Genomic DNA, 57,671 nt, shown 5'->3' with positions numbered 1-57,671 from the left:
ACCCTTTTCCAGAATAGGTTGACTGTAATTTATCCTCTTTGAATTTTTGAATGTATTCTTTCAAGTAGGGCTCGTCAGTTTCTTTGCCGTTGATATAGAGGACATCGTTTTTGTACTCAATTGTTTCGCCAGGGAGTCCAATGACTCGTTTAACGATTTCTTTGGTTTTTCCATTTTCTGTTTCACTAGCGACTACGATATCAAAACGGTCGATAGGTAGTTTATTGATAACAAGAAGGTATTCACTGTCTGCCAAGGTTGGATCCATAGAATGGCCATCGACACGGACAGGCGTCCACAGATAAATACGCGAGAGAATAATGCCTCCAATAATGAGGCCAAAGAGCGCCCATTCTTTCAGGAAAGAACGGACTGGATTATTTGATTTTTTTGAACGTTTCATGCTTTATCTTTCTATCAATTTTTTTGCTTTTTCTGTATTTTTAAAGTGAAGTTTGGCACTGTAGTCAAGGGCTTGAATGCCATAGGCCTGTAATAGTTGAGCAGCAACCTTATCTGAGGGAGTACCAGCCCCACTAGGAAGGGTATAGCCTAGTTCTTGACTCAAGTCTTCCAGATTTTGGAGGAAGAGGTCACGAGCAATAATGGAACTCACAGCGACCGCCAGGTATTTTCCTTCGGCCTTCTCTTCTAGGGTGACGACTTGTGGGACCTGATTCGCTTCTTCTTGAACATAGCGATCATAGTTTTTCTTGGTCGTAAAGGCATCGACCACAATTTTTTGAGCTTTTGCCCCTTGTTGCAAGAGCAAAAAAATAGCCTGATTGTGGAGGGCGACCTTGACAGAAACCGCATTGTAGCCAGAGGCGATGACCTGATTGTATTTTTTAGGTGTCAGCAGTAAGGCCTGATGTGGGATTTCTTTTTTGAGAATCGGTGCGAGAGCTCGAATTTTTCGATCATCCAGGGTCTTAGAATCCCCAACTCCTAGACTTTTTAAGCGGGCATGTTGGTCCGGGTTGACCAGTGAAGCTACTACAGCAAGCCCTCCAAAGTAAGAGCCGTTTCCGACTTCATCTGTTCCGATTAAGGGGAAGTCTTGTCCGGCCTGTGCTTGGTCTATCGGATCTTGTTGGTAACCGAAGAACTCTGCATAGCGCGTCGCCTGACTACCTTGTAGGACAACTTTTCCTGATGTGTAAATCGAAATTGTTGCACCAGGTGCCTTAAAAAAATAACGGATATATGGATTTTTTGAAGGTGCCAGATGGTCTTGGTACTGACCAACAAATGCTTGGATATCCTCATTTTGAGGGGACAATGTAATTGTTTCCATAGTCCTTATTGTATCATAAAAGCTAGATGAAAGGCCAGAAAAAGACCAGCTGAGTTTAGTCTGAAAGAACTTCTTTTAGGCTTGCTTCAATTGCTTGAGGATCGGTTTTTGAAGAGAAGCGGTGGACGACCTGGCCTTGGCGATTAATCAAGAATTTGGCGAAATTCCATTCAATGCGGGAGCCCAAAGGACCGCTAGCCTGTTCTTTTAACCATTGGTAGAGGGGGCTGGCTTCTTTCCCATTGACTTTTATTTTGGCGAAGCGAGGGAAGCTGGTTTGATAATGGAGGCTACAAAATTGATTAATTTCTTCTGCGCTCCCCGGCGCTTGGCCCATAAACTGATTGCATGGAAAGTCCAGGATTTCAAATCCTTGGTCATGGTAGCGCTCATAGAGCTCTTGCAATCCCTGGTATTGAGGGGTCAGGCCACAACCTGTTGCTGTATTGACGATGAGGAGTACTTGGCCTCGATAAGCTTCTAGGGAGAAGGGGCTCCCATCTTGGGCGATTACAGTGAAATCATAGATAGTCATTTTATACGTCCTTTCCTACTTTCTCTATTGTATCACGCTTGGGTCGAAAAAAGTTAAACCGTGGCCCTAGTACCTCCAGTATTTCCTATGGGAAGGGGATTTTCCTACTGACAAGCGGGCTAGATTTTGATATAATATCGTGAGGTGATTTTTTATGTCCAGCTTAAATAGATACAAATTTACTTTCGGTAATAAATCGCTGACTCTCACAACCAATCATGATAATCTCTTCATGGAAGAAGTTGAACGGGTCGCGAAGGAAAAATATGAAGCGATTAAAGAACAAATGCCAGCTGCTGATGATGAGACCCTGGCTATTTTACTAGCAATCAATAGTTTATCAACACAATTGAGTCGTGAGATTGAGTTTGACGATAAGGAAAAAGAATTGGAAGATTTTCGTCGCAAGGCCCTAGATGGCCTGGTCGGTAGATCATCTAATTAAGGGGAGTTGCATGTTTTCAATCCTGATTTTATTCATCCTAGCTTGGAGTTTTTATATTGGGTATTCACGAGGATTTTTGCTTCAAGGATATTATTTTTTAACCATGATTGTGGCCATGTTGGTCGCAGGCTCAGGCTATCAGTCCTTGGCAAAAACCATTAGTCTATGGATTCCATTTTCGAGTGCAACACAAGCTTCAAAATCCTATTTTTATGGTGCAGACCAACTCTTTCACTTAGACAAAGTTTTTTACGCTGGTTTAGCTTATTTCATCTTGTTTGTTTTGGTCTATGCGATTGGTCGAGTGATTGGACTCTTTATTCCCTTGATTCCAACGCCTGAAAAATGGGAGGAGTTTCCGTTTCAGATCGCCAGTGGTGTATTAGCTGTCCTGGTGAGCTACTTTGTTCTGCAAATGGGATTCACGATTTTATCAACAATCCCTATGGCAGCCATTCAAGATCGACTCCATGGAAGTTTCCTCATTCGTTTTATGGTGCAGTATAGCCCCCTTACAGCAGGCCTCTTGAAACAACTTTGGGTTGTAAAAATCTTAGGTGCGTAATCGCTTCTCATCATGTGTAAAGTTCATGAGAGATATTATAGAAAGGAAGGGGAGGCTCAGACCAAAATCAGCCTCCTTTTCTGTTGTGGAGAAACATGAATCAAAAAATTCTCGAAACCTTAGAGTTTCAAAAAGTCAAAAACTTAGTAGAGCCCTATTTGCAAACGGAGCAGGGTGAAGTAGAGTTGCAGGAATTAGCCCCGCTTACAAAAAAAGAAGTAATTGAAACCGCCTTTCTTGAGATGGCGGATATGGCTCAGATATTTGTGGAGCATCCGCACTTTAGCATGCCCACCATCCAAGAAATTCGTCCAGTGACCAAACGTTTAGAACTAGAAACATCGCTCAATATTGATGAATTATTAGCGGTGAAGAAAGTCTTGCGTGTGACCCATGAATTGCGAAATTTTTATGATGAATTAGAAAATGTCCGCTTGGAAAAACTGGATCGAATTTTTGAAAATCTAGTCGATCTTCCACAGTTGCAGGGAAGTTTACATGCCATTAATGAGGCTGGATTTATTGAAAACTTTGCCAGTGAAACCTTGGCCAAAATTCGTCGGCGTATTCAAGAGAATGAACACCAAGTAAGAGACATTCTCCAAGAATTGCTGAAGACCAAGTCAGAAATGCTGGCTGATCAGATCATTGCTAGCAGAAATGGGCGAAATGTCTTGCCGGTTAAAAACACTTACCGTAATCGGATTGCCGGTGTGGTGCATGATATTTCAGCTAGTGGAAATACCGTCTATATCGAACCTCGAGCGGTCGTCAATCTCAATGAAGAGATTGCTAACCATCGTGCGGATGAACGCTTCGAGATGCTTCGGATATTGGAAGAAATTTCAAACCTTCTTCGTCCTCATGCGGGGGAAATCCGGAACAATGCTTGGCTAATTGGTCATATTGACCTCGTTCGTGCAAAACATCGCTTTTTACAGGATCGAAAAGGGACCATTCCAGCCTTGTCAGATCAAGGTGAAATTCAGCTCTTGCAGGTTCGCCATCCCTTGATCGAGAAGGCTGTACCCAATGATGTCCACTTTGGCAAAGACCTTACAGAGATTGTGATTACGGGACCTAATACGGGTGGGAAGACCATCATGCTGAAAACCTTGGGACTAGCCCAATTAATGGCCCAGTCAGGGCTGCCTATCCTAGCGGAGTCTGGGAGCAAGGTGGCTGTCTTTACAGAAATCTTCTCAGATATTGGGGATGAGCAGTCGATTGAGCAAAGCCTTTCCACCTTCTCCAGTCACATGACCAATATTGTTTCTATTTTAGAGCAGGTCGATGAGGAATCCTTGGTCTTGCTAGATGAGTTGGGGGCCGGAACGGATCCTCAGGAAGGGGCCTCGCTAGCCATCGCTATTCTAGAAGATCTCCGTTTGCGGGGGATCAAGACCATGGCGACCACTCACTATCCAGAGCTCAAGGCCTATGGGATTGAGACCCTTGGTGTCCAGAATGCCAGCATGGAATTTGATACTGATACCTTACGACCAACTTATCGCTTTATGCAGGGGGTTCCGGGGCGATCCAATGCCTTTGAAATCGCGCGTCGCCTAGGCTTGTCAGAAGTGATCGTGAATCAGGCACAAGGAATGACCAATCAGGATCGGGATGTCAACCGCATCATTGAAAAGTTGGAAGCCCAGACTCTGGAAAGTCGCAAACGCCTCGAGTCCATTCGAGATGTCGAACAGGAAAACCAGAAATTCAACCGCGTCCTCAAGAAATTGTACAATGAATTGACCCGAGAGCGGGAGACAGAGCTCAACAAGGCTCGTAAAGAAGCGCAAGAAATTGTAGATCTTGCTCTAGCAGAAAGCGACCAGATCTTACAAGGTCTCCATGCCAAATCGCAACTGAAGCCCCATGAAATTATTGAAGCCAAGTCTCAGTTGAAGAAATTGGCCCCAGAAACGGTCGACCTATCGAAAAACAAGGTCTTGAAACAGGCTAAAAAAGCCCGTGCTCCAAAAGTAGGAGATGAGATCTTGGTGATCAGCTATGGGCAAAGAGGAAGTCTTACCAAGCAACTCAAAGATGGTCGTTGGGAAGCCCAAGTGGGACTAATCAAAATGACCTTGGAAGAAAAAGAATTTAATCTCCTGAAAGCTGAAAAGGACGTTTCTCAACCGAAAAAACGTCAGGTCCACGTGGTCAAACGTTCAAACACGAATGGGCCTCGGGCTCGCTTGGACCTTCGTGGCAAACGGTATGAGGAAGCTATGGAAGAATTAGACAGCTTTATCGACCAAGCCCTTCTCAACAATATGGCCCAAGTCGATATCATCCACGGAATTGGAACGGGGGTCATCCGGGAAGGGGTCACCAAGTACCTTCGTCGCAATAAGCATGTGAAAAGCTTTGAATACGCTCCTCAAAATGCAGGAGGAAGCGGAGCAACAATTGTTACTTTTAAATAAGCAAAGAGTCAGTCGTGCCTTTCCATCAGGCACGCTTTTTGCTATAATACAGTCAGTTTAAACGGAAAGTAGGAAAGCTTATGACCTCTAATCGTTCGTCAGATTCTTGCACCACCATTCTAGTCGGAAAAGATGCCAGTTATGATGGTTCAACAATTGTTGCTCGCACGGAAGACTCTCAAAATGGAGTGTTTACCCCTAAGAAATTTATTGTCGTTCAACCGGAAGATCAACCCCGTCATTATCGGTCAGTCTTATCTCGTTTTGAGATAGACCTGCCCGACAATCCTGTTCGTTACACAGCAGTTCCGGATGCCATTCCAAAAGATGGTATCTGGGGAGAAGCGGGGATTAATCGTTACAATGTAGCCATGAGTGAGACAGAGACCATTACGACCAATAGCCGAGTCCTGGGGGCGGACCCTCTGGTGGAAAGTGGCATTGGAGAGGAAGACATGTTGACTTTAGTTCTTCCTTATGTCCAGACTGCTCGTGAGGGCGTACTACGCTTGGGGAAACTCCTAGAGGAATACGGGACTTATGAGTCTAATGGAGTGGCTATCAGCGATGTCAATGAAATCTGGTGGTTGGAAACCATCGGAGGTCATCACTGGATGGCCCGCCGTGTACCTGACGATGCCTATGTGACCAATCCCAATCAATTGGGAAGTGATCGCTTTGAGTTTGATCGTCCGGAAGAGTTTTTATGTGATCCAGACTTGAAAGATTTCGTGGAACGTCACCACTTGGCCTTGGATTTTGATGGTTCGTCCTTTAACCCTCGTTATGCTTTTGGTAGCCAACGAGACAAGGACCGTCATTACAACACACCACGTGCTTGGGATATTCAACGTTTCCTCAACCCAGAAGTAGAGCAAGATCCTCGTTCCTTCTTCCTTCCTTGGTGTCAAAAACCTTATCGCAAGATTACGATTGAAGATGTCAAATATGTCCTTAGCAGTCACTATCAGGATTCAGTTTATGACCCCTATGGTTCAGAAGGGGATACTCATAGTCGTCGGACCTTCCGTACCATTGGCATCAACCGGACTAGCCAGACTGCGATTCTCCAATTGCGGCCAAATCGTCCACAAGAAACAACCGGCATTCAATGGCTTTGCTATGGATCTATGCCTTTCAATACGGCCGTTCCTTTCTTTACACAGGTAGATACGACACCGGATTATTTTGCTAACACGACAGAAAAAGTGACAACGGATTCCTTCTATTGGACCAATCGGATTATTGCTGGTTTAGCAGATGCCCACTATAGTCATCATGTTGGAGATTTAGAAGATTACCAAGAAAGCACTATGGCCCTTGGACATGCCCGGATTGGACGAGTGGATCAAGCCTTGGCAACAGGGGATATCGTTGACTTTGAAAAAGAAAATCAAGCCATGAGTGATCAGATTCAAGAAGCGACGGATCGCTTGTTGGATAAGGTCTTATTAGATGCAAGCAACTTGATGAGCAACCGTTTCTCTTTGAGTGACTAGTTGGGGATTGCTGGGGAATTTTCATGGAAACTTCTGAAAACGTAAATATCATCTAATTGCTTTATTCGCTCTTTCGCCTCCGATGTTTAGGGAAAGCAAAAGCTACTTTATGAAAAAAGAAAAAGACCAGATCGTGTGATCTGGTTTTTCTGAATTAATAGCGTTTTTCTTTGGGCCAATCTTTCATTTCAGAAATAGCTGTAAAGAGGACGTCTGTTGATGAGTTGAGGGCTGTTTCACAAGAATCTTGGATGACACCAATAATGAAGCCCACGCTGACTACTTGCATAGCAATATCATTGTCGATACCAAAGAGGCTGCAGGCGACAGGAATCAAGAGGAGGGAACCACCAGCTACTCCAGAAGCCCCACAGGCTGAGACGGCTGCAACGATACTGAGGACCAGGGCAGTCCCAAAGTCGACCTGAATGCCTAAGGTATTGACAGCAGCTAGGGTCAAGGTGTTAATAGTGACGGTAGCTCCGGCCATATTAATAGTAGATCCCAGAGGGATAGAAACTGAGTAAGTATCGGGATTGAGACCTAGTTCCTTACAAAGTTTCATGTTGACAGGGATGTTAGCAGCGGAACTTCTAGTAAAGAAGGCAGTTAATCCACTCACTCGTAGACATTTAAAGACTAGTGGATAAGGATTTTTGCGAATCATGATGTAGACAAAAATCGGGTTGATGACGAGAGCAACGAAGGACATGGTGCCAACTAAGAGAAGTAAGAGGAGCCCATAGCTCTTGAGTCCATCAAAGCCTTGTCCAGCAATCGTTGTATAGACCAAGCCTAGAATTCCGAATGGAGCTAGGTTAATAATCCATTCGACGATCTTGGAAGTAATATCTGCTAGGGTTTGCAGGAGATCCTTGCTGTGCTCGCTAGCTTCTCTCATAGCAACACCAAAGACTACGGCCCAGGATAAAATCCCGATATAATTAGCCTGGATAAGGGCATTGAGGGGATTGTCCACAATTTTTAAGAGAAGGTTGCTGATGACTTCCCCTAGTCCATCGGGAGAAGTTCCATCAGCACTAGTTCCCGTTAAAGAAATGGTAATAGGAAAGACGTAGTTAACCAGGACCGCTACCAGGGCTGCCGCAAAAGTTCCCAAAAGATAGAGGCTGATGACCGATTTCATATTGGTTTGGGTTCCCTTTTGGTGCTGGGAGAGGGCGTTAGCGACAAGTGCGAAGACTAAAAGAGGAGCAATTGCCCGCAAGCCTCCTACAAAGATTTCCCCTAATAGACCAATTGCAGATGCTTGAGGAAGAAGCAGAGCTAAGAGAGCCCCAACGAAGATTCCAATTGCAATCCGCTTCATAAGGTTGGTTTTGTTCCAAGTTTGAATGAGCCGTTTAACCATAAGGACCTCCTTTTTCGAAAGTTTATCGTCCATTATACGATAGAAAGGGCGCAAAATCAATGGTTATTTAAATAAGGGTGCTGGTTCTATAGCCTAAAATCTGATATAATCAAACCATTAGAAAAAGAGAGAAGGAGAGTGATAGAAGGTATGAAGAATATTTTTTCTCGCTATGTCAGTCAGTTTGATTGGACCAAAATCATGGATGAATTGGTTTCGAAATTGATTTCCTTAGCTATTTTATTTATCTTATTTTTACTTGCAAAAAAACTACTTCGTAGCTTGGTGAAACGGATTTTAAAACCGTCATTGAATTATGTGGGCCAAGATGAAGCGCGTAAGAATACTATCTTGCGCTTGGTAGAGAGTCTGTTGAATTACTGCCTCTATTTTATTTTGATCTACTGGATTCTTTCCATCCTCGGCTTACCTGTTTCTAGTCTCTTAGCTGGAGCGGGAATTGCAGGAGTTGCCATTGGGATGGGAGCTCAAGGCTTCTTATCGGATTTGGTCAATGGTTTCTTTATTCTCCTTGAGCGCCAATTGGATGTTGGAGATACTGTTCGAGTGACGAATGGTCCGATTACCATCGCTGGGACAGTGTCGAGTGTCGGCATTCGGACAACCCAGGTGAGAGATGCAGATGGGACCTTGCATTTTATCCCCAATCGCAATATTATGGTTGTCAGCAATCTCTCTCGGGGCAACCAGCGCGTCTTAATTGATATGCCGATTTCTGCTCAAACGGATCTCGATAAGATTTATCAAATATTCCAGCAAGTCAACGATGAACAGGCACAGAAACATCCAGAAATCTTAGATGGTCCAACGATTTTAGGACCTCAAATCGAAAAGGGAACGGGTCGCTATTCCTTCCGCGTCGCTATGATGGTCCAGTCGGGGAGCCAAGTGGCCATTTACCATCTTTATTATAAACTCTATCATGATGCCCTCTTACAAAATGGGATTGAGATTCCAACAACTTTTTCTGTCACACCCTAATAAAAAAAGACCCATCGGTCTTTTTTTTTATTCTAAAATGAGCATACCCTCTTTAACAGCAAAAGGATCTTTTGGATTAATCCGATCGTAGAACATAACGCCATTGATGTGGTCAATCTCATGTTGAACGACGATGGAGTTGTAGCCTTTGAGTTTGATGCGGTGTTTTTCTCCTGTTTTGTCAAAGTAGTCCACCGTCACGCGCGCGTGGCGGACCACATAACCGGGAACATTACGGTCTACAGAGAGACAACCTTCTCCGTCTCCGAGAGCCGCATCTTGGACTGAGTGGGAGACAATTTTAGGATTGTACATGACTTCTTGGATGGAGTATGCTTCTTTTGGAGGATTTCCTTCTTCATCCTCTGGGTTTGGGACGAGGACAGCAATGATGCGTTTAGAAATGTCTAATTGAGGGGCAGCGAGTCCAACTCCTCCTCGAAGACCCAATTTTTCCGCCATGACAGGATCCTGTGAATGGTGTAAGAACTGCATCATTTTTTCCCCAAGAATGATCTCTTGATCTGACAGTGGGAAAGTGACCTCTTCTGCGATAGCTCTTAAAGTCGGATGGCCTTCGCGGATAATATCATTCATATCAATTAGATGGGCAGCTTTTGTAATGGTTTCAATTGCAGACATGTTCTCATTCACTCCTTTTTTCTAGAAACCATCATATCATAATTCCTTCTAGAATGAAAGTTTCCCAATTGATTGAGGGGTGCTGATGGACTAGACGGGCTGTAAACTAGGAAAGGAAAGAATCTTAGGCCAGTTCATGGTATAATGATAAGAAGAATGAAGGAGATAAGCATGCGTCTAGATAAATATTTAGTGGACTGTGGAGTGGGAAGCCGAACAGAAGTCAAGCAAGTCCTCAAGCAGAAAAAAATTCAAGTCAATGGGAAGGTGGAGACATCTGCCAAGGTTCACATTGATCCAGATAAAGACCAAGTGAGCTATCTGGGAGAAAGTTTATTCCATGAAGAGTTTGTTTACTATCTGCTCAATAAACCCAAGGGGGTCATTTCAGCAACGGAAGACGACCACCATCAAACAGTCTTAGATTTGCTAGATGATACAGCGAGACGCAAGGAAGTCTTTCCTGTCGGACGGCTGGATATCGATACTCATGGCTTACTCCTCTTGACCAATAATGGTAAGCTGGCTCATGCCATGCTATCGCCCAAGAAGCATGTGGACAAGGTCTACCGTGCTCAAGTGGCTGGAATCATGACCCAGGAAGATGTCGTCCGCTTCAAAGAAGGAATAGAATTGAAGGATTTCACTACCCTGCCAGCTGATTTGGAAATTCTGGAAGTTGATCGAGAAGCCGATAGTTGCTTGGTTCAGATTCGCATCGCTGAAGGAAAATTCCACCAGGTCAAGCGCATGGTCGCAGCTTGTGGCAAGGAAGTCACCGATCTCGAGCGGATTTCCATGGGGCCATTGAGTCTAGATCCCGCTCTCAATTTGGGGCAGTGGCGTAGGCTCCAACTCTCTGAATTGGCTTCTTTAGAGGTCTTTGGAATCCCATTATAAACAAAGGGAAAGCTAGCAAACTGAGGATACAGGGAGCTAGTTTTTTGTTTGTGTCAAAAAAATGAACGTTACAGACAAAAAATATATAAAATTGCTTGTACTATCAAAGCAAATCAACTATAATGAGAAAAGATAGGTTTTGTGAAAATCTGTAATAGGGCATCATCTTCGTTACTGGCTGGACTTATCTACTAAACGTAAAAAGGAGAAAAATCGTTTATGAAAAAGTGGCTCTATGCTGTTGTGACAACAGTTGCCTTGTTTTTATTAGCAGCTTTAGGATTTGCTAAACCCAATGGGGTTACTAAAGCACATGCCGATACGATCAATGATGTTGTAAGCTCTGTGAACATCTCTAAAGCGACTGGCGGTGACTTAACAGAACCACTCGGTGTTTGGGAAAGTTTCAATGTTGAAGCAAACTTTGTTTTACCGAATGGTCGTGTAAAAGCAGGCGATCAAACAGTCATCCAACTTGGAGATGGTTTTAAGGTTTTTGAAACAGATACCATTGACCTATTGGATCCAACTGGCCAAAAAGTTGCAACTGCGACAGTAGATGATCAACGAAAAGTCATCACGGTGACCTATACAGACTATCCTGAAAAAATGGCCAATGTAACAGGGAAGTTGCGTTTCTTTGCTCGTGTGGACCACTCCGTGATTAAGGGAAATACAACACTTGATTTTACGCTTTCAGTTGATAAAACAGTCATTTCAGGTGGAAAGGTTGATTATAAAGGAGTCAATCCAGGTGAGTATCCTCCAACTCCAGAGGTCTTTAGCAAATGGGGCTGGACAAACTCAGGCGATAAATTGAAATTGACTTATACCTTGAACATCAATCAAGGTCACACTGCCCTCCATAATATTGATATTAAGGACCAATTAGCCTTTACAGATGGTAAAATCAAGGTAGATTCAGTTAATATCCATACAGGAACTTGGAAGATCAGTGACGAAGATGGTGCCTATCATTTGCGGGATACCACAAATGTAACCAGCCATTATTCTCCGGTTGTCAGTGAGGACGGTCGTTCTTTAACTGTTCATATCGGGGATCTAGCTCCTGAGCAAGGGATGACCATTCGCTATGATGTCTATTTGGACAAGGTCCCAGCCATCAATACAGAATATAAAAACAATGCGACGATGACTGCCACAGAAGTCAAAGAGCAACATAAAGAAGCAGATATTCTATACCAATTCTTTGAAGGAGCCTTCAATGGTGAGAAATATTCCTTCACAATCCATAAAAAAGGAGAAAATGGTCAAGCACTTGCAGGTGCTGTCTTTACTGTGACAGCAGATGACACTGGTGAGCAAGTCGGAACCATTACCACAGATGAGAAGGGTACAGGAACCGTTGCTGGCTTGATCAAGCAAGCTTATACTGTTAAAGAGATTCAAGCTCCGACAGGATACGTCCTCTCAGAAGAGCCAATTAAGATCAGCAAAGAAGATTTTGGGAATGACCTTGCGATTTCGCGTGAAGTCATCAACAAAAAAGAAAAAACTAGCATTTCTGGTCAGAAAACCTGGAATGACAATGACAATCATGATGGTAAACGCCCATCAGCCATCACCATCAATCTTTTAGCGAACGGTGTAAAAGTAGCTTCTAAAGAAGTGAAACCAGATGCGGAAGGCAATTGGCTCTATCAGTTCGACAATCTTGATGTTGTTGACGATGCTGGTAATCTCATTGCCTACACAGTTTCAGAAGAACCTGTTGCAGGGTATGAAACAAGTGTTGAAGGAACGAATATTACTAATAGCCGTACACCAGAAGTGACAGAAGTAGCTGTCAAGAAAGTCTGGGATGATAAGGAAAATAAAGATGGCCTTCGACCAGATAAGGTAACAGTCCGTCTGCTTGCGGATGGTCAAGAAGTGGCCGTAAAAGAAATCACCGCTACTGACAATTGGCAGGCAAGCTTTACGGATCTACCAGTATACAAGGAAGGCAAGAAGATTGTCTACACGATTACAGAGGATCCAGTAGCAGGGTATACAGCAACTATCGATGGTTTTACGGTAACCAACCGTCATACACCACCTACAACCCCTCCAGGTACGCCTCCACCCCCACCATCTACGACAACCCCGCCACCGTCTACGACTACACCTCCACCAGCATCTACGACTCCATCGACCACCACACCAAGCACATCGGAGAAACCAGAAACTCCAACTACACCAACAGAAGGAAAGAGAAAAATTCTTCCATCAACTGGTGAAGCTACTTCTTATGGCTTGTTTGGAGCAAGTGTACTGTTAGCTTTTGTTGCTGCAGCGATGCTGTTAAGTGGTAAACGGAAAGCTGACTAACAATTACAATGTAAATAAGACAATGATCTGAAAAGATAATTGTCTCAGATTGAAGATAAAGTCTTCTGAAAAATTTTCCTTAGGTGAGTACAGACGTCAGCGAACTTCATCAAAGTTCCATGTCTAATTATTGAGCCTAAAGTCTCAATAATTCCGAATGCCTGAAACAATTATGTTTCAGGCATTTTTCTCACAGCGGAAAATTTTGATCTTCTTAAATGGCTAAAAATAAAAGTCATTTTCGGGTAATTATCTAACTTTTTTATGTAAAAAAATTTGTCTCTATTCTAAGACAATGATCTGAAAAGATTCTTGTCTTTTTCTGTTAAAGGGCTTATAGAATAAATGATTCAAAAAAAGCGTTTTTCTGTTTTTGAAGGGAGCATAAGTGTTTGACAGAAAGATGAAATCTTGGTAGAATGAATAGGTCGAATAGACAACTAACTCTTTCTTGGTAGCAGGCTATGCCAGACCTGCCACTCGGATAGAGCATAAAGAAAAGGAGCTTATCATGGCAATCTCAAAAGAGAAAAAAAATGAAATCATTGCACAATATGCACGTCACGAAGGTGACACTGGTTCAGTAGAAGTTCAAGTTGCTGTCCTTACTTGGGAAATCAACCACTTGAACGACCACATCAAACAACACAAAAAAGACCACGCTACTTACCGTGGTTTGATGAAGAAAATCGGTCGCCGTCGTAACTTGTTGGCTTACCTTCGTAAGAACGACGTTAACCGTTACCGTGAGTTAATCAACTCTCTTGGACTTCGTCGTTAATCTGCTCTATTTTCCACATACGTTGCGTTGTCACCTTGCCTTGATATACTCAAGTATTATCTTCGGCTCGGCGCCTTGTCTAGAACCGTTTTATCCAGCAAGAATGGAGAGAGTGGGACAGAAATCGGTAATTCGTTAGAATTCGATTTCGTCGTCCCACCTCCGCACAGTTGAGTAGGGCTGTAAAAGCTGATGAAATCAGTGTAGTAGAGCCCACTCAACCACTGCGTCTTGCTCGACAATCCAAAGACAATTGAGAGGATAGGACTTTTGTCCCAGCCTCTTTTTTTATTGTCTTTTTTTCGGATAAGATCCATCAACTGAGTAAATCGTTTCATTTGACAGATGTAATAAACAGAGTTACAATTGGTGTATCTTAAGAAATAGAGGTTACTGATATGATTGAAATTACATATCTAGATGGTGCAAAACAAGAAAGAGTCATGCATTTTGATTCTTATGAAGAGTTTGAACGCTCCCAACAGACCTGCTTGATTGGTGTGGCGGATTACTATCCAGTTCAAAAATTGACTTATAATGGGCACGAACTCGATTACAACGGAACTTACGGAGATGTCTTCTTCTATTTGATGAAGCAAGACCTCGATCAATACAAAAACTAAAGGAGAAAGAAAATGGTAAAAGCAATTACAGACGCAACATTTGAAGCAGAAACAAAAGAAGGATTGGTCTTGGTAGACTTCTGGGCGACCTGGTGTGGTCCATGTCGCATGCAAGCCCCTATCCTAGAAAAATTATCCCAAGAACTTTCAGAAGATGAATTAAAAATCCTGAAAATGGATGTGGACGAAAATCCAAATACAGCTCGTGCTTTCGGCATTATGTCCATCCCAACCTTGCTCTTTAAAAAAGATGGGCAAGTTGTCAAACAAGTAGCAGGTGTGCACACCGCAGACCAAATCAAGGCCATTGTGGCTGAGTTGAGTTAAGAAAAAAAGATTGGAGCTATGTTCCAATCTTTTTTTTGATGATAAAGAGAAACCTGTATCTTTCAATCGTACATTGTAGACAAGGTATACGTCATTAGATTATAGGCAGCAGGTCAAGTCCTGTCGCATCAAAACTCTAAATTTTGAAACTTTTTAGAACCAATGATTAGGAGAATAAAGCCATAGACGAGGGTAATGCCCAGGGCTCCCAAGAATGCTTGTGGCGTGGATAAAATGTCGTCATTAAGCAATCTGTTATATCCATTTGGGAAAAGCATCGCAATGCCTCCGCCAATCATTGAAGTCATCATGCTTGCAATTGTTAAAATAATAGCTACCACTATGGTTGAGCCTGTTTTTAAATAAAGACATAACACAGAAGCGACAGTTACTGAAAAAATATCTTTTAAAAAGATTCCAAAAATATCCTCTAGGGTTGATAAAGTAATAGATAAATCATTATCAAAAAAGGTATTCGAGGCAAAAGGAAACTGAACGACCCTGGTAAAATAGACTGTAGTAGAAACACAAGTAAATAGAATATAAAAAAGTACCAAGATTGAGAGTAAACTAAGATATTTTGAAAAAAATATGTTCTTACGGCTTAAATCTCTATAAAGAAACATGGTATGATCATCTATCTCTCGTCTAAAGACAGAAATTGTCAAGAAATAGATTGCAAGAGTAGGTAAGATAAATGAATCTGCTGAACTGATCATCATATCTAGAAAGGCTATCCCACTTACTCTATTGTCTCCTATTACGGAAATTTGCATGAAATTAGATTTTCCAAAAAAGGAAGCTAGAAGAAAGATAACTGGAAATAAAACGAATAGCAGGTAAATCTTGCTTTCTTTACGCTTCCAGACAGATGTGAAAATGGCAGGTAAGATTTGTTTCATATTACTGTCCTTTCGTAAAGATCTCTTTTAGGTGGTTCTCTTTCACCTCTATCTTCTCAATCAAGGCATGATTTCCTAAAGTTTTAAAAATCTCATTAACCTCTTCAGAGGATATGTTTGTCGAAATGTCTAAAACGTTGCCTTCTAGAATGGCGTCATCACTTAATAAAGACTGAATCCCTTCAAGATTCTTAGTTTCCTTCAAGTACACAAGCAAACTAGGACAAGTCGCACCGTCAAAAGCGTCTGCTAACTGCCCTGCCTCAATATAGACATAACGTTCACACAAGGCTTCTAGCTCTCCTAATTGGTGGCTAGAAATAAGCATTGAAATTTGTCTCTCATTAGACCACTGTTTCAAAATATCAATTAATTTCTGAACACCAATCGGATCTAGTCCAACGAATGGTTCATCTAGAATAAGGAAGTCTGGTTCGGCAACCAAAGCAATTGCCAAGGCTGTCCTTTGCTTCATACCAAAAGAAAATCCTTTTGGTTTTCTATTTCTAGCTTCCCATAGTTCTACCAATTTTAGAGTCGGTTCAATATTTGAAAAAAGCTCTTCTTTCCCATGTAAACGTAGATAAAATTTTAAGTTATCAATAACGGACATTTCTGGGTAGAATACTGGATCAATCATAATACCAAAGTCTGTTAATACATTGTCTTTACTATGAATATCAATCCCATTATAGGTAATAAGTCCAGAAGTTGGTTTTAGTGATTTTGCCATCAACTTCATGAGTGTCGATTTACCTGCCCCATTTCTACCAATCAAACCGACAATCTCCCCCTTATTGATTTCCATATTGACGTCTTTGAGTGAATAAAAGTCATTCCCAACAAATTTTTTTGAAATACTTTCGATTTTTAGCATATCTGGTTTCCTTTACTTTTAATTTTTTTAAATATAATGCAAATAGATTTCTTCTTTTAAAATTCTATCTTTTCAAAATTCTTTCTAGCTGAGAAATAGCTAGGTAAGAAGTAAATGCAAGACAAGCCAATGATGATTAACAGCGTTAAACCAAACTCACCTGCTTGTAAAGCATTTGCATAAGTGGTTGGAATCACATACTTTACTCCAATCAGTAAGGGAGCTGTGAAGGCAAATAAAGTGAAGAAGATTCCTACTAAAACAGCCACTAAGGTCTTAGATTTAATGGAAACCATCGCAACCATGACGGTTGTTATAAGATTAAGTAAAACCACAGAAAGAATCGACAAGATAGATTTCTCAACTAAAATAGAGCTTGAAGGTAAGAAGTTAGAATCAACTCCAAATCTAGGTAACATAATGCCATAATAGGTAATGAAAGTTGCAAAAGAAGTTCCAAATAAATAGAGGATATAGACTAAAAATAGTCCGAGTATTTTTGCGTTGAAAATTTTAGAACGCTTAATATCTTTGTATAAAAACATGATCTTACTATCAATTTCATCTCTAAAAACGGAAGAAATCAGGATCGAAAAAATGAGTACTGGGATTGTTAAACGATACTGTGTTAAAAGAGTGATATCAAAGAAAGATAAAAAACTATTCGTATAGTCGGTTTTCATATCTTCCATATTTCCTGCCAAAAATGGAACAAGAATAGGTAATAGACAAAAGGATAAGAAGATCTTCGTATCTCTCCTTTTTAAAATAGATTGAAATACAGAGCTTGCTAATCTATTAAACATGGGCTAGTTCTCCTAACTATAATCATAAACAGAATGTGGGTGAGTTCACTAAACAATTGTAACTCGGTTTTCGTTTTCTAAGTTCTTACACACAACAGTATATTTCAAATTTAATAAAAGAAATGATCAATCTAATAAATGGTCTGTTTTTTATAATGAATGGAATTATAAAAAACAGACCATTTATTCTAGTTTTAAAGTTATCCTTCGTACATCTTTAATTCATGAGTAAATTCATGATCTATACTTTTTGTTTCTAAAGTGACTTTAGGATATTTGGAAAGGATTTGTTTGACATTGGAAAGACCGATACCTCGTCCCTCTCCTTTGGTTGAGACTCCATATTGGAAAATATTTTTAGTAGGGATCTTATAGTCAGCAGTGGTATTATAGATAACTAAAATTTTATTTTCATTCTCTTGAAAATAAGTAAAACTAATTCTTGGAGCTTCTGCGTTAACTGCAGCTTCTATGGCATTATCTAAAAAGACAGATAGTATCGTAATAAAATCGACTAAATCTATTTGAGGAGTTCCGATAGGTTCAGCTATTTCTACAGATACATCAATTCCTCTATTTTGTGCTTCAATCAATTTTGCAGATACAACCGATTTCATTGCTAGGTTTTTTAAATGAACAAGTTTAGCAATGTCGTATTGACTATTGTAAAAGGATTTATCAGACTCTTTTAGTACGGCATTATAGATCCTCTCTACCCCATCCATATCTCTTTTCTTTATCGATTCATTTAAGCTGACTAATATATTTGTATAATCATGACGAAAACTTCTCACTTCTTTGTAAAGAGATTCAATGTGATTGCTATATTTACTTATTGAATCTATCTGTGAATCTTTCATCTTTTGAATTTCTAAATTGATATTTTCTTTAATAATGTGTTGGATATAAAATAAAAAACCTAAAAAGATAGGGATGTAACTGAAGATAACTATTCTTTTGTAGTATATATCGTCTATATGGGTAGGAAATAAACCAGCATATTCAAGTGTAGGTATACTTGAGAATATATAACTTAAGAGGTAATAGATTATCATCGTTATACTAAAAATCTTTACTACCATTGAAAATTTATTATTTCTAACCTCTTGTGATAGTAACTCGATATTAATTCGAAATATTTTAAAAAATATAATGTATACAGGAAAGGTTAAAAGTATTGGTATCCAATCCATCCATATATTTTTATTTAAAACCTCTTCTGATACTCTAAATAAAAACTGGAAATAGATAGATGATAGACTACTCAACATATCAAAAATTGTTAAAGTAAAAAAACAGTAGAATATGTATTGTAACCAATTCCATCTTTCTCGAGATTTTAGAAAGAAAGTGATGGAAGGTAAAAATAATATTTCTCCCCAAAAGACAACATCATAATAATAGTATTCAATCAATGTCAGTAGGGCAGGTATTAAAAACAAATATGGTAATTTAAATTTTGAATAACTAATTTGTTGAAAAATAACCAACCTTATTAACCAACTAACAAAAAACACACCTTCAAACTCTAAAGTCATTTTTTATCTACCTTTTCAACTAGCCCTTTCAGTTTTAAACGTGATACAAAGCATGATTCATCGTTTTCAAAATAAACAATATGATTTGCTTTATCAATACGAACGACATTCTCTGGATTTACAACGTAAGCTCGATGACTTTGGTAAAGTCGCTTGTCGGTTTTAGCAATATCTGAGACTTTACCATAAAATTCCATGTGGCCTTTTTTAGTTGTTAAAACGACCTTATGAACGGTCGAAGATGTCTCAAAATATAGAATATCTGAGAAAGGGACTTGAATCTGGGAATGCTCTGATTTAAAGCTGAAGGAATCCTCCCCTACTGTCTTATTGACGTTTTCAGTAGCATGTATCAAAACAGATGAGATCGCTTCTTGATAATCCTGATCATTTAATCCTTTATCAATAAAATCCAAAGCGGAGACGCGATAACGATAGGTAACGGGCATGAATTCTGAGTGAGTCGTTACGAATACGATTGAAGCGCTAGGATCTTTATCACGAATCTCACGCGCAATTTCCATTCCTTTTTTTTCTTCCCCTTTAATTTCAATATCTAAAAAAAAGAATTGGTGATTCCCTGTCTCTTTGATGGCCTCTAACAATTGTGTTGGCTTCCCAAATACCTCTAAGTATTTATACTTTAGATGATGATCTGTCATACATTTCTTGATTGCTGTTTCAATACGAGTTTGTTGTAGAAAATCATCTTCTAATACAAAGATATTTAGCATATTTCTCCCTTCTGAACTTATTGATCCTTTCATCCTAGAAAAAATTCAGTCATATTTTCTCTTAAACTTGTCTTTGAAGACACTGTTTGTTTATCGAATATGGTTTCTCATTTTTCTGTAATGATAATTTTTACAGCTAGATGATTTGTTCATAATCCTTATTTTATCATAAACACACCTCAAGGAACATCTTTGGTTAAAGTAGATATGTTTATAAAAAATCGGGCACAGTAAACTAAGAATGAATCTCTAATTTTTAAATTGCCCTAATAGAGATATCCTACCATATAGCGAAAACTTTTGGAAATGCTGATTTAATGCTATTCTTGAGTTTTTAAAATTTTCTCTAGTAAAAGAAAAAGATTGAAGAAAGAGTCCATTTTGGACTCTTTCTTCAATCTGAAGTCAGCAAAAATTGGTGACTTTTTATGTAAATGATTAACAAAATTAAGAAAACCACACTGGAGGAATTCTTACTGACCCAACTCTTCACTATAAGCGATAATCTGATCAACCGTATCTGACAAGAATTGAATCGTATCGCGAAGTGGTTTGTCCGTTGAGATATCTGCTCCGATAATCATAGCAGACTCAAGTGGGGTCTTGCTGCCACCAGATTTGAGAAGGTCCAGCCAATCTTTGGCTCCATTTTCGGAGTTCTTCAAATGCAGGTAACCTGCGGTTGAGATAACTAGGCCAGCTGAGTAGGTATAGCTGTAAAGCCCCATGTAGTAGTGGCTTTGGCGCATCCAGGTTAAAGCTGCATCATCATCGATTTCTACAGCGTCGCCCCAGAATTCGGTCAAGACTTCCTTCATGATGCTGTTGAGCTTGCTAGCGCCGAAGGTACCACCTTCTTCGATCAGGGTGTAGACCTTGCGTTGGAAGGCCGCTTCCAGCAAGTGGGTGATGAAGTTGTGGAAGTAAGTATCTGTCAAACGGTGAGCTAGGGCAAAGCGTTTTTGACGAGGGTCGTCAAACTGCTGTTCCAAGTAGTCGCTAAGGAGGAGCTCGTTAAAGGTAGAAGGAGCTTCCACATAGTAGGTCGACATGTGGGCGTTGAAGTAGCTTTGGTTGTTGTCTGAGAAGATGAATTGACCAGAGTGTCCGATCTCGTGGATCAGGGTATAAACATCGCTCATGCGCCCTGTCCAACTCATCAAGACATAAGGATGGACGCGATAGGGGTCAGCTGCATAACCACCGGAATCCTTGCCTTCGTTGGCCGCAAAGTCAACCCAGCGTTCGGTTTGGTAGCGGGCGATTTCGCGAGAATATTCTTCACCAAGTGGTGCCACAGATTTCATGACCAAGTCATAAGCATCATCAATGCTAACATCAGGGTTGAGCGCACTGTCCAAGTCCAACTTCCAATCAGCAAAGGTCATTTTTTCAAGGCCGTTGACCTTGGCCACGTGTTTGAGGAATTTTTGAGCGACCGGAGCGAAGTCCTTCATGATCAGGTCAATCTGACGGTCAAACATAGAACGATCCACTTCCTGCTCAGCTAAGAGATAGTCAAAGACAGAGTCGTAACCTCGCATATCTGAGATCAGCTTTTCAGACTTGACTTGGGCTAGATAGGTGGCAGCAGCAGTGTTTTGGTGCTTGCGCAATCCTTCTGAGAAGGAACGAAAGGCTTTTTCACGGACTTCTGCATTCTCATGGTTCTGGTAGAAGTTTTCATAGGTGACAAAGCTATTCTTGTAAACTTTTCCATCCACTTCAAAATCAGCCATTTCAAAGTCACCTGCCCGCATCTTGGTGTAAATGTCTTGCGGTCCGTAGAAGACTTCACCAAGGTTGGTCAAAGTCTTTTCCACATCAGCTCCCAAGTAGTGGGCTTTTTTGATCTTAGCTTGGCGAATAGCAGACGTAAGATGAGGCAATTGTCCGAGGCGTTCGAGGACATCTTCATCCGCTTCGACTAAGGCATCATCAAAGAAAGAGAGTTCGACGCTGGCCCAAGTTTCGAAATCCATCCCCGCTTGGGCAATTTCTGCAAAAGCTTCATCACCAAAGTCTGTCGTTTGTGGCATAAAGCTGTAGTTGCCGATGTGGCTGAGTTGGATCTGAATCTGTTCCAAGACCGCAAAGGCAGCTTCAAAGTCTTCAAAAGTGTGGAGCTTGCCCTTGTAGTTGCGGACAAATTCATTGATTTCCTCACGCGTCTTTTCAATGGCACGTAAGAAGTCTTCCTGGTCTTGGTAGAGGGCTGTGAGATCCCAGAGTTCGTTCTCAGGAAATTCAGAACGTTTTTTTAATTCCATAGTGTTCTCCTTTTTGATCAAATAACTATACTAAGTATAGCAGAAAAAAGGGCAGAATGATAGGTGGATGGGGGATCTTGTCAAAGCCTGACTGAGCCAATAAGAAAACAAGGATTTTCTAGCTTTTTGAACTTCGTTTGGTATAATAAAATGGAGAAAGTTTTAGGGAGTATATGATGAAAAAAATCTATAAAGTTAGCTTTGCAGCGATAACCTTGCTAGCCCTGGTGGCATGTGGACCTAAGCGACGACCTCGGACGCAACCTTCTACAGTTCAGAGTGAAGTAGCAGATGGAAAAGAAGCTAAGAAGACATCGTCTGGGCATGAGTACTATCAAACGGTTCTTGAACGTTATCAGGCCTACTCTAGGGCTATAGAGGCAGGTGATAGTGCAGGTTTAGAGACCAAACTAAAAGAAATAGATCCTCAATCTGATGAGTACGTTTATGCTAGGTATCTTCAAACCCTGGGTAGAAAACCAAGTCTTTCCTATTTTTATACAGATTTGGATAAAGATGGGCGGGATGAGCTCTTGATTGGAAATAGCCAAACAGTATCAGCGATTTATTATCTAAAAGGCCAGCAACCAGAATTGCTGCATACGGCTTTTGTAGCTTCCTCTGGGGGTTCTCGTTCAGGTTTCCAAATTTTTGAGGATGGTTCAGTCATTTATGCTAGCTTTTCGTCTCTTCAACCAGAGGTGGATCTGATTCATTACAAGTTCCAAAAAGGGAAGCTTGAGACTGTCAATAAGATTCAAATAAAAAATGGGGACGGCCAGAAGCCAGAAAAAGCCTTGGGGATTACAGCAAAGGAATTGGATCAAGCAAAATTTGGATGGAAAGAACTAGAGACCGGGAAGAAGGCGACAAACCAAGCAAGCCACTCAGAGCCGCAATCAAGTAGTTTTCAAGTCCGTGTAGGAGTTTCAGATCTTCGGATTCGTAAAGAAGCATCGATCAAGGGAGAGGAAGTTGGAATGATCCCACAAGGTGTTTATATGATCACAGAGACGGTTTCAGCTGACGGTTATACCTGGGGCAAGCTCCAGTCTGGCCAGGGGTGGATTGCGCTTGAATTCACGACGAGAGTGGAGGGTTCTAATGTAGCTACTTCAAATAAGGGAAGTGGTGGGATGAATATTCAAGAGATTCAGAACGGAGATTTTTCAAGTATTTCGGGGACTTGGCGAAATGGCTTGGGATGGACTTTGGAATTTGATAAAGATGGCTTGACCGGAAATCAATTTTTTACAGATGGTAGTGGGGTCGTCAATAACATTAATCCTGATCATAGCTATATTACTGGAGCTATCCACAGTTCAAAACCGAATACAGCTGGTGGAGCAGCAATTTCGTTTTTACCAGCAGGGACATCTATCAAACCAGATAGTAACCAGAATAGTGATCCGTCAGATACTAAAAAAGATCGAATTTGGATTGGGCAGCAGTACATTTGGAACCCAGAGGACTTCTTCTATCGTGTGGATTAATAGAATTGTCATTTACCTAGGAAGCACTTAGTTGTGTAGTTAGTAGAGATTTCATGTAAACTTTAAAATAGATAGCACCTATATCTAGCTCTAGAATTTTAAAATAAGTGGAAATCAAATATTCCTCGAAAAAGGCTTTTAAAGCCTTTTTCTTTTGGGCTTGAATATGGTAAAATAAAGGTTATACGTGCTTGGATACAAAGATGAGGATATAAGATACAGATGGATGCTTGAAATCCTATGCTATCAGGTGTAATTGAACTCGCCTACAACTCTGTGGAAAAAGATAAATCCTCCTAGGAGCGGTCGCTCCGTCGTTGGATTTCCTATTTTCCTTTGAGTTGTTTAACGGCTTAGTATCTTGGTAGTTGAACACGGCCGAAAAGTTGTGTAAAAAAGATAACCTGTCTTGTCTTCATCGAAGACTTCGTCAGTTTCCTATTTTTACTTTGCTTTTGACGTCCTTGGTATCTTGATGAATTGAATTTTGGCCTCATTTCTTAGGAAAAAAGATAAGCTTCCTAGCACTCATCGAGTGCGGCGTCACCTTCCTATTTTTCTACAGAAATGTTTGGCAAGCCGAACCGTCCAAAATATCTTGGTAGTTGAACACGGGCTAAATCCCTAGTGAAAAAGAGAGATTTCCTTGTGTGCGTGGCACACTGCGTCAATCTCCTATTTTCATACGGGATTCTTCACGCCCTTTGTATCCTGATTTTTGTAGGCAAGTCGTATAATATTATCAATCCAAAGGGGATTAAAATGGTAAAACAAGTGTTTAAAACGACTTTTGCGGGTCGTGAGTTGATCGTAGAGACTGGCCAGGTTGCCAAGCAAGCAAATGGTTCTGTTGTCGTACGTTACGGTGAGTCAACTGTCTTGACGGCAGCTGTCATGTCTAAGAAGATGGCAACTGGGGATTTCTTCCCACTCCAAGTCAATTACGAAGAAAAAATGTATGCAGCTGGGAAGTTCCCTGGTGGCTTTATGAAGCGGGAAGGACGTCCTTCAACAGATGCGACTTTGACAGCGCGTTTGATTGACCGTCCGATCCGTCCGATGTTTGCGGAAGGTTTCCGTAACGAAGTACAAGTCATCAATACGGTCCTTTCCTACGATGAAAATGCATCTGCACCAATGGCAGCGATGTTTGGTTCATCCTTGGCCTTGTCTATCTCAGATATTCCATTTGACGGCCCTATCGCTGGAGTCCAAGTAGGTTATGTCGATGGTGAGATCATCATCAACCCAACTCAAGAACAAGCAGAGCGCTCGCTTCTTGAATTGACAGTAGCTGGTACCAAGCACGCTATCAACATGGTAGAGTCTGGTGCCAAAGAATTGTCAGAAGAAATCATGTTGGAAGCTCTTTTGAAAGGGCATGAAGCCGTTAAAGAATTGATTGCCTTCCAAGAAGAAATCGTTGCGGCAGTCGGCAAAGAAAAAGCAGAAGTTGAATTGCTTCATGTAGATGAGGAATTGCAAGCTGAAATCATCGCAGCCTACAACAGTGACCTTCAAAAAGCAGTCCAAGTAGAAGAAAAATTGGCGCGTGAAGCTGCAACCCAAGCAGTCAAAGACCAAGTCACAGCTGTTTACGAAGAAAAATATGCAGACCACGAAGAATTTGACCGTATCATGCGGGATGTGGCTGAAATCTTGGAACAAATGGAACACGCAGAAGTGCGCCGTTTGATCACAGAAGACAAGGTTCGTCCTGACGGTCGTAAGGTCGATGAAATCCGTCCTTTGGAAGCGGTTGTTGACTTCGTTCCCCGTGTGCACGGTTCAGGTCTCTTCACTCGTGGACAAACGCAGGCTCTTTCTACCTTGACGTTGGCACCAATGGGTGAAACGCAAATTATCGATGGTTTGGATCCAGAGTACAAGAAACGCTTTATGCACCACTATAACTTCCCACAATACTCTGTAGGGGAAACGGGTCGTTACGGTGCGCCTGGTCGTCGTGAGATTGGTCACGGTGCTCTCGGTGAGCGTGCTCTTGAGCAAGTCTTGCCAAGCTTGGAAGAATTCCCATACGCGATCCGTCTGGTAGCAGAAGTCTTGGAATCAAACGGTTCTTCTTCTCAAGCCTCTATCTGTGCGGGAACTCTTGCCCTTATGGCTGGTGGTGTGCCAATCAAGGCGCCAGTAGCAGGGATTGCAATGGGTCTCATTTCTGATGGTAATAACTATACAGTACTGACAGATATCCAAGGTTTGGAAGACCACTTTGGAGACATGGACTTCAAGGTTGCAGGTACGCGTGACGGGATTACAGCCCTTCAAATGGATATCAAGATCCAAGGGATTACTGCAGAAATCTTGACGGAGGCTCTTGCTCAAGCCAAGAAAGCTCGTTTTGAAATCCTTGATGTGATCGAAGCAACCATTCCAGAAGTTCGTCCAGAATTGGCTCCAACGGCTCCGAAAATTGATACCATCAAGATTGATGTGGACAAGATCAAGATTGTCATCGGTAAAGGTGGAGAAACCATCGACAAGATCATCGCTGAAACAGGCGTTAAGATTGATATCGACGAAGAAGGTAATGTATCTATCTACTCAAGTGATCAAGCAGCGATTAACCGTGCTAAAGAAATCATTGCTGGTTTGGTTCGTGAAGCCAAAGTGGACGAAGTTTACCATGCCAAAGTTGTTCGTATCGAGAAATTCGGTGCCTTTGTTAACCTCTTTGACAAGACCGATGCCCTCGTTCACATCTCTGAAATGGCTTGGACTCGCACCAACCGTGTCGAAGACTTGGTAGCGATTGGAGATGAAGTCGATGTGAAGATTATCAAGATCGATGAAAAAGGCCGTGTCGATGCTTCTATGAAGGCTCTCTTACCACGTCCTCCAAAACCAGAACATTCAGAAGAAAGAGGTGAAAAGGGTCATCGCCATGGCGATCGTCCTCGTCACCACAAACCTAGAAAAGACTTTGCCAAAGATGCAGGTGAAGAAACAAAAGAATAAGCAATCAAAAGAAAGGAGCACGGTATGGGATGGTGGCGTGAAACCATTGATATTGTAAAAGAAAATGACCCAGCAGCACGTACCTCGCTGGAAGTCCTCTTGACTTATCCTGGGGTTAAAGCGCTGGCTGCTCACCGTGTTTCTCACTTTTTGTGGAATCATGGCTTTAAGCTTCTGGCTCGGATGCACAGTCAGTTTTGGCGTTTTTGGACCCAGATTGAAATCCATCCAGGAGCGACCATTGCTTCGGGAGTTTTTATCGACCACGGGGCAGGTCTCGTTATTGGCGAGACAGCCGTTGTCGAAAAGGGCGTCATGCTCTACCATGGAGTGACCCTTGGAGGAACAGGGAAAGATACTGGGAAACGCCATCCAACCGTTAAAGAAGGAGCATTGGTATCCGCCCATGCTCAGGTCATTGGACCTATTGAGATTGGAGCCAAGGCCAAGGTTGGAGCAGGTGCGGTCGTCGTTTCCGATGTGCCGAGTGATGTCACTGTTGTTGGGATTCCGGCCAAAATTGTGCGGGTGCACGGCCGAAAAGACGAACCGGTCATTCACCAAGAAGAAGAAAAGCGCGAATACTACGTGAATAAGATGGAGCACGCCAAGGACGCTAGTCATCGGTCTTCTAGCTTGTAAGGAGATAGCTACATGATTCAAGCAAGAAACAAGTTAAGCCAAGAGGAGTTATCTGAGGCAAAAAAACTAATTAACTGTTGCCAAGCCTATGATGAAACTTATCGTGATCCCTATCTCTCTAACATGCTTAATTTTGACACAAACATGCCCGCCTTTTTCCTTTATTATGAAAAAGGCGAACTTGTTGGCCTATTAACAGTCTATGCAGATGACCCAGATGTGGAAGTGGCGATACTGGTCCACCCCAACCATCGTTGTCAAGGCATTGCGCGTGCTTTATATAGAAGTTTTGAGAAAGAAACGGCCTCTTATCCAATTGAGTCTGTTACCTTTCAGACTGAGCGTATTTTTCTAGAGCGCCATCCTGATTTCGCCAGCAACTGGGGACTGGTTGAGGATGAAGAGACAGAAACTTGGTTAGGTAAGGATAGAAGACCTTATCCGTTAGCAAATGTTTCCAATCTGGAAGTTTTGTTAGCAGATCGTTCGTATCAGGATCAAATTAGTCAGTTAAAATTTCAGGCATTCTCAGAGGACCATGAATCTAGAGAAGTTGTGGATAGATATGTCGCTAAAGCTCTGAAGGATCCAGAAAGTCTCCTATATATTTTATTAAAAAACGGTCAGGTTATTGGAACTTGCACGGTTGATTTGTCGAGTAATACGAATTACCTCTTTGGCTTGGCAATAGCTGAACTTGAACGTGGAAAAGGCTATGGAACTTATCTAGCAAAATCCCTTATCAACCAACTGATTGAGCAAAATGACAAGGCATTTCAGATTGCCGTGGAAGACAGCAACCTAGGTGCCAAGCGTTTGTATGAAAAGATTGGCTTTGTCAAACAGACCCAGGTGGTTTATCTGAAACCAAAAGTGTAGAACTGGAAAGGAAACTACAAGAATGGCAGTATATTTTTACGGCTGTATCACCATGGATGGCTACTTGGCAGACAGCCAGCACAGGATAGACTGGCTGCATCAGCTTGGTTCTGTAGAGGATACAGGCTATGATGACTTTTACAGGCAAATGGATATCACCATCATGGGCAAGCGGACCTTTGAGGAAATCCAAGATTTGCAAGATGTAGAAAGTTTTTATCAAGCTACGGAAAACTATGTCTTTACGCATGATAGGCATCTGCCTGTCAGCAATTACCAGCCAGTAGCTGGGGATGTGGTGGACTTTGTTCACCAGATTGACAAAGGCAAAAATGTCTTTGTGATTGGTGGTAATTCCTTGGTAGGACCGCTCTTGGATGCGGATCTTTTCGACCACCTCATTATTCAGATAGCGCCCCTTATCCTAGGAAAGGGGGTTCCCCTCTTTACCCAAGAGGAAGGGCAGCGCTTTTACCAACTGGATAGCCTCAGACAATTTGGTCCTTTTGCAGAGCTGGTTTTCAGCCGAAAAAGTCAGAAATAGAGAAGGGAGTGGACCGCATGATTAAAATTTACGACACCATGACCCGCAGCTTGCGAGAATTTGTCCCCATCGAGGAAGGAAAGGTCCGCATGTATGTTTGTGGGCCAACGGTTTACAACTATATCCACGTGGGGAATGCCCGTTCAACGGTAGCCTTTGACACCATTCGTCGCTACTTTGAGTATCGTGGCTACGAAGTTGCCTACATTTCCAACTTTACCGATGTGGATGATAAGATTATCAACCGCGCCAAAGAAGAAGGCATCACGCCTCAGGAAGTGGCAGACAAGTACATTGCGGCTTTTCGTGAGGATGTGACGGCTCTGGGGGTCAAGCCTGCTACCCGTCACCCTCGTGTGATTGAGTTTATGGATGATATTATTCGTTTTGTCACCGACTTGATCGAAAAAGGCTATGCCTACGAGAGTCAAGGGGATGTTTATTTCCGTGTGGAAAAATCCCATAACTATGCCAAATTGGCGAATAAAACTTTGGAAGACTTGGAGTTAGGTGCTTCAGGTCGGACAGATGAAGAGACGGCTCGTAAGGAAAATCCAGTCGACTTTGCTCTTTGGAAAGCTGCCAAGCCAGGTGAAGTTTCTTGGGAAAGCCCTTGGGGGCCTGGTCGTCCGGGATGGCACATCGAATGTTCGGTCATGTCAACGGGGATTTTAGGGGATACCATTGATATTCATGGGGGTGGAGCCGATCTCGAATTCCCGCACCATACCAATGAAATCGCTCAGTCAGAGGCTAAAACAGGCAAGACCTTTGCCAATTACTGGATGCACAATGGCTTTGTCAATATTGATAATGTCAAGATGTCCAAGTCCTTGGGCAACTTTATCACTGTGCATGATGCTCTCAAGACCATCGATGGCCAAGTGCTTCGCTTCTTCTTTGCGACCCAGCACTACCGCAAACCTATCAACTTCACAGAAAAAGCTGTGCGCGATGCGGAGACCAACCTCAAGTATTTGAAAAATACCTACGAGCAACCGTTCACAGGAGAAGTGGATCCAGCAGACTTGCAAAGCTTTGTGGACAAGTTTGTAGTGGCTATGGATGAAGATATCAATGCGGCAAACGGAATCACCGTCGTCTTTGAATTGGCCAAATGGATCAACTCAGGACATTACAACCAAGATGTCAAGGAGGCCTTGGCAAAGATGTTAGAAGTCTTTGGAGTGGTCTTTGTCGAAGAAGTCTTGGATGCAGATATTGAAGCCTTGATTGCTGAACGCCAAGAAGCACGGGCTAAGAAAGATTTTGCGCGAGCAGATGAAATTCGTGATGAATTGGCTGCGCAAGGAATCAAGCTTTTGGATACAAAAGAAGGTGTAAGGTGGACACGTGATTGATGTCAATCTGATTAATGGAATTGCCCTAGCCTTTGAGGGAGATGCGGTTTATTCCATGTATATCCGTAAGCATTTGATTTTGCAAGGGATGACCAAGCCTAACAAACTCCACCAGACTGCGACTAGGTATGTCTCTGCCAAGGCGCAAGCTAATCTGATTGCGACCATGCTTGAGGAAGATGTTTTGACAGAGAAAGAAGTTGAAATCTATAAGCGAGGCCGTAATACCAATAGTCACACCAAGGCAAAAAATGCCGACGTCGTAACCTATCGTATGTCGACAGGTTTTGAAGCGGTCATGGGTTACTTGCACTTGACAGATGAAATCAACCGCTTAGAGGAATTGGTGGCTTGGTGTATTCAAAAAGTGGAAGAAGGAACAAAGTAGTGAAAGATATCAGAGAGTGGTTCCCTCAGGCAGAGGTGACGGATCACCCCAATCCACCAGAGGGTTTTGTGGCCATTCCCCTACAGGCCCAGCAATGGTTGCAATTGAAGGAAGAAGAGCTAACCGAGAGAGAAAAACATTTGATTGCCTGGTTGGCTAGTGAGGAAGATCTTACTCCCAATCCTTGGTACCAATACCTGATTGATGGGAAAGGGGAAGCCCCTCAAGTCATCAAAAAGATGCAACTCGTCTATTGTCACCTCTCACATTCGACAGCAGAAGGTATTTCTTCCTGGCTAGAGATGATGCAGACGCTCTTGCCCAATTTTCGAGCAACCTTGCAACTGAGTGGACAAGATTATGTGCTCATTCTGGATCAAGAGCAGTCGCTAACTGTGGCTGATATCTTAAAAGATACCGTCTCTGCCATGGAGTATGACTTTAATATTCGCTTATCCATTATGGTCGGGCAGGTATGGACAGTGTCAAAAGATGGAAAAGTATCTTCTGTCATCCGAGCAGAATGGGCAGCCTTTAGAGCCTGGATCCGAGAAGGGCACCAAGGTGTCTACCGCTTTTCTCAACTCTATCTGTGGGGAATTGAGCAGGCAGATTTGGATCTCCATCCTATCAAAGAACGCTTGCATCAGTTGATTGGGAGTCAAGACCAGTTGCAGGATATCATTGTTGCACTGTGGGATAACGGAGCAGTTGTGACCAAGGCGGCTCAGCAACTCTATCTCCATCGGAATTCCCTTCAATATAAGATGGACAAATGGGAAGAGCTAACGAGTCTTCAACTGAAAAACCTGACAGATCTAGCTCTTTGTTACCATTTGGTTCTACAGGATGTGATGTAACGGAATAAATAGTGGGTTTTGTGCAACTTGCACAAAACTCTTTTTCTTTTTTGTGAGACTTGCCATAGCTTTGTAAAACGTTTTCATTTACAATAGAATTATAAAAATCAAAGGAGTACCATCATGGTAGAATTAAATCTTAAAAATATTTACAAAAAATATCCAAACAGCGAACACTATTCAGTTGAAGACTTCAACTTGGACATCAAAGACAAAGAGTTTATCGTTTTCGTAGGTCCTTCAGGATGTGGTAAATCAACAACTCTTCGTATGATCGCTGGTCTTGAAGACATCACAGAAGGTGAATGTTCGATCGATGGTACTGTTGTAAACAACGTGGCACCGAAAGACCGTGATATCGCCATGGTATTCCAAAACTACGCTCTTTACCCACACATGACTGTTTATGACAACATGGCCTTTGGTTTGAAATTGCGTAAATACAGCAAGGAAGATATCGACAAACGTGTACAAGAAGCAGCAGAAATCCTTGGCTTGAAAGAATTTTTGGATCGTAAACCAGCTGACCTTTCTGGTGGTCAACGTCAACGTGTGGCTATGGGTCGTGCCATTGTCCGTGATGCAAAAGTATTCTTGATGGACGAACCTTTGTCAAACTTGGATGCCAAATTGCGTGTATCAATGCGTGCTGAAATCGCTAAAATCCACCGTCGTATCGGAGCTACAACTATCTACGTAACTCACGACCAAACAGAAGCGATGACATTGGCAGACCGTATCGTTATCATGTCAGCAACTAAGAACCCTGCTGGTACTGGTACAATTGGACGTGTTGAACAAATTGGTTCTCCGCAAGAAGTGTACAAAAACCCAGTGAACAAATTCGTAGCTGGATTCATCGGAAGCCCAGCGATGAACTTCATTAACGTGAAATTGGAAAATGGCTACATCGTTGCTAACGGTTTGAATTTGAAAGTTCCAGAAGGTGCTTTGAAAGTTCTTCGTGAAAAAGGCTATGAAGGCAAAGAATTGATCTTTGGTATCCGTCCAGAAGATGTGAATACAGAGGCTGCTTTCCTTGAAACATTCCCAGAATCAGTAGTAAAAGCAACCATCTCTGTATCTGAGTTGCTTGGTTCTGAATCTCACTTGTACTGCCAAGTTGGTGACAACGAATTCATCGCTAAAGTGGATGCGCGTGACTACCATGAAACAGGTGCAACTATCGAACTTGGATTTGACTTGAACAAAGCTCACTTCTTCGATAAAGAAACTGAAAAAACAGTATACTAAAATTTGAATAATATAGAGGCTGAGACGCATGTCTTGGCCTTCTATTTATTAAAGGAGACAAGAAATGGAAAAAGATTGGTGGAAGGGAAAAGTCGCTTACCAGATCTACCCGAAAAGCTTTAAGGACAGCAATGGCGACGGGATTGGGGACCTGAAAGGAATTACTCAAAAGCTAGATTATCTTGAAAAACTTGGAATCGATATTCTCTGGCTATCCCCTATTTACAAGAGTCCTTTTATTGATCAGGGCTATGATATTTCAGACTACTATGCCATTGATCCCATCTTTGGGACTATGGAAGACATGGAAGAGTTGATTGCGGAAGGCAAGAAGCGTGGCATTTCCATTATTATGGACTTGGTGGTCAACCACTGCTCCAGCCATCACGAGTGGTTCCAAAAAGCTTTAGCGGATCCTGATGGCCCTTATGCGGATTACTTTTATTTTATCGAAAGTGACAAGGAACCCAACAACTGGGAAAGTTATTTTGGAGGCAGTGTCTGGGAACCGGTACCTGGCACTAACAAATACTATCTCCATTCTTTCCATAAGGATCAGCCAGACCTCAATTGGCAAAATCCTGTCCTGCGCGAAGAAATTTACACCATGATCAATTGGTGGTTGGACAAGGGGATTGCGGGCTTTCGGATCGATGCCATTATCAATATCAAAAAGGATCTGGAATGGCGTTCGCTTCCATCAGATCGTGCCAATGGCTTGGTCCCAGTACCGGAATCATTGGTGAATGCCCAACCGATTGAACCCTTCTTGCAAGAGTTAAAGGAGCGAACCTTTGCTAAGTACAATGCCTTCACTGTAGGGGAAGTTTTCAATGAAACCGACGAAGAATTGCATTTCTTTATCGGAAAAGATGGTGTCTTTTCTTCGATTTTTGACTTCAAGCAAACCATGCTAGGTCAGGAAGGAAAGGGCTGGTTTGACCATACTCTTCCAACAGCAGATGAACTTAAGGAAAGTATTTTTCAAGCGCATGAGCGCGCGGATAGCATTGGGGTCCTCTCAACCATCATTGAAAATCATGATGAGCCTCGTGGTGTGTCCCACTATATCGCAGAAGGTCCTGTAAACGATACCAGTAAAAAAGCCCTAGGAACCATTCAAGTGTTGCGCAAGGGAATTCCTTTTATCTATCAAGGTCAAGAAATTGGGATGGAAAACCAAGTCTTTGAATCAGTGGAGGATTTTGATGATATCGCGACGATCAATGGCTACCATGTGGCTAAAGAGGCCGGTCTGAGCGAGGAAGAAGCCTTGGCGGCGATTGCCAACTACAGCCGAGACAATGCGCGGACGCCGATGCAGTGGACAGCAGAGCCAGGTCTGGGCTTTAGCGATGGACCAGCTTGGTTGATCAGTCCCAAACCGGATTATTCCATCAATGTGGAAGACCAGGAAAAGGACCCAGACTCCATCTTGAATTATTATCGTCAGCTGACGGCCTTGTATCGCCATCCTCTCTATGGAAATACCATCCGGTTTGGAGATATGATCCCAGCTTATCGGGATCGTGAAAACATCATCGCCTTCGAACGTCGTGGGGAGAAGCGTCTCTTAATTGTCAGCAATTTTCAAAATCATCAAGCTAGTTTGGACTTGCCAGCTCCGATTGAAACTGTCATTTTAACTAATGTCACGGGACTATTCCAAGAAGGAGACCAAGTGTTAGAATTGGCCCCTTACCAAACCATCGTGTTGGAATTAGTAGAATAGAAAAGAACCTTCGCGTCTGCGAAGGTTCTTTTCATGTCGTCCAAGTCTAAACCTGGAACTTATTCAACTTCTTTCTTTTTCAAGAGGAGGAATCCACCGCTAACGGCTAGCAAGAAGCTTGAAAGGATAAAGTGTCCACTTGAGTGATCTCCAGTTTGTGGCAATTGTGCCTTGGCTGGATTTTCTTGGAAGCTTTGTCCAACCTGGTAGGTCAAGGCTTGCACGCTTTCTCCAGTTTCAGCTACAGTTTCTTTTTGTGGAAGGAGAACTGTAGGAGTGTCCTTCTTGGCCAAGATTGGCTGTTGAGTGGTTGTTTGATTATGAATTGGAACTACCACTTGATCTGGGTCTTTAGCTGGAACGTAGTCTGTCAAGGTAGCCAACTTACTACCAAAGATCGCATTGGTTACCCAGCGGAAGAAGTGGACAGGGTGTTGGCGATTGGTTGGATTTCCAGCATAGACAAAGAGTGGTTGGCCGAGAAGTTCTCCAGAAATGGCCATGACCTTATTGGCTAGGACTTCATTTTTTGGCCACCAGCCAGCAATGTAGTAGTCGCTTGAAGCGATGCTCATCAAGGTTTTGAAGTTGCTTGGAACTTTTTCAATCCAGTTTCCTGAGTTGGAGTAGAAGAGGGCGTTCTTCTTGTAACCGCTGGTCAGTGGATCTTGGTCATCGATGATGGCCTTCATCAAGCCTTCGTAGTCACTGCCACCTTTTAGTTTTTCAGCATCAAAGCCTGCAAGAACTCCCAATTTTTCTAGTTTCTGCATGGCTTCCCCGCCGATGACGAGAGTTGGTTTCTTGCCGAAGATGGAGGCATCGAAGCGATTGTTTTCAAGAACAATAACATCTGCTTCATCAGGAGTATCGACGATTTGGAAACCTAATTTTTCAAGAACCAAACTAGTATGAGCAGGCGCATCTACTCCAGTCCAATTGTAGTGATAATTAGGTGAGTAGATTTTCAGTGGTTTTAAGGTTGGACCGTTTGGAACCTTGTAGAGGGCTTCCCCGTAAATAGCATAATTTGGAAGGAGCGATGCGAAGGTATCGCGGTCAACGATGTAACCATCATCTGTTAGGTAAACTGATTTGCCTTGGGAAATCGCTTTGTTTACCGCTTGAACAGCGCTAGCTGATGTATTGGCGATGACGTAGTAAGGCGCTTTTGGATCGATCTCAGAGGTTCTAGTCGCGCGAGTGGTTGTGACTTCTCCAAGTTTTCCAGCAAAGAGACCGTCCTTGAATACAGGTTCTGCCTTGAAGCCTTTCATATCAGGGAAGTTAACGAGAAGTTCTGCATACATGGCTGCCCAGGCGGATTCATTCGAACCTTTATAGAGGATATGGTTGGCGTAGCCCCGTTTGGCTTGGGCCATATCAATGACTAAGTCCCCTTTTTTGTAGCTGCCTGTATCTTCTTTGAGTTCTTTAACGAGGACACCGTTTCGTTTGAAGTAGTCGATCATATTGAAGGCTTCTTGGGCGTCATTGTCCTTGTCGAGGCTCATTGGGATGACATAGTAGTCTGGGAAGAATTTCGGACGACCATTTTTCACCCGTCCAACGATTTCCCCATTTGGCCCGACCAGTTCGTTTTCTGCTTTTGGATCTTCGATTTTATTGAGACCACGTAGGTAGAAATTGAGTCGCATCTCAAGGAGTTTGTCTGGATCTTGGTTGAGGAAGTCAATGCCTCCGAGAACAGCGTTGCGTCCAGCCTTATAGGACTCTTGGTTGGATTCTGGAATTTCAATCGTATGGCCTAAAATACCGTGGTAGACAGCGTAGACACCTGTATATCCAGAGAAGGAATCATCCCAGCCATCTCCCCAGTCTAGTTTTGGAATGATGTAGCTATCGTATTTGGAATTGGCAACTCCAGCCCGTCCCATATGGCGGGCATTTTCCAACATGAGCTTGGACATGAGGTCGTACTCAAAGTTCGGATCATGTGGAGGTGTTGCAGGCTCGATCAAGAATTCTTTGACAAATCCATGGATATCATAGAGAGCGATTGGATTCCACTTGTTGATCATTTGGATGACGGTACGCACTTCTGGGTTGGTTTGGTAGCTAGCATCCCGGTTGGGATCCAGTCCATTGGCCAAAGCACGCAGGTTGAGAGCATCCCCATCTGGGTTTTCGGTAAAGTCAAACAAGAAGATAAATTTGTTTAAGAGAGTTGGGATGTCCAGAGTTACATTCTTGACATTACCAGCTTCGTCTGTCGTTTTAAAAGTGACTTGATCTTCTGTGGCGAAGGTACGGAAGAGACCGGTGATGATATCAATACCAGGTTGTTCATCCGCATGCGTATTATGAACTAGGACAGGCAGTTTGTAATCTAAGGTTTTGTCCTTCAGAGCTGCCAGCATTTCACTTGGTTTGGTCAAAGTTTTTGGATTGGTAGATGAGAGATAGTGGTCAATACTTGCTTGGTCCTTACTCACAATTCCCATCTTCATATCCCGTCCTTGGGCGCTCTTGCCAAGAGTTTCGAGCTGAACCAGACGGTCTGTTTTGGCTTCTGCCTTTGTCTGTTCAATGGAAGCTAGCATCTCCTCGTGGGTATGGAAATCTTTATATGGACGGAAGGTTAGATTCTTGCGAATAGTTAGTCCAAGATCTGCGCTGGTTCCAACCAAAGTGTGTTCACCGATATAGTTTCGATAGGTCCGACGGATATTATTGGGGCTCCGAAGACTTAAATCTTCACCAAAGAGTTCCTTGACAGTAAAGGTTAGATCCAAATCATTTCCGTTTTTGTTCTCTTCAACTGTGATGAAGGGATCTTTGGACAGAGTTCCTGTCTCCATATCCCAAGTTTTCCATTCTTCCAGTGGTTTGTCGTCCAAGGTCCAGTTGATCTTTCCAGCAGCCTGAGCTTGATCCTTGACAGTATCCGTCAGCGTTCCTTTTTCAGACATGTAAACAGGGCTATCAGTAAGACTGATAGTAGGCTCTGCGTTTGCAGCCCGCTCTGTTACAGGGGCTTCTACTTTGGCTGTAGGACTCGCTGTGTCTGAAGCGGTAGGAGAGCTTTCTCCTGTGCTAGCTGGACTAGCAGTCGCTTCTGTTGCAGGGGCAGGATTTGTTGCCTCTGTGCTGCTTGCCGGACTAGTACTGGTTTCCTCTGGTTTGAGAACACTTTCGACAGGTGTAGCAGGACTTGCTGGTTCAACAGTGTCCGCAGCAACTTGGCCTTGTGCGAGGAAGGCTAAGAGGACAGCGGTAGAGAGACTGAGTGCGTTTGTGTACAAACGCTTCTTATAAGAAGAATGCATAAAGAGACCTCCTTTGTTCTTTACATGTATGCACCCCTATCATAACACTTTATGACAGCGCTTTCAATATATATGGAGGTTTTTCTCTTAAAATTCGTTATAAATTGATGGCAAAGAAAAAAGAGCTGGAAAAATCTTCCCAGTCTCTTTTTACAGGTCTGAAGATAGAGCTAAGCTTGAAGTTCCTTCTGATAATTTTGATAAAATTCGACCTTGATGGAGATGAAGGTTTCAAGATCTCGCAGGAGTTGCAAAAGGGTCGCTCGGGTTTCAAATTCTTGACGAGATCGAGGAAGAGGTCGTTCACGAAAGACTGCTAGATAGCGATTGATTTCATCAAGCAGGAATTGAGCTGGATTTTCCTGACTGAGTTGGCTGGCTGTTTTAGCAAAGAGTTGAGCCAAAATAAGACTCTCGCTCGCGGCTAATTGGCAGTTGTTTACGTTGTTGGCCATGTCTCGCAGGATATTATTTTGGCGCTTGCGCATTTCAAAATAGTGGATATGGTAGTTGGTCTGATGGAAGAGGTGGTTGGAATGGTCTAGATATACCAAATCGAGAGCCTCTTTTAAGATAGAATCTAGCTCACGAATCAAGCTGGCATCGTTGCTTCCATCTCCTTTTCCTAAAAATTCTGCAAACCGATAGAGAATCTTCTTGAGTTGTTCCTCAACAATCTCGTGATAGCGATCAATTTCTTCTTGTCGAGAAGGCATATAGAGATTGGCAAGGAGAGCAAAGCTGGTTCCAATTAGGAAAATAGCCACTTCATTTCCTAATAGGGCTAGAGAAGTGGATTTTTCTAGCAGGAGATGGGTAACCAGGACAGAACTTGGTGTGATGCCAATTTCCCAGCCTTGTAGAAAAGCAAGTGGGACATAGGTAGCCAGATAAAAACCAAGAGCCCAGAGATTGTAGCCGAGAATCTGAAAGGCTAAGCTTCCAAGGAACAGGGCTAGAAGCATGGACATAAAGCGGTTGTAGGCCAATCTAGCTGTACTGCGACGGGTATCGGTAATGCTGAGGATGGCAATAATCCCCGCAGAGGTGGCGTAGGCCAGACCTAAAAACTCTGCAAGCAAGATGGCCAAACAGGTGGCGAGGACCATCTTGATGGTTCGGTGAATAAGTGGCATAATGCTGATTCTTTCCTTTTTCTAAACTAGTTTTATTATACCACAAGCAAAGTGGGCTACTCCAAATGTTTCACCAGATATGGCAATTGTGTTATACTAGTTTCATGGAAAAAAACGATATTGTTTACGGCGTTCATGCCGTCACAGAAGCACTGATCGCAAATACAGGAAATAAATTGTATATCCAGGACGATTTGCGAGGAAAGAATGTAGAAAAAATCAAGGATCTGGCTGCAGATAAGAAGGTGTCCATTTCTTGGACTCCTAAGAAGACCTTACAAGAAATGACAGAAGGGGCTGTCCACCAAGGTTTTGTCTTGCGAGTTTCAGAATTTGCCTATACGGACTTGAATGATATCTTGGCCCAGGTAGCTGATCAAGACAATCCCTTGCTCTTGATTTTGGATGGCTTGACCGATCCCCATAACTTAGGATCCATTCTCCGAACAGCCGACGCTACCCAGGTGGCTGGAGTCATCATTCCCAAGCACCGTGCTGTTGGGGTGACACCTGTTGTTGCCAAGACCTCAACTGGAGCAGTAGAGCATGTCCCTATTGCTCGGGTGACCAACCTTAGCCAAACCTTGGATAAGCTCAAAGAAGCAGGTTTTTGGATCTTTGGGACCGATATGAATGGAACGCCTTCTCACAAATGGAATACCAGTGGGAAGTTGGCCCTCATCATTGGAAACGAAGGCAAGGGCATTTCGTCCAATATTAAAAAGCAAGTGGATGAAATGATCGCGATTCCGATGCAGGGGCATGTCCAAAGTCTGAATGCTAGTGTCGCGGCAGCAATCCTCATGTATGAGGTCTTTCGCAATAAACTATAATAGAAGAAAATCCTAGGAAGGGGGAGTCGATGAAGGAAAAGATTTTGTTAGTGGACGGCTACAATATGATTGCCTTCTGGCAGGAAACCCGTCAGCTCTTTAAGAAGAGTGAGCTAGATGCCGCACGAACGATCCTCCTAGAAAAGCTTAGTCACTATGCCAGCTTTGAAGGCATTCGCGTGATTTGTGTGTTTGATGCCCAATATATGCCAGGGATTCGTCAGACCTATGAGGAATTTCAAGTCCAAGTGGTCTTCACAGCGGAGGATGAAACCGCCGATGACTACATTGAACGCTTGGCGGCAGAGCTCAATACCCCCCTTCACCAAGTATCAGTCGCGACGAGTGACTTGAATGAGCAATGGACGGTCTTTGCTCAAGGAGCGCTCCGTGTTTCGGCGCGTGAGCTGGAGAAGAGAGTCGCCGTTGTCAAAGCTGATTTGAACCAGGCGCGAGGAGCCGTCAACGATCAAAAACCACCGATACGGCCTTTTGACCAAGAGGGCCTACGTCAACTACAAAAAGAGATGGGAGCAAGTAAATGACCTTTAAAATTTTAACAGATTCAACTGCAGATTTAGATGAAAGATGGGCACAGGAGCATGATGTAGAAATCGTCGGTTTGTCGATCCAAGTCGATGGGACTCATTATGAGACAGTAGGTCCAGACAAACTTACTAGCCCCCAATTATTAGCAGAAATGCAAAAGGGTGCTAAACCAACGACCAGCCAGGTCAATGTTGGGCAATTCCAAGAGATTTTCAAGGGTTATGCTCAGCGCAAGGAAGACCTCCTTTATATCGCCTTCTCTTCAGTCTTGTCAGGGACCTACCAGAGTGCGGTCATGGCAAGAGACTTAATCCTTGAAGACTACCCAGAAGCTGTGATTGAAATCATCGATCCAAAAGCTGCAGGGATTGGAGAGGGCTACTTGTCTATGCTAGCAGTTGAGGCGCGTGATGCAGGAAAGAGTTTGGATCAAGTTAAGGAAGAGCTGATGGAAGTTGCCCCTAAGTTACGGACCTATTTCTTGGTGGATGATCTCTACCATCTGATGCGCGGAGGACGTCTCTCTAAGAGTTCAGCCATCGTGGGAAGTTTGGTCAACATCAAACCCCTTCTTTGGATTGATGCAGAAGGCAAGTTAGCCCCTATAGCCAAAGTTCGGGGGCGTAAAAAAGCCATGCGAGAAATGCTTTCACTCATCCAGGATGATATCGGCCACAGCACAGCTTTGGTTTCTTACACGGACGATCTTGCTGGAGCGGAAGAGCTCAAGGCTCAATTGTTGGAGAATCCGGCCATCTCTCAAGTTTTGATTATGCCTTTAGGTCCAGTCATTGCAGCCCACGTCGGTCCTAATTCTCTCATCGGCTTTGTCATAGGAAAAGAAAATCGCAAATAATTTTTAAAATCGGTTGACTTTTATTTGAAAAATTTGATACAATAGTAGGCGGTATTGTTTACCCCATTTGTAAGGCCCCGGAACCTTTCAAATAACTCGCGGACCGGAACATCCGCCCTGTAAACAAAAACGATATTCATAATAGGAGAAATCATGAACAAAACTACATTCATGGCTAAACCAGGCCAAGTAGAACGCAAATGGTACGTTGTTGACGCAACTGATGTACCTCTTGGACGCCTTTCAGCAGTTGTTGCTAGCGTGCTTCGCGGAAAAAACAAACCAACATTCACACCACACACTGATACAGGTGACTTCGTAATCGTTATCAATGCTGAAAAAGTTAAATTGACTGGTAAAAAAGCAACTGATAAGATCTACTACACTCACTCAAACCACCCAGGTGGATTGAAATCAATCTCTGCTGGTGAACTTCGTTCTAAAAATGCAGTTCGTTTGATTGAGAAATCAGTTAAAGGTATGCTTCCACACAATACTCTTGGCCGCGCTCAAGGTATGAAATTGAAAGTATTCGTTGGAGCTGATCACACTCACGCTGCACAACAACCAGAAGTTCTTGATATTTCAGGACTTATCTAAGGAAAGGAACAATAAAGTATGTCACAAGCACAATATGCAGGTACTGGACGTCGTAAAAACGCTGTTGCACGCGTTCGCCTTGTTCCAGGAACTGGTAAAATCACTGTTAACAAAAAAGATGTTGAAGAGTACATCCCACACGCTGACCTTCGTTTGGTCATTAACCAACCATTCGCAGTTACTTCAACTGTAGGTTCATACGACGTTTTCGTTAACGTTGTAGGTGGTGGATACGCTGGTCAAGCAGGAGCTATCCGTCACGGTATCGCTCGTGCCCTTCTTCAAGTAGACCCAGACTTCCGCGATTCATTGAAACGCGCAGGACTTCTTACACGTGACTCACGTAAAGTTGAGCGTAAGAAACCAGGTCTTAAGAAAGCTCGTAAAGCATCACAATTCTCAAAACGTTAATCAATACGATTATATCAACGTTTACAGACATTCAAGAATTATTTCTTGGATGTCTTTTTTGTTTCAAAAAATCAAAGTTCACCCCAAAATTCACCCCATATTCACCCCATCAATTTTTTAAACTACGAAAAGCAATATCACCTACAGTCTGATTGACTTTATCTTTGATATTAACGTAAGTTTTTGTAATCTCTTTATCACTATGAGTAAGAGCTTCTGAGAAGGCTTCAAGAGAAACACCTGCTTGTTTAGCAAGAGTAGCACCAGTATGTCTTAGTTTGTGTGGTGATGCTGGTGCTAATTCGGGATGTCTTCGTCTGACTGATTTCATCTTGATAAAACTTAAAATTTTTCTAATTATAACGAAGCATAGTCAAAAAGCTATGACCTCTATATTCACAAAAAAATCCAGACCAATACTAGTCCAGATTTCTTGTCTATTAAACATTCTTTTCAAAGAATGGAAGAACGGCTGTAACGGCTTTGTCAACGCAATTATTTAACTGTGAGAATCCGACGCACATAAATTTTAAATGGCGTCTCAGTCACATTTAAATTTATGAGACGCTTAGACGTTAGGCTTTCAATTTGTCAAATTTTGCTTTGACATTTGCCTTGAATTCTTCAAGTTTAGCCTTGCGTTCGGCTTTACGTTCAGCCTTCATTTGTGCACGTGCCTGGTTGTAGAGGTCTTCTTGGACTTGCAGAGCTGCTTCGATTTCGGCTACGACGGTTGCTACATCCCAACGCACGATTTGGGTGTCGTACTTGGTGAAGTAAGCATCGATGACTGCTTCGTTGTTTTCTTGCACCAAGGCGACAACGGCTGTTTCGCCGTCGATCAATTTTTGAGACACAACGTCAATCAAGCCAGCTTCTGCCGTATCAACGGTATCACCAGCAGCCAAACCATAGAGGCTGCCAATACCATAACCAAACAAGACGCCGATAGGACCACCCAAAAGCCCGATAACTGCACCGAGCAAGCCACCTTCTAGGGTTGCATCCGTCGTTGAATCTTCAAAGTCATAGCGTTCTTTTTCAACGATGTGACCGTTTTCATTTTTGACCAAGGCGATTTGAGCAACCTTGGTCGTCTGAGTTTGGCGGAAAGCCTTCAAATCCGCAAAGGACTGATAAGCTTCGCTTTCAGTGTTAAAGACTGAAACTACTAGGTTTTCCATAGTTAGTACCTCTTTTCTAAATATATACGTTCATTATAATACAGTTTCAATCACTTTTCAATCATTTTAGTGCGACATTTTAATTGATATGTCGCGTTTATCAGCGTCAAAGAACAGTTTCAGGCAGCGGTATATCTTTGCCATATCCCAGCCCAGACACTCTGGCGACTCTGAGTGATTATCAAGAAAGGCGTCCAGCAACATCTTAAAGCCTCCCGTGCAAAAAGTAAATAAATAGTGTTTTTCCTGTATGCCTGTCACACGGCTAAAAGACCGCTTGACCAAATCTTCCAGAAAATTATAGCAGATATTATGTACCAGCTCTGTGTAGCGAGTCTGATGAGCGTGCCGAATCACATCGACACTTTTATAGAATCTGCCAACTGTTTCCTTATGGTCGAATCCTTGAAAGAAGTCGCTTTATTCGTCGGTCAAGACAATTAATTTGGCTGGTGCAACTGATTCGCCAAGCTATGAACAAGCAATTATTACCTTTTGAAAGCAAAAATGGCAATTATGAAGGTGAAGCTACTCAGGTCTTAGTTCTTCTATCCAATTACTATGCAGACAAAAAACTATTTGATGAAAATACAGATGAATATGGAAATATCTTGATTTTAAAGGATTCATCCATCATTTCTAAATTATCGGCTATCCCAGATTTATTAAAAAGGGGATCTAGTAGGTAACAATAATATCGAATATATCAAAGTACGCAATATTAGGATTTCTTCAGAGGTTGAGTTAGAGTCAGATGTTGATGGGGATAAGTCGGATAATCTGCCAATAGATATAAAAATACTAGAAAACAGGCTTGAAAAAGGCTCGTAAAGCTAGCCAGTTCTCTAAACGTTAATTCGTTGCTGGACAGCAGAATACAAACGAAAACACTTTGCATCTTGCAAGGTGTTTTTTTCTATGAGAACTGGCGGTGCGCAATTAGGATAGCTCTAGCGACTTTAGTCGCATAGAGATATGCTATGCACAGTTGCCTCAAGAAAACAATGCTTCTTGGTCCACCCTGTTAGACAAGCTTCAAAACCAAGGAATCCAACAGATTTCTCTTGTAGTTACAGATGGCTTTAAGGGGCTTGAGCAGATTATCAGTCAGGCTCACCCATTAGCTAAACAACAATGTTGCTTAATTCATATTAGTCGAAATCTAGCTAGTAAAGTGAAACGAGCAGATAGAGCGGTTATTCTGGGGCAATTTATAATGATTTATCGTGCTGAAAATTTAGAAATGGCAGGACAAGCTTTAGAGGACTTTCTCGCCGAATGGAAACCAAAGTATAGGAAAGTCATGGAAAGTCTGGAGAAGACGGATAATCTTTTAACTTTTTATCAGTTTCCCTACCAGATTTGGCACAGCATGTATTCGACAAACCTCATTGAGTCTCTTAACAAAGAAATCAAACATCAAACGAAAAAGAAGGTTCTTTTTCCTAATGAGGAGGCTCTGGAACGTTACTTAGTTACGTTGTTTGAAGATTATAATTTCAAGCAAAGTCAACGAATCCATAAAGGGTTTGGTCAATGTTCTGATACACTTGAAAGCTTATTTAATTAACACTCCGTAACTCTACTTAAGTGTTTACACATAATTATTGACAGTATCAAAAAATAAAGTATATTGTTTTCATCATAATATAATTAAATATCAGTATAGAGAATTTTATCTATATATCAGATATCAGCAATTGCTTTTGCTGTCATTTTTCGCTACAATAGTTACAAGGAGGAAATAAACATGTTAAAAGAAGTATTAAACGTCGTAAAAGTTGCGAAAAAATCATCTCTCTTCTTAGGAGGGGTAGCATTTGGGACGCTTGGCTTGAAAGTCTTAGCAAGTAAAGAAGCTAAGAAAGGCTATTCTAAGGCCTTGGCTAAAGCTTACAAATTGAAAGATGGACTGGATGCATCTGTTTCTGTTGTAAAACAACACGGTGATGATGTTTTACAAGACGCTAAATATTTATACGAACAGGAAAAGAAAGAAGAACAATTAGATAGCCTGACAGGTGAATAATATGTCTTTTAAAGTGCTACACAGAGGATATCAACATATCCGATTATCGTCCTCGTTTTCACTGACCTTGGATATTCAAGATTATCTTCGTTCCTTGGCTAAAGATGAAAAAGGGATCGACTCTATTCAGTTTTATATGGATCAGCAGCACTTTACTCTACGTATGAAAGAAGGCTTCTCTGTATTAGAAAATGCAGAGGCCTTTTTAAAAAAAATTGACAAGGGGAAAGTTTCGGACTTGATGACTCTTCCCATTCGTAGAGAAGAGAGTGCTTATTCAATTGTATCGGGTGCAGCGATTAAGCGTTTGCTGTTTCGAAGTTTTGTACCCTACCCTATTCGTTATATTTGGACTTGTTATCAGGCTTTGGGTTATGTCAAAGAAGCCTATCAAACTTTAGCGCGCAAGGAACTAACCATGGAGGTCTTGGACTGTTCGGCCATTTTGTTGTCCTTGTTTATGAACCAATCCAAGACAGCTAGCAACATCATGTTTATGCTTGATTTGGGTAATCATCTGGATCAGTGGTCTTTAAAAAAAACAGCAACAGATTTGGAACAAAGCCTTCTTGCTAAAGAAAGTGATGTTTTCTTAGTGCGGGGAGACATGGTCATCAGCATCAAGAGTTCTGATGTTCAAGTAGGTGATGTATTAGTTGTCTCCCAAGGTAATGAAATCTTGTTTGACGGCCAAGTGGTTTCAGGATTAGGCATGGTCAATGAGAGTTCCTTGACTGGAGAGAGCTTCCCTGTTGAAAAGAAAGAGGGAGATTCTGTATGTGCGAATACTGTTTTGGAAACAGGAGAGTTAAGAATTCGTGTGACTGATAATCAGATAAACAGTCGTATTTTGCAACTCATCAATCTGATGAAAAAATCTGAAGAGAGTAAGAAGACAAAACAACGTCATTTTATTAGGATGGCAGACAAGGTTGTAAAATATAACTTCTTAGGTGCTGGTTTGACTTATCTGTTAACAGGTTCGTTTTCAAAAGCCATTTCCTTTTTATTGGTGGATTTTTCATGTGCTCTAAAAATATCCACACCTGTAGCCTACCTTACGGCCATAAAGGAAGGTCTAAATCGAGAAATGGTTATTAAAGATGGTGATGTATTAGAAAAATATCTGGAAGTGGATACTTTCTTGTTTGATAAAACGGGTACCATCACGACGAGTTATCCTTTGGTTGAAAAGGTTCTTCCTTTCGGAGATTATACTGAGAAAGATATTTTAAGAATAAGTGCATGTTTGGAGGAACATATCTATCATCCTATTGCCAATGCAATTGTTAAACAAGCTGAAATTGAAGGCATTGAACACGAAGAAATGCATGGCAAGCTTCAGTATGTTGCAAGCAAAGGGATTAAATCGCAAATTGATGGTCAATCGGTTGTCATTGGAAATTATGTACTAATGCAAGACGAACAGGTAAGAATTAGTTCTGAGCAGCTGGCCTTGATTGAGCAATATAAGACTCATTACAATTTATTGTTTTTGGCTTATAAGAAAGAATTAATTGGGATGTTTTGTATCCACACTCCCTTGAGAAGCGAGGCGAAAGTTGCATTGAAAAAGCTAAAGCGCCAAGGGAAAAAACTGATTCTGGCAACTGGTGATACGTTGGCTAGAACAGAAGAGTTGGTTAAAGATCTGCCATTTGACAACGTTTATACTGATTTAAAACCAGATGGTAAGTTTCAGTTGGTTCAGGAATTACAGAAAGCTGGCCGAACTATTTTGATGGTTGGAGACGGGTTAAACGACTCTGCTGCCTTGACGCTTGCAGATATTGGGGTTGTGATGAATGAAAGTGCTGATATTTCTAAGCAGATGAGTGATATTTTATTATTAGATAATCGTTTAGATTTCTTCGAGGAATTGAATTCTTTATCTGAATCGTTGCAGAAATTAATTCAAAGAAATATTCAAGAAACAGTTGTAATAAATGGAAGTTTAATTGGATTTGGGTTGTTAAATTGGTTAAGCCCATCTAATCTTTCGATATTGCACAATCTGACTACTTTAAGAATCGTCCTTCGTAGTCTTTCTATTAAAAGTAGGTAAGAGACCGAGAAGCTGAGGTTATAAAAACTAAAAGGAGTTGTCTCATTTGAGAATAACGGTTCTTTGTCAACTGTAGTGGGTTGGTGGAAAATTATACCCTGGAGAGGACCAAATTGGTTCTCTCCTTTTAAATATTGAAAAAACCATTGGCAGTGGACATACTTTAAGACTATATATTTCTGAAACTAGTTTCACAATACAAATATTGACATGCAATTATTAATTGGTGGATTTTAAGTTGACATCTACAAAGGTTAATGTTAGAATACATTCAAAAATATATTTGAATGAGGTGTTTTATGATTCAAAATATTGTTACTTCAATAATCCTGTATTCTGGGACAGCCGTAGACTTACTTATTATCCTAATGTTATTTTTTGCCAAAAGAAAAAGCAGAAAGGACATCATTAACATCTATTTAGGACAATTTCTAGGCTCTGTTAGTCTAATATTCCTAAGTTTGCTTTTTGCATTTGTCTTAAATTATATTCCTAGTAAAGAGATTTTAGGTTTACTCGGTTTGATTCCAATTTTCCTAGGCCTCAAAGTTTTGCTTTTAGGAGATTCTGATGGAGAAGCTATTGCAAAAGATGGTTTGCGAAAAGACAATAAAAACCTGATTTTTCTAGTCGCTATGATTACTTTTGCAAGTTGTGGCGCTGACAATATTGGTGTCTTTGTCCCATATTTTACCACCTTAAATTTAGCGAATTTGATAGTGACTTTACTTACTTTTCTAGTCATGATTTATCTCTTGGTTTTTTCTGCCCAAAAATTAGCACAAGTCCCTTCTGTTGGAGAAACTTTGGAAAAATATAGCAGATGGTTTATTGCCGTTGTCTATTTAGGATTGGGGATGTATATCCTGATTGAAAACAACAGCTTTGACATGCTATGGGCTGTGTTAGGCTAGGAGAAAAAATTATGAAAAAAGATAGTATCTGTCAAGTGGATGTTATAAATCAACAAAATGTTACAACCGCAACGAACTACCTTGAAAAGGAAAAAGTCCAAAAATCACTTCGCATTTTATCAAAATTTACCGATAATAAACAGATAAATATCATCTTTTATCTCCTTGCCGTCGAAGAACTCTGTGTCTGCGATATAGCCTGTTTATTAAATCTCAGTATGGCATCTGCCTCCCACCATCTTCGTAAACTAGCCAATCAAAACATCTTGGACACTAGAAGAGAGGGGAAAATTATATATTATTTTATAAAAGATGAGGAAATCAGAGATTTTTTTAATCAACTAGGATAACAACTATTTTTACTACTTTTCCATGATTATAGGGAGATTATATATGAAATTTTTTGATGAAAATTACTCACAAGAAATACCTACTCGTATTAAATGTTTAAGAAAAAAGTATAATTTAAAGCAAAGCGACCTAGGTAATGCAGGTCAAGTTAGGCAAATTGAAAAGGGAGAAATTTGAAAGAATTTGTATCTTTTATTTTTTGTTTCATTTATGCCCTATGCTACTGGAATAGTTAGTAGTCATTTCATGAATCATACGGCACAGCTCTTTTATGGACTGATCGTTATTGTTTCAACGGTAGCAAACTGTTTTTTACATAAAGTAATTGATAAACCCAATATAGATCAGAAAGAATTACTTGAAGCTACCGCACAATATAGGAAGTTATTGATACCTGACCTAATAATTAAAGGAGTGGGATTGATTCTATCCTTAATTGTCTATCCTCTGATTATGATGTATAGTGTTTTAATTGCGGCATTTTACATCATAACTTTAAAAACACTATCCGAAAAAAGAGTGAATAACTAAAAAACGGTGACCAAAGTTAGGTGTATTATTTTAATGCTTACAGACCTAAACTATTCCCCTGTTTAAAAAATAATGATTCAAATTTTATGAAATTAATCAGTAGATCCCGTTCTGAAAAGCCTTGATATTACGCTATTTTTAATCCAACTGAAACTCATACTTTCCAAACCAGGCTTGAAAAAAGCTCGTAAAGCATCACAATTTAGTAAACGTTAAAACTTATTTAAACTTATTGAAAGCATTTCGTATCAAAAATACGGGATGCTTTTTCTGTTCACCCCAAATTTTTGTAACTAGGTGATACTTGAAATTAATACAAATTTGGTTGTTTTTGATAAATCTAAGCAACACTAAATGATGAAGTGAAAGGGGATGAATCTTTGATAGTATTCATTTATTGTGAAATATGATATATTTATTAATTAGATGGATGAATACTTCTAGAGTTAAATATAGCATAATAGGGACAGACTTTTTGGTTTATTTTTGTTTGTAGTCGGATTATGAAAGAATATCCAATATTATGCGATAAGATAGAATGTTACAAAAAAGAAAGGGGATGCAATCCGATGAAGAAAGACAGATTAATTGTATTGACAGATGCTGTTCTAGCAATTATTATGACCATCTTGATTTTAGAGTTAGAAAAACCAACAACACCAAGTCTTGAAGCTTTTTGGGATTTACGGCAAAATTTCTTTGCTTGTTTTCTTTCCTTTTTCTGGTTGGGATCGTTATGGATGGCACTAAACACATTATGGGAAAAGGTTGAGAAAATTTCCTCAGAAATTATTTGGTGGAATTTGTTTCTACTCTTGGAGCGGCAGGAGTTCTCTTTGGAGAATTTCATGCCATCCAAGATACCAGTCTGAATGATGTGGTGGACCGGATCTATATAAATGTCAAGGATTTACCGTTTCAGTCCTTGGGAGCTTTAGCTAATATCCTGTCTGATGTTAAGAAGGGACTGATTCAAGACAGTCATATCTGGTCTTTCTTCCAGTCATTTTTCAAACAATATCAGTTGATAATCAGCTTAAATCAGATCTATCAGTTTGTCTATCTTTCTCTGATGGAGATCATGTCCTATCTTCACTTTGATTATTGGAAAAAACGGCTCGGTCAGGAGCTAGTATGAATAAGGAGAACAAATGAGACGTTTAAAAATGTTATGGCATATTATACAGGTTACGGGTTTTACTCGGTTTGCTCTGAGTTTTGTGACCTTTGTTTTTGGGTCAGGAGGCGTGCTTTTCCTAGTTGAACCTGCTATCACAAATTACGGAGACGGTCTTTGGTATGCTTTTGTGACTTCGACGACTGTCGGCTACGGGGATCTCCTAGCTGTGACCTTGATTGGAAGGATTACCAGTGTCTTCTTGACGATTTATGGGCTCATATTTTTTGGCTGTTTATCAGCTGTTATTATTAATTATTATACCGATTTAAATAAGGAAAGAGGAGAGGACAAATGACTGCCAATTATTCAACACGGGAATACCGTGAGAAATTATACGATGACCTTCATGTTCGATTGAGAGATACAGCGATTTTGATGTGTGCAATTTTTATTGCCTCTATCGGTCTAAATATGAATTCAACAGCTGTTATTATTGGAGCCATGTTAATTTCACCTCTCATGACACCGATTGTTGGACTGGGATTCGGTTTAGCTATTTTTGATACGCGTTTAATCAAGCAATCTCTAGGGGTTTTATTTACTCAAGTATTGGTCAGTTTGCTTGTCTCGACTCTATATTTCTGGATTTCTCCCTTATCTTATGCAAGTAGCGAATTGATTGCACGAACCTCTCCAACCATTTGGGATGTTCTCATTGCTATTGCTGGTGGGATTGCTGGTGTGATCGGTTCAAGGAAAAAAGAAGCAAACAATATCGTGCCAGGAGTAGCCATTGCTACAGCTTTGATGCCACCTATCTGCACTGCAGGCTATGGTTTAGCTAATGGGAATGTACGATTTTTATTGGGGGCTCTCTATCTTTTCTTGATCAACTGTGTCTTTATCATGCTAGCCAACATTGTTGGAACAAGAATTTTGATGAGAAAATCTCCTTTAACTTCATTTAAAGAGCTGAGCATTAAAATGAGAATTGGGTTGATCTCCTTGATTGTATTATTGGTTCTTCCAGCCAGCTATTCAGCAGTCACTCTGACGATGGATCAAGCACGAAAAGAAGGGATCAAACAGTTTGTAGGAAAAGAGTTCGCCAATCATACGATCATTAATCAAGTCTACAAGTCAAGTAGCAATGAATTGGTCTTGACAGTTGTTGGAGATCCGATTTCAGAAGAAGAATTAGAAACCATCCGCCAAAAACAAGAATCTTACGGTATTCAATCTGTTCAATTGAAAGTCAATCAAGTCCATAATTCGACAAAATTAGATAGTGAGACGACCAAGGAATTTTACGAAAACATTGACAAGTATATCGATCAAAAACTCTCTGAAAAAGATTCACAAAACGATCTCGTAAAAGAAAATGAAGCAGACAAGGATTGAGGACAATGAACTGAATCGGTTTTTACGCCGTGTTTTTCTTGTATCTTCCTCTTTCTTACTTATAGCAGGTTGTTTTTGCTTGAATAAGAAATAAATTAGAAGTTCTATCATCTAAGAAAAATGATGAAAAAAATCATTTAACTAATGGTGTGAACGTTTAGTGTTTATCAGCTCCATTCTCTGTAATTTTGGGGGTAAAATCCACACCATTTAGATAAAATTAGTTGAATTTGATTGGAAAAACGCTTTTATAAAAGCGGAGAAAAGTCTTGATATTACGCTGTTTTTAGTCCAACTGAAATTCATACTTTCCAAACCAGGTCTTAAGAAAGCTCGTAAAGCTAGCCAGTTCTCTAAACGTTAATTCGTTACTGGAAAGCAGAATACAAACGAAAACACTTTGCAGTTTGCAAGGTGTTTTTTTCTATTTCTAATATATCGTTTACAAATGAATGGCAAACAAAAACCACCCCATCTCCCCCAGTCAAATAGGACTGTAGAAAATAGGGTGGTTCCAGAATGTTAACGATTAGTTATCGTCTTTGTGAAGGATGTTTTTCACACCCTTGATAGCTCCTTCGACAGCTTCTTTTGCGTCTTCAGCAACTTCTTTTGCTTTTGATGCAACTTTTTCAGCAACGCCTTCAGCTTCTGTTTTTGTGTCGCCGGTTATTTTACCGAAACCTTCTTTAACAGAACCTTTAACTTGGTTTAATTTATCTTCTAATGACATAGCGCCACCTCCGTTAAGTAAATAGTTTTTTAATCTGAATTCAAGACAGTTCATTTAAAAAATTAAAACTATTTAGCTCAGATTAATATAAGTATATGCCTTCTGAAATGGGAAGTCAAATATTCGCTACGGTATTTTGAAAGTGGGAAGGAGTTATGACGAGATCGCAACTAATGATGGATAGGTCCTTAGCTTGATCTTTAATTGAAGAAACAAAGGTTTTCAGCTATTTCATAACAAAATCGTCCAGGTGATTAAGGAACAATATATTGTAGAATCGTCAGGCTAGAAAATCTAAACGGCTGTTTTTTCTTAGCAAAGTGGAGTAAAAAACAAAAGAAGATGACACTTTCTGTTCAAAAAGGGACAATTGAGGGCCACCTTGCCTACAAGTTTTTCCATGTGTTATATTTGTACATAATTGTACGAAAGAATGATATTGGAGAATAGATGATATGAAATATGCCAAACATGGAGTCGCTTTACTGTTCCTGTTATATCTATTTGTTTTTGGGATTGAAGGCCTTGGTATCTATCTAACTGGAGTTTTCAATGGTGATGTAAGTTTTCTTTATTTCATCTATTTGATTCTCTACTCTTTGCTTCTCATCGGCATTCTATTTTGGTTTAAAAGGCAGAAGATAGTCGTCCGTTCAAATATACAGAAATGGAAGTGGCACTATCTGGGGTATTTTGCTCTGGTGCTCTTGTGGTTCTTTGTTGAAAGATGGGTGCTGCAAACTTTTCAGGATTTGCTGGTTCCTGTCGTTCATCAAACCAAATTGCCATCCTCCATTTATCTAAATGGCCCGGGTATTTCGGGTACTTTGTTTTTTGTCCTAGCAACTGTTACATCTCCTATGATAGAAGAATTTATTTTTAGAGGCTATCTGATGAATGTCTTCTTTAAAGAAAGTAAGTTTCATTTAGATGTTTTGCTTTCGGGTTTTCTCTTTGCGGCCTTTCATCTGATCCATCAATATCGGGATCCTGTAACCTTTTCTCTTTATTTCTGTTCAGGACTCTTCTTGGCAGCTGTCTATAAGAAAACTAAAGATATCCAGTTGCCCATCTTCTTGCATGGCTTTAGCAACTTTCTTACATTTTGGAAACCAATCTGGATTTTCATCTTTAATTATATCTACTGGCATTTTCTTGTTTAACATCTGTGTTTCCTCAGCCGCTACCTTAAGAAACATCGCTTGAGCCATCCGTTGATTGATCATGCTATTCAGATTTACAGACATTCAAGAGATTCTCTTGGATGTCTTATTTTTATTTGTAAAACCGAACCTTTTCTAAAACATTTAAGCGATTTTAAGGGGAATATGCTACAATGGAAGCAAATAAATAGAATGGAGCAGTGAAATGAAAGCAATTATTACAGTTGTCGGAAAAGACCAAAAAGGAATCGTAGCAGGTGTTGCGACTAAAGTGGCAGAGTTGGGACTCAATATCGATGATATTTCACAGACCGTATTGGATGAGTACTTCACTATGATGGCGGTCGTGACATCGGATGAGAAAAAAGATTTCACACAGCTTCGTTCAGAATTAGAAGAATTCGGTCAGTCTCTTCATGTAAAAATCAATATCCAGAGCGCTGCGATTTTTGATGCCATGCACAATTTGTAAGAGTGAGGTGGTAGAAATATGGACATTAAACAGGTAACAGAAACCATTGCCATGATTGAGGAGCAGAACTTTGATGTTCGGACCATCACCATGGGAATCTCACTGCTAGATTGTATTGATCCAGATATCGATAAGGCGGCTGAAAAAGTCTACCAGAAGATTGTAACAAAGGCCAAGGACTTAGTAGCTGTTGGGGATGAGATTGCAGCAGAACTCGGCATTCCGATTGTGAATAAGCGGGTTTCGGTCACTCCTATATCCATTATTGGAGCAGCAACCAATGCGACAGACTATGTGCCCTTTGCCAAGGCGCTGGATCGTGCTGCTAAAGAAGTTGGGGTCAACTTTATCGGCGGCTTCTCAGCCCTGGTTCAAAAAGGCTACCAAAAAGGGGATGAAATCCTCATCAATTCCATTCCTCGCGCTCTAGCAGAGACCGATTTTGTCTGCTCTTCGGTTAACATTGGTTCCACTAAGACAGGGATCAATATGACAGCTGTCCGAGACATGGGTCGTATCATTAAAGAAGCTTCCCAAGCGGATCCAATGGGGCCAGGGAAACTGGTGGTCTTTGCTAATGCAGTAGAGGACAACCCCTTTATGGCAGGGGCTTTCCACGGTGTCGGTGAAGCGGATGTTGTCATCAACGTTGGGGTTTCAGGACCTGGTGTTGTCCAACGGGCGATTGAAAAAGTTCCAGGTGCAAGCTTTGATGTATTGGCTGAAACCGTTAAGAAGACTGCTTTCAAGATTACTCGTGTTGGGCAATTGGTTGGTCAAATGGCTAGTGAACGTCTCGGTGTGGAGTTTGGGATTGTAGACTTGTCTCTCGCGCCAACGCCAGCTGTTGGGGATTCGGTTGCCCGTGTCCTCGAAGCTATGGGGCTTGAAGTAGTAGGAACCCACGGGACAACCGCAGCGCTGGCTCTGCTCAATGACCAAGTGAAAAAAGGCGGCATCATGGCTTGTAACCAAGTTGGTGGTTTGTCAGGTGCCTTCATTCCAGTCTCAGAAGATGAGGGGATGATTGCAGCGGTCCAATCGGGTCATATCAACCTGGAAAAATTGGAAGCCATGACTGCCATCTGTTCAGTCGGTCTGGATATGATTGCCATCCCAGCTGATACTCCGGATACGACGATTGCGGCTATGATTGCCGATGAAGCAGCTATCGGAGTGATCAACCAAAAGACAACAGCGGTTCGGATTATTCCTTATGGAGAAGAAGGCGATATGTTAGAGCTTGGAGGACTTCTTGGCTCTGCTCCAGTGATGAAGGTCAACAAAGCTTCGTCAGCTGACTTTATTGCCCGTGGCGGTCAAATTCCAGCCCCAGTTCATAGTTTTAAAAATTAAAAAATGGCCCTGGCGCATGATGTTTGCTCAGGGCTTTTAATGTTGACCAAGGTAGTGAAAGTGAATCTAGAGGTCATCGCTGCCAGTTTCCTTATAAAAAATGATATAATAGAAGAACGTAAAAGGAGATCACATGGCGAAAACAAGATTATTTATTATTCGGCATGGAAAAACCATGTTTAATACGATAGGTCGTGCCCAAGGTTGGTCGGATACGCCTTTAACTACTCAAGGAGAAGAAGGTATCCGTGAATTGGGAGTTGGGTTGAGAGAATCTGGTTTGGACTTTGTCCGTGCTGTTTCCAGTGATTCAGGTCGCGCCATTCAAACTATGGGGATTGTTTTAGACGAGCTTGGACTCACAGATCAGATTCCTTATACTTTCAACAAAAAGATCCGGGAATGGTGTTTTGGAAGTTTTGATGGTGCCTATGGAGGAGAGCTGTTCCGTGGAGTCGTTCCCCGTGTTCTGGATATAGAAGAGTACAAGAAGTTAACACTAGAAGAGTTAGCGAATGGGATCTACCAAGTGGATACAGCCGGTTGGGCTGAACCATGGAATGTGTTGAAAAAACGGATTGTAGATGGTTTTGAAGAGATTGCTAAAGAAGTTGAAGCTAAGGGTGGTGGAAATGTTCTTGTTGTCAGTCATAGCATGACGATCGGTTCCTTTGTGTGTATTTTAAATCCAGAGATTGTGCTAGATCCAAGGGTTGAAAATGGCAGTGTTACCCTTGTCGAATACGAAAATGGACGCTTCTCGATCAAGACCATCGGAGATGAATCTTATCGCAAGCTAGGTGCTAACTGGTTAGAGGCCCACTCAGAAGAAATTGATGTGAAAAAATAAGTTATCTTATATAAGAAGAAAACAATTGCAGGAGGATAGAAGTGGCAAAGACAAAATTGTATATTGCCCGTCACGGAAAAACCATGTTTAATACGATCGGTCGCGCCCAAGGGTGGTCCGATAGTCCCTTGACGGAAGCTGGCGAACGAGGGATTCATGAATTAGGGATTGGTCTGCGTCAAGCAGGAATCCAGTTCCAACAAGCTGTGTCCAGTGACTCTGGTCGAACCATTCAAACCATGGGGATTGTGCTAGAAGAATTAGGGTTAACAGGTAAAATTCCTTATCGCTATGATAAGCGTATTCGCGAATGGTGTTTTGGAAGCTTTGATGGCGCCTACGATGGAGAACTCTTTATGGGGGTTCTGCCACGTGTCTTTCGGGTCGATGATTTCCATCATTTGAGCTTGATGGAGTTGGCTGAAGGAATTGTCGAAGTGGATACAGCAGGCTGGGCAGAGTCTTGGGAAACTCTTCGCGATCGAATTTTGGAAGGCTTTACGGCAATTGCCAAGGATGTTGAGTCTCAAGGTGGTGGCAATGCCATCGTGGTCAGTCATGGGATGACCATCAGCACCTTGATTTACCTGATTGATCCAAAGGCTTTTAAAGAATTTGTCTTGGACAATGGTAGTGTGACTGTTATTGAGTATGAGGATGGCCAACTTAAACTAGAAGCAGTTGGAGATATGTCATACCGACAGGTTGGAGCAAAATTGTTAGAGGAAGATCATGACTAAATACAAACTTGCCAAGAAAAGAGAAAAGAAAGTTAGCTGGATCGTGCTCTGCTGTTTAGGTCTCTGTCTGATCGGAGCAGGAGTGGGTATTTTCTATTTGAAACCTCAATGGCTTCATATGAGCTCTGTTGAAGATAAAAAAGTAGAAACAACCACTCCAAAAAAGGTTGAGAAAAAGGAAGAAAAACCTAAAACAGACCTTCCTCAAGTTTCTACTAAGGATTGGAACCTAGTCCTGGTCAATCGGGACAACAAGTTAGCTGAGCTGAACCCTCAGTTAGTTGATGTTGAAGAAATCAAGGTGGATAGTCGGATTGCAGAACAAACGAAACAGTTTCTAGCAGCGGCGAGAGCTGTCGCGCCTGAAGAATCCTTGATTTCGGGTTATCGAAGTGTGGAGGAGCAAACAGAACTCTATAATGAGCGGGTGGCGCAATTAGAAGCTACGGGACTTTCTCATGAGGAAGCAGAAGCTCAAGCTCAAGCTCAAGTACAGGTTCCAGGTGCTAGTGAACACCAAACGGGTCTTGCGATTGATATGAGTGCTCCAAATGGACAGTCTGAAGAGGTAGCCCAGCAGATTATTGCTTTGGCTCCCCAGTATGGTTTTGTTCTCCGCTATCCAGAAGGGAAAAATGCGATTACAGGTGTGGACTATGAAAACTGGCATTTCCGCTACGTTGGTGTAGAAAATGCCCAGTATATGGTCAAGCATCAGCTGGTTTTAGAAGAATACATTCAAAAATTGAAAGAAGCAGGTTTATAGGCTTTTTTAGACGATTATCGGTCTTAAGAATGATTTTTAGCACTCTTGAAAAAAGAGTGCTAATTTTTTGGATTTTTTTCTTGACTTTCTCTTGAGAGGGTGTATAATAGAATCATGGTTTAGCACTTGAGTGTTTAGAGTGCTAAATATGAAAGAGAGGTGAGGTCATGGTTACAGAACGTCAAAATGAGATTTTAAATCTTGTTGTCGACATCTTTACCAAGACCCACGAACCGGTCGGTTCAAAAGCACTGCAAGATGTGATTCAATCCAGTAGTGCCACTATCCGAAACGATATGGCTGCCCTCGAA

The 57,671-nt window shown here is 41.5% G+C and carries 59 protein-coding genes and 2 pseudogenes (2 of these 61 cut by a window edge); 45 read left to right on the top strand and 16 right to left on the bottom strand.

Annotated elements, in window-relative coordinates:
- The 3 genes in view from lepB to DW738_RS06490 are tightly spaced (at most 55 nt apart) and all read right to left on the bottom strand, a layout consistent with a single transcriptional unit that may run on beyond the window.
- On the bottom strand, positions 1-403 hold the 5' portion of the coding sequence (gene lepB, locus DW738_RS06500) for a signal peptidase I (protein ID WP_123160623.1). 236 nt of this gene lie to the left of the window's left edge; the window shows 403 of its 639 coding nt (coding positions 1-403); it begins with the start codon at positions 401-403; the stop codon falls past the left edge of the window.
- 3 nt (positions 404-406) lie between these two features.
- Complete coding sequence (gene rnhC / locus DW738_RS06495) at positions 407-1,297, bottom strand: ribonuclease HIII (RefSeq protein ID WP_123159572.1); 891 nt, start codon at positions 1,295-1,297, stop codon at positions 407-409.
- Positions 1,298-1,352: 55 nt separating this feature from the next.
- Positions 1,353-1,832 carry a glutathione peroxidase gene (locus DW738_RS06490; protein ID WP_023024430.1) on the bottom strand — a complete coding sequence of 160 codons (480 nt, stop codon included), beginning with the start codon at positions 1,830-1,832 and terminating at the stop codon, positions 1,353-1,355.
- 154 nt (positions 1,833-1,986) lie between these two features.
- Here DW738_RS06490 and DW738_RS06485 point away from each other — a divergent pair, with 154 nt between their 5' ends.
- From DW738_RS06485 to DW738_RS06470, 4 genes are all read left to right on the top strand, one after another.
- The gene (locus tag DW738_RS06485; RefSeq protein ID WP_023024429.1) at positions 1,987-2,277 is read left to right on the top strand and encodes a hypothetical protein; all 291 of its coding nucleotides are present in this window, start codon (positions 1,987-1,989) and stop codon (positions 2,275-2,277) included.
- Between the two features lie 10 nt (positions 2,278-2,287).
- Positions 2,288-2,842 carry a CvpA family protein gene (locus DW738_RS06480; RefSeq protein WP_023024428.1) on the top strand — a complete coding sequence of 185 codons (555 nt, stop codon included), beginning with the start codon at positions 2,288-2,290 and terminating at the stop codon, positions 2,840-2,842.
- A gap of 95 nt (positions 2,843-2,937) precedes the next feature.
- Positions 2,938-5,274 carry an endonuclease MutS2 gene (locus DW738_RS06475; RefSeq protein ID WP_123160622.1) on the top strand — a complete coding sequence of 779 codons (2,337 nt, stop codon included), beginning with the start codon at positions 2,938-2,940 and terminating at the stop codon, positions 5,272-5,274.
- 80 nt (positions 5,275-5,354) lie between these two features.
- Positions 5,355-6,773, top strand: coding sequence for a C69 family dipeptidase (locus DW738_RS06470; RefSeq protein ID WP_123160621.1), 1,419 nt, complete (start codon positions 5,355-5,357; stop codon positions 6,771-6,773).
- Between the two features lie 154 nt (positions 6,774-6,927).
- Here the strand turns inward: DW738_RS06470 and sstT are convergent, their stop codons facing one another.
- A complete protein-coding gene (sstT, locus tag DW738_RS06465) occupies positions 6,928-8,145 on the bottom strand; it encodes a serine/threonine transporter SstT (protein WP_123160620.1) in 1,218 nt (405 codons plus the stop codon).
- A gap of 150 nt (positions 8,146-8,295) precedes the next feature.
- Here sstT and DW738_RS06460 point away from each other — a divergent pair, with 150 nt between their 5' ends.
- Positions 8,296-9,147 (top strand): mechanosensitive ion channel family protein, encoded by an 852-nt coding sequence (locus DW738_RS06460; protein WP_023024424.1) that lies wholly within the window; start codon positions 8,296-8,298, stop codon positions 9,145-9,147.
- A gap of 27 nt (positions 9,148-9,174) precedes the next feature.
- On the opposite strand, the gene def is transcribed toward DW738_RS06460, so the two are convergent.
- Positions 9,175-9,789 carry a peptide deformylase gene (gene def, locus DW738_RS06455; protein ID WP_120701606.1) on the bottom strand — a complete coding sequence of 205 codons (615 nt, stop codon included), beginning with the start codon at positions 9,787-9,789 and terminating at the stop codon, positions 9,175-9,177.
- Between the two features lie 171 nt (positions 9,790-9,960).
- On the opposite strand from def, the gene DW738_RS06450 reads away from it, so the two are divergent.
- From DW738_RS06450 to trxA, 5 genes are all read left to right on the top strand, one after another.
- The gene (locus DW738_RS06450) at positions 9,961-10,689 is read left to right on the top strand and encodes a pseudouridine synthase (RefSeq protein ID WP_123159570.1); all 729 of its coding nucleotides are present in this window, start codon (positions 9,961-9,963) and stop codon (positions 10,687-10,689) included.
- Positions 10,690-10,908: 219 nt separating this feature from the next.
- Positions 10,909-13,020, top strand: a complete 2,112-nt coding sequence (locus tag DW738_RS06445; RefSeq protein WP_117744709.1) for a Cna B-type domain-containing protein — start codon at positions 10,909-10,911, stop codon at positions 13,018-13,020.
- Between the two features lie 511 nt (positions 13,021-13,531).
- Complete coding sequence (rpsO, locus tag DW738_RS06440) at positions 13,532-13,801, top strand: 30S ribosomal protein S15 (protein WP_004193424.1); 270 nt, start codon at positions 13,532-13,534, stop codon at positions 13,799-13,801.
- A gap of 398 nt (positions 13,802-14,199) precedes the next feature.
- The gene (locus tag DW738_RS06435; protein WP_023024418.1) at positions 14,200-14,424 is read left to right on the top strand and encodes a DUF4649 family protein; all 225 of its coding nucleotides are present in this window, start codon (positions 14,200-14,202) and stop codon (positions 14,422-14,424) included.
- 12 nt (positions 14,425-14,436) lie between these two features.
- Entirely contained in the window at positions 14,437-14,751 is a 315-nt protein-coding gene (gene trxA, locus DW738_RS06430) for a thioredoxin (RefSeq protein ID WP_023024416.1), read from the top strand.
- A gap of 128 nt (positions 14,752-14,879) precedes the next feature.
- On the opposite strand, the gene DW738_RS06425 is transcribed toward trxA, so the two are convergent.
- The 6 genes from DW738_RS06425 to pepF form a co-directional block, all read right to left on the bottom strand.
- On the bottom strand, positions 14,880-15,653 hold the full coding sequence (locus DW738_RS06425; protein WP_123160619.1) for a hypothetical protein: 774 nt from the start codon (positions 15,651-15,653) through the stop codon (positions 14,880-14,882).
- Between the two features lies 1 nt (position 15,654).
- Positions 15,655-16,530 carry an ABC transporter ATP-binding protein gene (locus DW738_RS06420; RefSeq protein WP_123160618.1) on the bottom strand — a complete coding sequence of 292 codons (876 nt, stop codon included), beginning with the start codon at positions 16,528-16,530 and terminating at the stop codon, positions 15,655-15,657.
- Between the two features lie 56 nt (positions 16,531-16,586).
- Positions 16,587-17,336, bottom strand: coding sequence for an amino acid transporter (locus DW738_RS06415; protein ID WP_123160617.1), 750 nt, complete (start codon positions 17,334-17,336; stop codon positions 16,587-16,589).
- A 200-nt stretch (positions 17,337-17,536) separates the two neighbouring features.
- The gene (locus DW738_RS06410) at positions 17,537-18,874 is read right to left on the bottom strand and encodes a GHKL domain-containing protein (protein ID WP_023024409.1); all 1,338 of its coding nucleotides are present in this window, start codon (positions 18,872-18,874) and stop codon (positions 17,537-17,539) included.
- On the bottom strand, positions 18,871-19,608 hold the full coding sequence (locus DW738_RS06405) for a response regulator transcription factor (RefSeq protein WP_023024408.1): 738 nt from the start codon (positions 19,606-19,608) through the stop codon (positions 18,871-18,873). The genes DW738_RS06410 and DW738_RS06405 overlap by 4 nt, the downstream gene beginning before the upstream one ends.
- Positions 19,609-20,081: 473 nt before the next feature.
- On the bottom strand, positions 20,082-21,878 hold the full coding sequence (gene pepF / locus DW738_RS06400) for an oligoendopeptidase F (RefSeq protein WP_123160616.1): 1,797 nt from the start codon (positions 21,876-21,878) through the stop codon (positions 20,082-20,084).
- A gap of 176 nt (positions 21,879-22,054) precedes the next feature.
- Here pepF and DW738_RS06395 point away from each other — a divergent pair, with 176 nt between their 5' ends.
- From DW738_RS06395 to DW738_RS06345, 10 genes are all read left to right on the top strand, one after another.
- On the top strand, positions 22,055-23,371 hold the full coding sequence (locus DW738_RS06395; protein ID WP_123160615.1) for a DUF6287 domain-containing protein: 1,317 nt from the start codon (positions 22,055-22,057) through the stop codon (positions 23,369-23,371).
- 762 nt (positions 23,372-24,133) lie between these two features.
- Positions 24,134-26,350, top strand: coding sequence for a polyribonucleotide nucleotidyltransferase (gene pnp, locus DW738_RS06385; RefSeq protein WP_333488078.1), 2,217 nt, complete (start codon positions 24,134-24,136; stop codon positions 26,348-26,350).
- A gap of 24 nt (positions 26,351-26,374) precedes the next feature.
- Positions 26,375-26,992 carry a serine O-acetyltransferase gene (gene cysE, locus DW738_RS06380; RefSeq protein WP_023024389.1) on the top strand — a complete coding sequence of 206 codons (618 nt, stop codon included), beginning with the start codon at positions 26,375-26,377 and terminating at the stop codon, positions 26,990-26,992.
- Positions 26,993-27,004: 12 nt separating this feature from the next.
- Positions 27,005-27,871 (top strand): GNAT family N-acetyltransferase, encoded by an 867-nt coding sequence (locus tag DW738_RS06375; RefSeq protein WP_023024387.1) that lies wholly within the window; start codon positions 27,005-27,007, stop codon positions 27,869-27,871.
- Positions 27,872-27,893: 22 nt separating this feature from the next.
- Positions 27,894-28,415 (top strand): dihydrofolate reductase family protein, encoded by a 522-nt coding sequence (locus DW738_RS06370; protein ID WP_000301974.1) that lies wholly within the window; start codon positions 27,894-27,896, stop codon positions 28,413-28,415.
- Between the two features lie 17 nt (positions 28,416-28,432).
- Positions 28,433-29,776, top strand: a complete 1,344-nt coding sequence (gene cysS / locus DW738_RS06365; RefSeq protein ID WP_123160613.1) for a cysteine--tRNA ligase — start codon at positions 28,433-28,435, stop codon at positions 29,774-29,776.
- Positions 29,769-30,164 (top strand): Mini-ribonuclease 3, encoded by a 396-nt coding sequence (locus tag DW738_RS06360; RefSeq protein ID WP_023024384.1) that lies wholly within the window; start codon positions 29,769-29,771, stop codon positions 30,162-30,164. Before cysS ends, DW738_RS06360 begins: the two co-directional genes overlap by 8 nt.
- Positions 30,164-31,024, top strand: a complete 861-nt coding sequence (locus DW738_RS06355; RefSeq protein ID WP_123160612.1) for a helix-turn-helix domain-containing protein — start codon at positions 30,164-30,166, stop codon at positions 31,022-31,024. The genes DW738_RS06360 and DW738_RS06355 overlap by 1 nt, the downstream gene beginning before the upstream one ends.
- Before the next feature lie 123 nt (positions 31,025-31,147).
- Complete coding sequence (gene ugpC, locus DW738_RS06350) at positions 31,148-32,278, top strand: sn-glycerol-3-phosphate ABC transporter ATP-binding protein UgpC (RefSeq protein WP_023024380.1); 1,131 nt, start codon at positions 31,148-31,150, stop codon at positions 32,276-32,278.
- Between the two features lie 64 nt (positions 32,279-32,342).
- Positions 32,343-34,010, top strand: a complete 1,668-nt coding sequence (locus DW738_RS06345; RefSeq protein ID WP_123160611.1) for an alpha-glucosidase — start codon at positions 32,343-32,345, stop codon at positions 34,008-34,010.
- A gap of 59 nt (positions 34,011-34,069) precedes the next feature.
- Here the strand turns inward: DW738_RS06345 and DW738_RS06340 are convergent, their stop codons facing one another.
- Positions 34,070-37,300 (bottom strand): LPXTG-anchored zinc carboxypeptidase, encoded by a 3,231-nt coding sequence (locus tag DW738_RS06340; RefSeq protein ID WP_123160610.1) that lies wholly within the window; start codon positions 37,298-37,300, stop codon positions 34,070-34,072.
- 170 nt (positions 37,301-37,470) lie between these two features.
- Positions 37,471-38,436 (bottom strand): aromatic acid exporter family protein, encoded by a 966-nt coding sequence (locus DW738_RS06335; RefSeq protein ID WP_023024374.1) that lies wholly within the window; start codon positions 38,434-38,436, stop codon positions 37,471-37,473.
- Between the two features lie 104 nt (positions 38,437-38,540).
- Here DW738_RS06335 and rlmB point away from each other — a divergent pair, with 104 nt between their 5' ends.
- The 5 genes from rlmB to rpsI all read left to right on the top strand — a co-directional run bounded on the left by rlmB (position 38,541) and on the right by rpsI (position 41,685).
- Complete coding sequence (rlmB, locus tag DW738_RS06330) at positions 38,541-39,269, top strand: 23S rRNA (guanosine(2251)-2'-O)-methyltransferase RlmB (protein ID WP_042361243.1); 729 nt, start codon at positions 38,541-38,543, stop codon at positions 39,267-39,269.
- 29 nt (positions 39,270-39,298) lie between these two features.
- Positions 39,299-39,814 carry an NYN domain-containing protein gene (locus DW738_RS06325; protein WP_023024371.1) on the top strand — a complete coding sequence of 172 codons (516 nt, stop codon included), beginning with the start codon at positions 39,299-39,301 and terminating at the stop codon, positions 39,812-39,814.
- Positions 39,811-40,674 carry a DegV family protein gene (locus tag DW738_RS06320; RefSeq protein WP_023024369.1) on the top strand — a complete coding sequence of 288 codons (864 nt, stop codon included), beginning with the start codon at positions 39,811-39,813 and terminating at the stop codon, positions 40,672-40,674. The genes DW738_RS06325 and DW738_RS06320 overlap by 4 nt, the downstream gene beginning before the upstream one ends.
- Positions 40,675-40,827: 153 nt before the next feature.
- Positions 40,828-41,274 carry a 50S ribosomal protein L13 gene (rplM, locus tag DW738_RS06315; RefSeq protein ID WP_023024367.1) on the top strand — a complete coding sequence of 149 codons (447 nt, stop codon included), beginning with the start codon at positions 40,828-40,830 and terminating at the stop codon, positions 41,272-41,274.
- Between the two features lie 18 nt (positions 41,275-41,292).
- On the top strand, positions 41,293-41,685 hold the full coding sequence (gene rpsI / locus DW738_RS06310; RefSeq protein ID WP_000075969.1) for a 30S ribosomal protein S9: 393 nt from the start codon (positions 41,293-41,295) through the stop codon (positions 41,683-41,685).
- A gap of 109 nt (positions 41,686-41,794) precedes the next feature.
- On the opposite strand, the gene DW738_RS06300 is transcribed toward rpsI, so the two are convergent.
- Both DW738_RS06300 and DW738_RS06295 read right to left on the bottom strand, forming a co-directional pair.
- Entirely contained in the window at positions 41,795-42,016 is a 222-nt protein-coding gene (locus DW738_RS06300; protein WP_002893762.1) for a tyrosine-type recombinase/integrase, read from the bottom strand.
- 244 nt (positions 42,017-42,260) lie between these two features.
- Positions 42,261-42,869 carry a DUF1269 domain-containing protein gene (locus DW738_RS06295; RefSeq protein ID WP_002893760.1) on the bottom strand — a complete coding sequence of 203 codons (609 nt, stop codon included), beginning with the start codon at positions 42,867-42,869 and terminating at the stop codon, positions 42,261-42,263.
- 353 nt (positions 42,870-43,222) lie between these two features.
- Here DW738_RS06295 and DW738_RS10350 point away from each other — a divergent pair.
- The 13 genes and pseudogenes from DW738_RS10350 to DW738_RS06225 all read left to right on the top strand — a co-directional run.
- Positions 43,223-43,348: pseudogene (locus DW738_RS10350) on the top strand (IS982 family transposase); the annotation flags it as partial.
- A gap of 18 nt (positions 43,349-43,366) precedes the next feature.
- Positions 43,367-43,700, top strand: a pseudogene (locus tag DW738_RS10400) (diacylglycerol kinase family lipid kinase); the annotation flags it as partial.
- A 136-nt stretch (positions 43,701-43,836) separates the two neighbouring features.
- Complete coding sequence (locus DW738_RS06280; RefSeq protein WP_255260894.1) at positions 43,837-44,439, top strand: transposase; 603 nt, start codon at positions 43,837-43,839, stop codon at positions 44,437-44,439.
- 180 nt (positions 44,440-44,619) lie between these two features.
- Entirely contained in the window at positions 44,620-44,898 is a 279-nt protein-coding gene (locus DW738_RS06275) for a DUF6110 family protein (RefSeq protein ID WP_002902306.1), read from the top strand.
- Between the two features lies 1 nt (position 44,899).
- Positions 44,900-46,963, top strand: a complete 2,064-nt coding sequence (locus DW738_RS06270; protein ID WP_002893754.1) for a heavy metal translocating P-type ATPase — start codon at positions 44,900-44,902, stop codon at positions 46,961-46,963.
- Between the two features lie 299 nt (positions 46,964-47,262).
- Entirely contained in the window at positions 47,263-47,877 is a 615-nt protein-coding gene (locus DW738_RS06265; protein WP_002911684.1) for a CadD family cadmium resistance transporter, read from the top strand.
- An 11-nt stretch (positions 47,878-47,888) separates the two neighbouring features.
- The gene (gene cadX / locus DW738_RS06260) at positions 47,889-48,227 is read left to right on the top strand and encodes a Cd(II)/Zn(II)-sensing metalloregulatory transcriptional regulator CadX (protein WP_000711078.1); all 339 of its coding nucleotides are present in this window, start codon (positions 47,889-47,891) and stop codon (positions 48,225-48,227) included.
- A gap of 43 nt (positions 48,228-48,270) precedes the next feature.
- On the top strand, positions 48,271-48,405 hold the full coding sequence (locus tag DW738_RS10450) for a hypothetical protein (protein ID WP_023024363.1): 135 nt from the start codon (positions 48,271-48,273) through the stop codon (positions 48,403-48,405).
- A gap of 33 nt (positions 48,406-48,438) precedes the next feature.
- Positions 48,439-48,759, top strand: a complete 321-nt coding sequence (locus tag DW738_RS06250) for a hypothetical protein (protein WP_002902313.1) — start codon at positions 48,439-48,441, stop codon at positions 48,757-48,759.
- A gap of 569 nt (positions 48,760-49,328) precedes the next feature.
- Complete coding sequence (locus tag DW738_RS06240; RefSeq protein WP_004240734.1) at positions 49,329-49,631, top strand: TMEM175 family protein; 303 nt, start codon at positions 49,329-49,331, stop codon at positions 49,629-49,631.
- On the top strand, positions 49,556-49,897 hold the full coding sequence (locus tag DW738_RS06235; RefSeq protein WP_000397556.1) for a hypothetical protein: 342 nt from the start codon (positions 49,556-49,558) through the stop codon (positions 49,895-49,897). The genes DW738_RS06240 and DW738_RS06235 overlap by 76 nt, the downstream gene beginning before the upstream one ends.
- Positions 49,898-49,910: 13 nt before the next feature.
- Complete coding sequence (locus DW738_RS06230) at positions 49,911-50,234, top strand: potassium channel family protein (RefSeq protein WP_001253404.1); 324 nt, start codon at positions 49,911-49,913, stop codon at positions 50,232-50,234.
- Positions 50,231-51,280 carry a DUF389 domain-containing protein gene (locus DW738_RS06225; protein WP_123160609.1) on the top strand — a complete coding sequence of 350 codons (1,050 nt, stop codon included), beginning with the start codon at positions 50,231-50,233 and terminating at the stop codon, positions 51,278-51,280. The genes DW738_RS06230 and DW738_RS06225 overlap by 4 nt, the downstream gene beginning before the upstream one ends.
- Before the next feature lie 529 nt (positions 51,281-51,809).
- On the opposite strand, the gene DW738_RS06215 is transcribed toward DW738_RS06225, so the two are convergent.
- Positions 51,810-52,013 (bottom strand): CsbD family protein, encoded by a 204-nt coding sequence (locus DW738_RS06215; protein WP_123160608.1) that lies wholly within the window; start codon positions 52,011-52,013, stop codon positions 51,810-51,812.
- A 455-nt stretch (positions 52,014-52,468) separates the two neighbouring features.
- On the opposite strand from DW738_RS06215, the gene DW738_RS06210 reads away from it, so the two are divergent.
- From DW738_RS06210 to hrcA, 7 genes are all read left to right on the top strand, one after another.
- Positions 52,469-53,176 carry a type II CAAX endopeptidase family protein gene (locus DW738_RS06210; RefSeq protein WP_123160607.1) on the top strand — a complete coding sequence of 236 codons (708 nt, stop codon included), beginning with the start codon at positions 52,469-52,471 and terminating at the stop codon, positions 53,174-53,176.
- 205 nt (positions 53,177-53,381) lie between these two features.
- Entirely contained in the window at positions 53,382-53,648 is a 267-nt protein-coding gene (locus tag DW738_RS06205) for an ACT domain-containing protein (RefSeq protein ID WP_006595627.1), read from the top strand.
- Between the two features lie 18 nt (positions 53,649-53,666).
- A complete protein-coding gene (locus tag DW738_RS06200) occupies positions 53,667-55,004 on the top strand; it encodes a PFL family protein (RefSeq protein ID WP_023027248.1) in 1,338 nt (445 codons plus the stop codon).
- 133 nt (positions 55,005-55,137) lie between these two features.
- Positions 55,138-55,854: a histidine phosphatase family protein gene (locus tag DW738_RS06195; protein ID WP_123160606.1), complete on the top strand. Its 717-nt coding sequence runs from the start codon at positions 55,138-55,140 to the stop codon at positions 55,852-55,854.
- Between the two features lie 41 nt (positions 55,855-55,895).
- Positions 55,896-56,594 (top strand): histidine phosphatase family protein, encoded by a 699-nt coding sequence (locus DW738_RS06190; protein WP_023027246.1) that lies wholly within the window; start codon positions 55,896-55,898, stop codon positions 56,592-56,594.
- The gene (locus DW738_RS06185) at positions 56,587-57,360 is read left to right on the top strand and encodes a M15 family metallopeptidase (RefSeq protein ID WP_023027245.1); all 774 of its coding nucleotides are present in this window, start codon (positions 56,587-56,589) and stop codon (positions 57,358-57,360) included. Before DW738_RS06190 ends, DW738_RS06185 begins: the two co-directional genes overlap by 8 nt.
- 167 nt (positions 57,361-57,527) lie before the next feature.
- A protein-coding gene (gene hrcA, locus DW738_RS06180; RefSeq protein ID WP_023024346.1) for a heat-inducible transcriptional repressor HrcA crosses the window boundary here: on the top strand, positions 57,528-57,671 show its 5' portion. The gene runs 891 nt beyond the window's last position; the window shows 144 of its 1,035 coding nt (coding positions 1-144); the start codon lies at positions 57,528-57,530; its stop codon lies beyond the right edge, outside the window.

It is taken from the genome of Streptococcus sp. AM28-20, assembly GCF_003603595.1.
In the GTDB taxonomy this organism is placed as follows: domain Bacteria; phylum Bacillota; class Bacilli; order Lactobacillales; family Streptococcaceae; genus Streptococcus; species Streptococcus ilei.
Note: the sequence above shows the minus strand (reverse complement) of the source record. Positions and strands in the feature narration are given on the sequence as shown.

Bases quoted from the DNA above. Each gene is read 5' to 3' on its own strand.
- DW738_RS06250 (WP_002902313.1), top strand. From the start codon at position 48,439: ATGCCCTATGCTACTGGAATAGTTAGTAGTCATTTCATGAATCATACG.
- def (WP_120701606.1), bottom strand. From the start codon at position 9,789: ATGTCTGCAATTGAAACCATTACAAAAGCTGCCCATCTAATTGATATG.
- DW738_RS10450 (WP_023024363.1), top strand. From the start codon at position 48,271: ATGAAATTTTTTGATGAAAATTACTCACAAGAAATACCTACTCGTATT.
- DW738_RS06195 (WP_123160606.1), top strand. From the start codon at position 55,138: ATGGCGAAAACAAGATTATTTATTATTCGGCATGGAAAAACCATGTTT.
- rnhC (WP_123159572.1), bottom strand. From the start codon at position 1,297: ATGGAAACAATTACATTGTCCCCTCAAAATGAGGATATCCAAGCATTT.
- rplM (WP_023024367.1), top strand. From the start codon at position 40,828: ATGAACAAAACTACATTCATGGCTAAACCAGGCCAAGTAGAACGCAAA.
- DW738_RS06215 (WP_123160608.1), bottom strand. From the start codon at position 52,013: ATGTCATTAGAAGATAAATTAAACCAAGTTAAAGGTTCTGTTAAAGAA.
- cysE (WP_023024389.1), top strand. From the start codon at position 26,375: ATGGGATGGTGGCGTGAAACCATTGATATTGTAAAAGAAAATGACCCA.
- DW738_RS06420 (WP_123160618.1), bottom strand. From the start codon at position 16,530: ATGCTAAAAATCGAAAGTATTTCAAAAAAATTTGTTGGGAATGACTTT.
- DW738_RS06395 (WP_123160615.1), top strand. From the start codon at position 22,055: ATGAAAAAAATCTATAAAGTTAGCTTTGCAGCGATAACCTTGCTAGCC.
- DW738_RS06265 (WP_002911684.1), top strand. From the start codon at position 47,263: ATGATTCAAAATATTGTTACTTCAATAATCCTGTATTCTGGGACAGCC.
- rlmB (WP_042361243.1), top strand. From the start codon at position 38,541: ATGGAAAAAAACGATATTGTTTACGGCGTTCATGCCGTCACAGAAGCA.
- DW738_RS06210 (WP_123160607.1), top strand. From the start codon at position 52,469: ATGAAATATGCCAAACATGGAGTCGCTTTACTGTTCCTGTTATATCTA.
- DW738_RS06185 (WP_023027245.1), top strand. From the start codon at position 56,587: ATGACTAAATACAAACTTGCCAAGAAAAGAGAAAAGAAAGTTAGCTGG.
- DW738_RS06270 (WP_002893754.1), top strand. From the start codon at position 44,900: ATGTCTTTTAAAGTGCTACACAGAGGATATCAACATATCCGATTATCG.
- DW738_RS06435 (WP_023024418.1), top strand. From the start codon at position 14,200: ATGATTGAAATTACATATCTAGATGGTGCAAAACAAGAAAGAGTCATG.
- cadX (WP_000711078.1), top strand. From the start codon at position 47,889: ATGAAAAAAGATAGTATCTGTCAAGTGGATGTTATAAATCAACAAAAT.
- sstT (WP_123160620.1), bottom strand. From the start codon at position 8,145: ATGGTTAAACGGCTCATTCAAACTTGGAACAAAACCAACCTTATGAAG.
- DW738_RS06405 (WP_023024408.1), bottom strand. From the start codon at position 19,608: ATGCTAAATATCTTTGTATTAGAAGATGATTTTCTACAACAAACTCGT.
- DW738_RS06325 (WP_023024371.1), top strand. From the start codon at position 39,299: ATGAAGGAAAAGATTTTGTTAGTGGACGGCTACAATATGATTGCCTTC.
- trxA (WP_023024416.1), top strand. From the start codon at position 14,437: ATGGTAAAAGCAATTACAGACGCAACATTTGAAGCAGAAACAAAAGAA.
- DW738_RS06370 (WP_000301974.1), top strand. From the start codon at position 27,894: ATGGCAGTATATTTTTACGGCTGTATCACCATGGATGGCTACTTGGCA.
- DW738_RS06230 (WP_001253404.1), top strand. From the start codon at position 49,911: ATGAGACGTTTAAAAATGTTATGGCATATTATACAGGTTACGGGTTTT.
- pnp (WP_333488078.1), top strand. From the start codon at position 24,134: ATGGTAAAACAAGTGTTTAAAACGACTTTTGCGGGTCGTGAGTTGATC.
- cysS (WP_123160613.1), top strand. From the start codon at position 28,433: ATGATTAAAATTTACGACACCATGACCCGCAGCTTGCGAGAATTTGTC.
- DW738_RS06470 (WP_123160621.1), top strand. From the start codon at position 5,355: ATGACCTCTAATCGTTCGTCAGATTCTTGCACCACCATTCTAGTCGGA.
- DW738_RS06225 (WP_123160609.1), top strand. From the start codon at position 50,231: ATGACTGCCAATTATTCAACACGGGAATACCGTGAGAAATTATACGAT.
- DW738_RS06460 (WP_023024424.1), top strand. From the start codon at position 8,296: ATGAAGAATATTTTTTCTCGCTATGTCAGTCAGTTTGATTGGACCAAA.
- ugpC (WP_023024380.1), top strand. From the start codon at position 31,148: ATGGTAGAATTAAATCTTAAAAATATTTACAAAAAATATCCAAACAGC.
- DW738_RS06445 (WP_117744709.1), top strand. From the start codon at position 10,909: ATGAAAAAGTGGCTCTATGCTGTTGTGACAACAGTTGCCTTGTTTTTA.
- DW738_RS06320 (WP_023024369.1), top strand. From the start codon at position 39,811: ATGACCTTTAAAATTTTAACAGATTCAACTGCAGATTTAGATGAAAGA.
- DW738_RS06410 (WP_023024409.1), bottom strand. From the start codon at position 18,874: ATGACTTTAGAGTTTGAAGGTGTGTTTTTTGTTAGTTGGTTAATAAGG.
- DW738_RS06475 (WP_123160622.1), top strand. From the start codon at position 2,938: ATGAATCAAAAAATTCTCGAAACCTTAGAGTTTCAAAAAGTCAAAAAC.
- DW738_RS06415 (WP_123160617.1), bottom strand. From the start codon at position 17,336: ATGTTTAATAGATTAGCAAGCTCTGTATTTCAATCTATTTTAAAAAGG.
- DW738_RS06480 (WP_023024428.1), top strand. From the start codon at position 2,288: ATGTTTTCAATCCTGATTTTATTCATCCTAGCTTGGAGTTTTTATATT.
- pepF (WP_123160616.1), bottom strand. From the start codon at position 21,878: ATGGAATTAAAAAAACGTTCTGAATTTCCTGAGAACGAACTCTGGGAT.
- DW738_RS06375 (WP_023024387.1), top strand. From the start codon at position 27,005: ATGATTCAAGCAAGAAACAAGTTAAGCCAAGAGGAGTTATCTGAGGCA.
- DW738_RS06295 (WP_002893760.1), bottom strand. From the start codon at position 42,869: ATGGAAAACCTAGTAGTTTCAGTCTTTAACACTGAAAGCGAAGCTTAT.
- DW738_RS06345 (WP_123160611.1), top strand. From the start codon at position 32,343: ATGGAAAAAGATTGGTGGAAGGGAAAAGTCGCTTACCAGATCTACCCG.
- DW738_RS06300 (WP_002893762.1), bottom strand. From the start codon at position 42,016: ATGAAATCAGTCAGACGAAGACATCCCGAATTAGCACCAGCATCACCA.
- DW738_RS06490 (WP_023024430.1), bottom strand. From the start codon at position 1,832: ATGACTATCTATGATTTCACTGTAATCGCCCAAGATGGGAGCCCCTTC.
- DW738_RS06205 (WP_006595627.1), top strand. From the start codon at position 53,382: ATGAAAGCAATTATTACAGTTGTCGGAAAAGACCAAAAAGGAATCGTA.
- DW738_RS06485 (WP_023024429.1), top strand. From the start codon at position 1,987: ATGTCCAGCTTAAATAGATACAAATTTACTTTCGGTAATAAATCGCTG.
- DW738_RS06340 (WP_123160610.1), bottom strand. From the start codon at position 37,300: ATGCATTCTTCTTATAAGAAGCGTTTGTACACAAACGCACTCAGTCTC.
- DW738_RS06240 (WP_004240734.1), top strand. From the start codon at position 49,329: ATGAAGAAAGACAGATTAATTGTATTGACAGATGCTGTTCTAGCAATT.
- DW738_RS06275 (WP_002902306.1), top strand. From the start codon at position 44,620: ATGTTAAAAGAAGTATTAAACGTCGTAAAAGTTGCGAAAAAATCATCT.
- rpsI (WP_000075969.1), top strand. From the start codon at position 41,293: ATGTCACAAGCACAATATGCAGGTACTGGACGTCGTAAAAACGCTGTT.
- DW738_RS06425 (WP_123160619.1), bottom strand. From the start codon at position 15,653: ATGAAACAAATCTTACCTGCCATTTTCACATCTGTCTGGAAGCGTAAA.
- DW738_RS06450 (WP_123159570.1), top strand. From the start codon at position 9,961: ATGCGTCTAGATAAATATTTAGTGGACTGTGGAGTGGGAAGCCGAACA.
- rpsO (WP_004193424.1), top strand. From the start codon at position 13,532: ATGGCAATCTCAAAAGAGAAAAAAAATGAAATCATTGCACAATATGCA.
- DW738_RS06200 (WP_023027248.1), top strand. From the start codon at position 53,667: ATGGACATTAAACAGGTAACAGAAACCATTGCCATGATTGAGGAGCAG.
- DW738_RS06335 (WP_023024374.1), bottom strand. From the start codon at position 38,436: ATGCCACTTATTCACCGAACCATCAAGATGGTCCTCGCCACCTGTTTG.